This window comes from Stenotrophomonas sp. ATs4 (assembly GCF_051861585.1).
Classification (GTDB): Bacteria; Pseudomonadota; Gammaproteobacteria; order Xanthomonadales; family Xanthomonadaceae; genus Stenotrophomonas; species Stenotrophomonas maltophilia_AS.
This window is the reverse complement of sequence record NZ_JBLYPK010000014.1, coordinates 1-57671: the sequence shown is the minus strand read 5'-3', so window position 1 is coordinate 57671 and position 57671 is coordinate 1. Positions and strand designations below refer to the sequence as shown.

The window sequence follows — 57671 nt, the reverse complement described above, 5'->3', positions numbered from 1 at the left end:
CACTTCGTCCAGCGTGCGATCGCCAATGCCACGGGTGGGCGTATTGACCGCGCGCTCGAATGCGGCGTCATCGTTGCGGTTGGACAGCAGGCGCAGGTAAGCCAGCGCATCCTTGATTTCGGCACGCTCGAAGAAGCGCATGCCACCGTACACGCGGTACGGCACCTGTTCGCTCAGCAGCGCTTCTTCCAGCGCGCGCGACTGCGCGTTGCTGCGGTAGAGCACGGCCACTTCGGTGTAGCTGCCGCCATCACGCACCCACTGGCGCGCACGCTCGACGATGTAGCGCGCCTCGTCCATCTCGTTGTACGCGGCGTACAGGTCGATCGGCTCGCCGTCGCCGCTGTCGGTCCACAGCTGCTTGCCGATGCGATCCGGGTTGTGCGCGATCACCGCGTTGGCGGCGCCCAGGATGTTGGCGGTGGAGCGGTAGTTCTGCTCCAGGCGGATGGTCTGTGCGCCCGGGAAGTCACGCAGGAAGCCCTGCACGTTCTCGACCTTGGCGCCGCGCCAGCCGTAGATGGCCTGGTCATCGTCGCCGACCACGAACACATGGCCCGAATCGCCGGCCAGCACGCGCACGAAGGCGTACTGGATGGCGTTGGTGTCCTGGAACTCATCCACCAGGATTTCGCGGAAGCGAGCGCGGTAGTGCGCCAGCAGCGCCGGGTTGTCGCGCAGCAGTTCGTGCGCGCGCAGCAGCAGTTCGGCGAAGTCGACCAGGCCGGCGCGGTCGCAGCGCGCCTGGTATTCGATATAGGCCTGGCGCATGGTTTCCAGCCACGCGTCATGCGGCTCGGGCTGGATGTGCTGCGGGCGACGGCCTTCGTCCTTCTGTTCGTTGATCCACCACGCAATCTGCTTGGGTGGGTACTTGCCGTCATCCAGTTCCAGCGCCTGCACCACGCGCTTGACCAGCCGCAGCTGATCGTCCGAGTCCATCACCTGGAAGCCTTCGGGCAGCTTGGCGTCCTGCCAGTGCAGGCGCAGCAGGCGGTTGGCCAGGCCATGGAAGGTGCCGATCCACATGCCACGGCTGCCGTTGGGCAGCTGTGCGTCGATGCGGTGGCGCATTTCGCCGGCCGCTTTGTTGGTGAAGGTCACCGCAAAAATGCCGTGGGTCGGCACGCCATCGACTTCATGCAGCCAGGCGATGCGGTGGGTGAGTACGCGGGTCTTGCCGGAACCGGCACCGGCCAGCACCAGGTGGTGGCCGGGGGGAGCGGAGACGGCTTCGCGCTGGGCCGGGTTCAGGCCATCAAGCAGGTGGGAGACATCCATGCTCCCATTTTACGGCATCGCCGTCGCGGCTCCTGCGACCACCTGAGTTGCCAGCACCTGCGCCTGCTGACGCAGTTCAGGCACCGCCAGGCTTTCCCACAGGCTACCGATGCGCAGGCTGCCGATCACGCCCAGCCGTGCCTGCGGCTGGCCACCCACTGCGCGCAGGCGGTCGCCCGGCACCGTGCTGTCCAGGCCCAGCCCATGTGGACCGGGGCGGGCCAGGCCATCGGCCTGCAGCTGCTGCAGCAACGGATTGCGCAACGCGCTGGCGCGGGTTTCCACGCCGGTGGCGTTGATCACGCCGCTGATCGTCCACTGCGGCTCGGTGCCGGAGGCGTCACGGCCGGACAGCTGCAGAGCATCGCCTTCGCGCCAGATGCGCTGCAGGCGGGCACGGTGGATGCGCAGCTGGCCACTGTCCTGCAGGGTCTGCAGCTGTGCGTCGACCTCTTCGGCGATGCGGTGGCGATGCACGTCCCAATAGCGCACCACATGGCGCAGGAAGCGACGCTGGTCGGCCTCATCGAGGCTGCACCACAGTGCCTGCCCATGTGGACGGATACGGTCCATCACGCCCTGCCATGGCAAGCCGTCGGCCTTCGCCTGACGAGCGAACCCGCGTAGCGCGCGCAGGCGCTGGCGCAGGTTCAACGGCAGCAGCGCAGCCGGGTCGAACGTAGGCAGGCCGCCATGCGCATGCGGCAACGGCAGCAGGCCATGGCGCGAGATCACATGCAGCGGGCCGGAGTGGCCGGCGGCGACCAGTGCCAGCACGGTGTCGGCCATGCTCAGGCCGGAGCCGACAATGGCGACGGCCTGCTCGCCGGCCAGAGTACGCACGCCGTCGTAGTCCCAGGCCTCGATCACGTCATCGGCGGGCAGTGCCTCGGCACCGGCCACCGGCAGCGGGCGCATGCTGTTGCCGGTGGCGAGCACCGCCTGCGCGGCGTGCAGCGCCTGGCCATCGCCCAGCTGCAGGCGGTAGCCATGGTCATCCGGCTGCAGACCCAGCACCGGCTGCGCGATCACCTGCAGCTGCGCCGGGCTGGCCGCAGCGGCCTCCTGCAGGCGCTGCTGCAGGTAGGCAGCAAAGTAATGGCGACACACGTAACGCTCGCCCAGCACCTCGCGCGCCTCGCCCGGGTAGGCATTGGCGGCCATCAGGTAGTCGAGGAAGTCGCCGGGCTGGTCGGCAAACGCACTCATCTTCGCCGCCGGCACGTTCAGCAGATGCTCCGGCCATGGCGTGGCATAGGCGATGCCCTGGGCCAGCTGCGAGGCGGGTTCGAAGATGGCCAGCGCCAGCGGCGCCTTGGCCTGGCGCAACACCTGGATCGCCACCAGCACTCCGGCCGCACCACCACCGATGATCGCCAGGTCCAGTTCGCCATTACGCGGTGAATCAGTCATGCACCGATTGTAGGCCATCGGCGATGACAGGCCGGATTGCCGAAGCGGGCGGTTGCCGCCGCCTCACATCAGCGCATCGGCCAAGCGTGCGATGCCCTCACGGCTCCGCCGCCAGGCAGGACGCTTGCGCCATTGCTGCAGATCCAGCTGCCGCGATTCACGCAGGTAGCCATCCTCGATCCCGCACAACTGCCTCACCAGCGCGTGGTCGTAGCAGATCAGGCCGATCTCGGCATTCAGCGCGAACGAGCGGATATCCATGTTGATCGAGCCGAGTACGGCGATGTCCTCGTCCACGCTCATGTGCTTGGCATGCAGGAACTGCGGTTCGTACAGGGCGATGCGTACACCACAGCGCAGCAGTTCGTCGTAGTACGCCTCCTGCGCCCACGAGGTCAGCCGTTGGTTGTTGCTGGCCGACAGGATCAGCTGCACCTGCACGCCGGACAATGCGGCGATACGCAGCGCACTCAGTGTGGCTTCGTCCGGCACGAAGTAAGGGGTGACCATCACCAGCCGGCGTCGCGCCAGGTGGATCAGCGCGGCTACCGCGTCGCGCGCATTGCTGTACGGGTAGGCCGGGCCGCTGGGCAGCAGCTGGGTGGCGATGTCGTCGCTGCACTCGGGCACATCGGCGATCACATCCAGTCGCTGGCCGGTTTCGATGTACCAGTCACTGGCGAATACCGCTTCAAGGTGCGCCACCGCCGGCCCGCGTACGCGCGCCACCAGTTCGCGGTTGGGATGGCCGGCAACGAATTCAGGTCGTGCCAGATTCTGCGAACCGACGTACCCCACTTCGTTGTCGATCACGGCGATCTTGCGATGGTTGCGCAGGTCCATGCGACCGCTGCGGCGCCAGCGCAGACCGCCGGGCAGCATCGCGCGCACCTCAACGTCACGTGACCGCAGTCGCTTGCTGTACGCGCGCAGGCCCCGTTTGGCGCCTACCGCGTCGAGCAGCACGCGGCATTGCACGCCTCGTGCTGCGGCGCGTTGCAGTGCCTCGACGATGGCCTCGCCCACCGTGTCGTCGAACATCAGGTAATACAGCAGGTGCACCCGGTCCTGGGCCTGGTCGATGTCGGCAATCAGGTTGTGCAGCGATTCGTCGTAGTCGGTCAGCAGGTCGACCGCGTTACCGTGCACCGGCATGAAATCGCCTTGGCGCTGCACCAGCGGCACCACTTCGGCGCTGGCGGTATCGGCCTGCGGCGTCCAGCGCAGGCGGCGTTGCAGCGCCTGTTCCTCGCGGATGACCTGGGAGGCCTCGGCCTGGCGACGGATGCGCTCGCGCGACAGCCACGGATGACCAAACAGCAGGTACAGCGGCAGGCCCAGCAGCGGCACGAAGCCGACCAGCAGCAGCCAGCTGCGCGCCGCACCCGGCGTGGTGCGGGTGGGGATCCAGCACAGCGCGACCAGCCGGATGAGCCAGTCGATCAGGAGCAGGTACGAACCCAGCAACCACTCGAACAGCATCGCGTCGTCCGTCGGGAGGTAATGGGTCATTCTGCCCACCGGGGTGTTTGGAGTCGAGCCGCGCCCCATGACCGACGGGCGCCATTGAGATGAACGCATCGCCATGCGCGCGGAGAATGCCGCATGGCACGGAGCAGGATGTGCGCCCGGGTGCTCGACAGCGTGCCGACCAACGGTCGGCACCCACAGGCACCCACCACCGGGCATGAAAAAACCCGCCACGAGGGCGGGTTTCTTCGGAAGCGACCAGCAATCCTTGCGGATTACTTGATCTTGCCTTCCTTGTACGGGACGTGCTTGCGCACGACCGGATCGTACTTGGAGAATTCCATCTTCCCCGGGGTGTTCTTCTTGTTCTTGTCGGTCGTGTAGAAGTGACCGGTACCAGCGGTCGAAATCATACGGACCTTATCGCGCTTGCCTGCCATGATCGTCTACTCCTCAGACCTTTTCGCCGCGCGCACGCAGCTCAGCCAGAACGGAATCGATACCGTTCTTGTCGATGGTGCGCAGTGCATGCGCGGAAACACGAAGCTTCACCCAGCGGTTTTCGCTGGCAACCCAGAAGCGGCGCTCGTGCAGATTCGGCAGGAAACGACGACGGGTCTTGTTGTTGGCGTGCGAGACGTTGTTACCCGTCTGCACTCGCTTGCCGGAAACCTGGCATACGCGGGACATGGCGCACCTCGATAGTAAGTTGTGTCAGCCCGTAGCCCGGGAGACGGCGGCCTCGATGGTTGCCCACCACACGTCAAGAGAATCAAAGGGTTACGCTGGCGTTGGGCGGCCGGGGACGTGCTCCCGGGGGCGCCGCCCGGTAGAAAACCGGACACAGCGAGCCGCGCATTATGCACGGGTTCAAGCACTTGCGCAAGTTACCCACAGGCCGGGACTGAACACGGCGACCGCTCCCCCCCTGTAGAGCCGGGCCGGCTCAACGCAGGTGCGGGATGACCTGGGCCAGCAGATGGGCATCCTTCAACGCGCCGTGCAGGCCACGGTTGCCGGGAATACACAGGCGCTGCAGCACATCGTCCAGCTTGTTGCCCTGGCCCGGCCAGCGCCCCCGCGCCAGCTTCAGGCTGCAGGTGATGCGGCAATGCTGGGCCAGCGTCCCGGAGATACCAGACAGGCGCAGCTCGTTGTCCAGGAAACCCACATCGAAGGTGGCGTTGTGCGCGACCATCTCGCTGCCGCGCAGGAAGTCGAGCAGTTCGGCGGCTTTGCTGGAAAACAGTGGCTTGCCCACCAGCATCGCATCGCTGATGCCATGCACGCGCTGCGCGCCCCAATCGACCTTGCGCTGCGGCTGCAGGTAGGTGTGGAACTGGCGGCCGGTGAGCTGGCCATCGATCAGCTCCACCGCACCGATTTCAATGACGCGATGACCCAGGCGGTGCGAAATGCCGGTGGTTTCGGTATCCAGTGCGACGATGCGACTCATGCGTGAGGCTGTTTCCTGTTGCGTGCCGTGATGATTTTCGCATGCCCGGTGCGTATCACCCCAACACCTCCACCACCCAATCAATAAACACCCGCAGCCGCTGGCTCATGTGCCGGTTCGGCGGGAACATCACATGCATCGGCATCGGTGGCAGCTGCCAGTCCTGCAACACCGGCATCAGCTCGCCACGCGCCACATGCGGCTCGGCCATGTAGCTGGGCAGCGCGACCACGCCGAGCCCCGCCAGCGCAGCGGCCAGATAGGCATTGCCGTCGTCGAAACCGACCGTGTAGCAGCCCTGCACTTCGATGCGCTCATCGCCGCGCTGCGCGCTGAATACCCGGGCACGGCCACTGCGCGGGCTGAGGAAGCCGACCATGTGGTGATCGGGCCCTTCCAGCGCGCGCGGGTCGGTCGGCAGGCCGAAGTGCTGCACATAGCTCGGGCTGGCGTGGAAACCGATCGGCAGCGCCGCCAGCGGCCGCGCCACCAGTGCGGGGTCAGCCGGCGTGCCGCCACGGATCACGCAGTCAACGTTGTCGGCGATGACATCGACCTCGCGGTCGCTGACGCCGATGTCCAGCTGGATCTCCGGGTAACGCGCCTGGAAATCCGGCAGTGCGGGTACCAGCCGCAACCGCGCGTACGGCCCTGGCACATCCACGCGCAGGCGTCCGCGCGGCTGGGTGGCCGCGTCGCCCAGCCCGCCTTCCACCTCTTCCAGCTCGGCCAGCAGGCGGGCGATGCGCGGGTAGTAGGCCGCGCCGTCGGCGGTGACACTGACCCGGCGCGTAGTGCGATTGAGCAGCCGCAGCCGCAGGTGCGCCTCCAGCTGCTGCACCAGCTGAGTGGCTGTGGTGCGGCTGATCTGCAGGGTCTGCGCGGCCCGGGTGAAGCTGCCGGTTTCCACCACCCGGGCAAACGCCCGCATCGCCTCGAAACGGTCCATGGCGGGCCATGATTGTTTGGAATTGACAATCAATCTAGGCCGATCATCGCGGTTTATCCAGACAGCGCTGGCGCGGAGGATGGTGTTCTCTCCCACGGGATCTTCCCCATGTCACAGCGCGATGTCGTTTTCCCCGCCGGCCGCCAGGCCCTGTACGAGCGAAACCGTTACTCGCCGGCGATCCGATCCAATGGCTTCCTGTTCGTCTCCGGGCAGGTGGGCAGCCGCGAGGACGGCTCGCCCGAGCCGGACTTCGAAGCGCAGGTGCGCCGCGCCTTCGAGAATCTCAACGCGGTGCTGGCCGCCGCAGGCTGCACCTTCGATGACGTGGTCGATGTAACCGTGTTTCTGGTTGATCCGGAAACGAACTTCGAGAAGGCCTGGGCGATCGTGCCCGAGTACTGGGGTGAGGCGCCGCACCCGACACTGACCGGTATCGGCGTGACCTGGCTGTACGGGTTCCAGTTCGAGATCAAGGTGATCGCGAAGCTGCCGTGACACGGGTAGTGCCGGCCGCTGGCCGGCAACCTGGTGGGGTCGAAAAGCGTGCCGACCAAGGTCGGCACCCACCAGGGCGGGAGGTCGGCACCCACCAAGGCAGGAGGTTGATCCCCACCAAAGCAGGCGGCGCGGCCCACCTGAACGGGAGATTCCGACGAATTCCCGAACTGACCATTGATATTGTATCCGGCGAAAACCGCTTGCTAGCCTCCCTTCCATGCGCCGGATCACCCGCCACCTTCGTTCGTACCTGCTGATGCTGCTGATGGCGGCATTCGTGGTCGTGCCGGTGGCTGACGCACTGGCCTGCACGGTGGAACCGCATGCGACCACCGTGCACATGGAATCCGCCCCCGACGACGCCGATGGCGACTCCGGCGGCAAGCACGCAGGCGCCGACGCCTGTGGCCACAACCACTGCCATCACTCCAACCTGAGCCTGCCCACGGGCACGCTGGCTGCGTTCGGTACGCCGCTGCCGGCGCGCTGGATGAATGCCGGCGACGTAGCGACCTATGCGGTCGCCCAGGATGAATTGACGCGTCCCCCCCGGGCGTGAGTTGAGCGCGTCCCGCAATTGCGGGCTCCCGTTTCACTCACAACCGGAATCCCCCTATGTCGATCCTGACACCTCGGTCGCTGCGCGCGACCGGGCTGGTCGTCGCTGTGTTGCTGGGCTTGGCCCCGGCACTGCAGGCGTCGGCACAAGCCGCCCCTTCCTACGACAGCCTGCTTGAACGCCTGGACCAGCTGCCCGGCACCCGTGTGGGTGCGGCGCTGGCCGAGGCCGCCGATGCGCGCGCCGACCAGGCCCGTGCGTTGCCCAATCCTTCCCTCTCCTGGTCCGCCGAAAACGCCTGGGGCACCGGCTCCTATGGCGGCATGGGCAAGGCCGATACCGTGCTCACCCTGTCCCAGCCGCTGGAGGTCTGGGGCCAGCGTGGCGCGCGCGTCCGTGCGGCCCGCGCCGAGGCACAGGCCGCCAACCTGCGTGGCTCGCAGAGTCGCAGCGACGTGGCCAGCCAGCTGGCGGTGGTCTACGCACAGGCGGAAAGTGCATTGCGCCGCTACAGCCTGGCCGAAGAGGCACTGACCCTCACCCGCGATGATGCCAACGCGGTCAACGCAATGGTCAAGCAGGGCCGCGAACCGCAGCTGCGTGCGGTGCAGGCGCAGAGCGAAGTGGCCAACGCCAGTGCTTCGCTGGATGAGGCGCAGGCCTTCCGCGATGCCGCGCTGGCCCGCCTGGCCGGTGCCGCGCTGCTGGATGTGCCCGTGCAGTCGATCGACAACAGCCTGCTCGACCGGGCGCCGCCGCTGCCGCGCGGTGCCACCGACGTGGCACTGGCAGTGCGCATTGCCGAAGCCGAAGCCGATGCGGCGGGCAAGCTGGTCGACGTGGCGCGCAAGCGCGCCCTGCCCGACCTCAGCGTCACCGCCGCGCAGACCCGCTTCCGCGAAGGCGGCGAGCGTGCCTACAACCTTGGGGTCAGCCTCAGCATCCCGCTGTTCGACCGCAACCGCGGTGGCATCCGCGCCGCCAATGCCGACCAGCGCGCGGCCGAGGCACGCCTGGACCAGCAGCGCCGCGACAGCGAGGCCGCACGCCTCTCCGCCGTGGCCGGTCTGAAGGCAGCCGGCAGCCGTACCCGCGCCGCCGATGAAAGCGTGGTCGCCGCCGAAGAGGCATATCGCCTGGCCCGCGTCGGCTTCGATGCCGGACGCATCTCGCAGCTGGAACTGCGCAGCACGCGCAGCGCCCTCATCGCCGCCCGCGGCACCGCCGTGGACGCGCGCCTGTCGCGCGTCGGCGCGGAAATCGATCTTGCCCGCCTTGAAGGGCGCGCACCTTTTGTGGAGGCCAAATGACTCTCTCCCGTACTTTCCCGCTGATCGGCGGCGTGCTGCTGACCGTCCTGCTGGCCGGTTGTGCCGGTAACGCACAGACACCCGCAAATGAAGACCCCGCTGCGGCCAAGGCGGGCACCGACGATGGCCATGGCCACGCGACCGACAGCAAGGAAGCCAAGGCGGAAGCCGCCAAGGCCCCTGCCGACGCCGACGAAGGCGTGGTTGCGCTGACCACGGAACAGATCAAGGCATCCGGTATCGAAGTGGTCGCGATCGGTCGCGGTGGTGGTGGCTCGACCCGGCTGTCCGGCAGGGTCGAGCCCACCGTGGGCGCGCGCGCCTCGGTGGCCTCCACCGTGACCGGCCGCGTCGAACGCGTGCTGGTCGCGCCAGGCACCGCGGTGAAACAGAACCAGGCACTGGCCATCGTGGTCAGTGGCGAGGCCGCGGTGTTCCGCGCCAATGCGCTGGCCGCATCGGCCGAAGCCGAAGCCGCGCGCCTGGCCTATGGCCGCGACAAGGCGCTGGTCGACCAGGGCGTGGTTGCCCGCCAGGAAATGGAAACCTCGCGCGCCCGTTCGCTGGCGGCACAGGCCCAGGCCGCCGCCGCACAGGCTCAGGCCGCCGCCAACGGTTCGCCGGACAGCAGCGGCCGCGTGCGCATCACCAGCCCGGTGGCCGGCATCGTCGGCAACGTGCAGGTCACCCCGGGTGGCGTGGTCGCCGCCGGCAGTGCGGTGGCCGACGTCGCCGACCCGACGATGAACGAGCTGGTGTTCACCGCACCGCCGGCGCTGGCCGCGCAGGTCACGCCGGGCATGAAGCTGGAGGTGAGCGTGCCGGGGGGCAGCTTCACCGCCACCGTCACCGGTTCGGCCGCCGATGTCCGCCAGCAGGGTGGCGTCGCGGTGATCCGTGCCACGCCGGTGGATGCGTCGCTGCCGCCGGCCGGTTCGCCGGTATCGGCCGTGGTCGTCACTGAAGGCCAGGACGGCTCGCTCAGCGTGCCGGCCGATGCGGTGCAGAACGTCGATGGCAGCAGTGCAGTGTTCGTCGCCGTCGAAGGCGGCTTCAAGGTGCAGCCGGTTCTGGCTGGCCGTCGCGCCGGTGACCGCATCGAGATCCTCGGTGGCCTGACCGGCAGCGAGCGCATCGTTGGCAGCAACGCCTTCCTGCTCAAGGCCGAACTGGCCAAGGGCGAAGCCGAGCACGGCCACTGAGGAGGCGACCATGTTCAAACTGATCATTGAAACAGCGGTACGTCACCGCTGGCTGGTGGTGTTCATGGCCGCGCTGATCGCCGCCGTGGGCCTGTTCCAGCTGGGCAAGCTGCCGATCGACGCGGTGCCGGACATCACCAACCGCCAGGTGCAGATCAACACGGTGGCACCGGCGCTGACGCCCGAACAGATCGAGCGGCAGGTGACCTATCCGCTGGAAACCGCGCTGGCCGGCATTCCCGGCCTGACCACCACGCGTTCGCTGTCGCGCAATGGCTTCTCGCAGGTCACCGCGATCTTCACCGATGCCACCGACATCTACTTCGCCCGCCAACAGGTGGCCGAGCGCATGCGCGAAGCCTCCGAAGACCTGCCCGATGGTGCGTCGCCGATGCTGTCGCCGGTCACCACCGGTCTCGGCGAAGTACTGATGTGGACGGTGGACTTCACCGCGTTCGATCCGGCCAAGCTGGCCAAGCCCGGTGAAGCCGGCTGGCAGGCCGGCGAGGTCTACCGCACGCCGGAAGGCAACCTGCTGCGTACGCCCGAAGAACGTGCGACCTACCTGCGCACCGTGCAGGACTGGATCATCGCGCCGCAGATGCGTTCCAGCCCGGGACTGGCCGGCGTCGATACGGTCGGCGGCTACGTCAAGGAATACGGCGTGCATCCGGACAGCGCCAAACTGGCCGCGCATGGCCTCGGCCTGGCCGATCTGGTCACTGCCCTGCAGCGTTCCAACGTGCAGGCCGGTGCCGGTTTCGTACAGCGTGCAGGCGAGGGCCTGGTGGTACGTGCTGACGGCCTGGCGCTGACCACCGACGACCTGGCACAGGCGCCGGTGGCCACCCGCAATGGCGTGGTGGTGCGCGTGGCCGATGTGGCCGACGTCGACCTGAGCCGCGCGCCGCGCCTGGGTGCGGCCAGCCGCAACGGCCACGAAGCCGTGCTCGGTACCGCACTGATGATTGCCGGTGGCAACAGCCGCACCGTGGCCCAGGCCGCGGCCGCGCGCCTGGAGCAGGTGAACAAGTCGCTGCCGGCCGACATCGTGGCGGCACCGGTGCTGGACCGCAGCGTGCTGGTCAATTCCACCATCAAGACCGTGGCCAAGAACCTCACCGAGGGCGCGCTGCTGGTGGTGGTGGTGCTGTTCCTGCTGCTGGGCAACCTGCGTGCGGCGACGATCACCGCGCTGGTGATCCCGCTGTCGTTCCTGTTCGCAGTGATCGGCATGAACCGCTTCGGCATCAGCGGCAACCTGATGAGCCTGGGTGCGCTGGACTTCGGCATCCTGGTGGACGGCGCGGTGATCGTGATCGAATCGACGCTGCTGATGCTGGGCCAGCGCCGCGCCGAACTGGGCCGTGCGCTGACCGCGATGGAACGCCTGCGCGTGGCCGCCGATTCGGCGATGAAGATGGCGCGTCCGGCGGCGTTCGGACAGCTGATCATCCTGCTGGTGTTCGCGCCGATCCTCACGCTGGAAGGCGTGGAGGGCAAGACATTCCACCCGATGGCAGCGACCTTCATGCTGGCTCTGGTCGGTGCCTTCATCTTCTCCTTCACCTTCGTGCCGGCGATGGCCGCGCTGTTGGTGCGCGAGCCCAAGGTAAAGGACGGCGATGCGCATGCGGACGATGGCGAGCACGAAACCAAACTGATCCGCGCGCTGCGTGCACGCATCGAACCGGTGGTGCGCAAGGCCGTAGCACATCCGCGCACGGTGCTGGCCGGTGCGGTGATGATGGTGGTGGTGGGCATCGGCTCGTTCACGCTGCTGGGCCGCGAGTTCATGCCGACGCTGGACGAAGGCAACGTGGCGATGCAGGCCCTGCGCGTGCCGTCGACCTCGCTGGAGCAGTCGCTGGCGATGCAGCTGGCACTGGAAAAGGCCATTGCCAAGCAGCCGGAAGTGGAGACGGTGTTCTCGCGTACTGGTACCGCGGAGGCGGCGATCGACCCGATGCCGACCAACATCTCCGACAGCGTGATCGTGCTGAAGCCGCGCAAGGACTGGCCCGATCCGAAGCTGGGCAAGGACGCACTGGTGGCGCGCTTCGAGAAACTGGCCGGACAGCAGCTGGGCAACAGCTTCGAGTTCAGCCAGCCCATCGAACTGCGCTTCAACGAGCTGATTTCCGGCGTGCGTACCGACCTGGCGGTGATGATCTACGGTGATGACTTCGGCCAGCTGCAGAAGGTGGCCGATCAGGTAGCGCTGAAGCTGCGTGCGGTGAACGGCGCGGCCGACGTGCGGGTGGAGCAGATCTCCGGCCTACCCACGCTCAACGTAGCGATCGACCACGTGGCGGCGGCGCAGTACGGCCTGACTGCTGCGGATGTGAGTGATGCATTGTCCACCGGCATCGGCGGTACTGCTGCAGGCAAGATCTTCGAAGGTGATCGCCGCTTCAACGTGGTGGTGCGCCTGGACGACGCGTCGCGCAACGATCCGGACCAGCTGGCCTCGCTGCCGATCGCTACACCCTCGGGGTTGGTGATTCCGTTGTCGTCGGTGGCCCGCATCACGGTCAGCGAAGGGCCAAACCAGATCAGCCGCAACAACGGCAGCCGCCGCGTGGTGGTGCAGGCCAACGTGCGCGGCCGCGACCTGGGCGGCTTCGTCGGCGAGGCGCAGGCGGCGGTGGCCGACGTGGCGCTGCCACCGGGTGCCTACCTGACCTGGGGCGGTCAGTTCGAGAACCTGCAGCGCGCGGAGAAGCGACTGGCAACGGTGGTGCCGGTGGTGTTCCTGCTGATCGGCAGCCTGCTGTTCATGGCCCTGCGCAGCGGCAAGGAAGCCATTCTGGTGTTCAGCTGCGTACCGTTGGCGCTGGTCGGCGGCATCCTCGCACTGCTGCTGCGCGGCATGCCGTTCTCGGTATCGGCGGCGGTCGGCTTCATCGCCGTTTCCGGCGTGGCCACGTTGAATGGCCTGGTGCTGATGCAGGCGATCCGCGAACGCTTGGATGCCGGTGACCTGCCGATGATGGCGGCGATCAACGGTGCTTCCAGCCGTATCCGCGCGGTGCTGACCACCGCACTGGTGGCGATCGTCGGCTTCATTCCGATGGCGATTGCCAGCGGTTCCGGTGCGGAAGTGCAGAAGCCGCTGGCGACGGTGGTGATCGGTGGCCTGATCACCGCCACCGTGCTGACCCTGCTGGTGCTGCCGACCTTTGCAGCGCGGGTGGCCAAGCCGCGGGTGGTGGGCTGAGGTTGGGGGTCGGAACCCTTTCCACAGGAAGGGGATCCGACCCCGTGACCGGGTCGGATCCCCGCCCATCGGGCGGGGCTCTGACCCGATCCAGGTTGCCGGCCAGCGGCCGGCACTATCCTGGCGTGGTCAGGCCTTCTTGCGCTCGGCGATGTAGGCCTGGATCTGCTGTTCCAGCACCGGCAGCGGCACCGAGCCCTGCTTGAGCAGGGTGTCGTGGAAACCCTTGATGTCGAACTTGTCGCCCAGTTCCTTCTCGGCCTGCGCACGCAGGCGCACAATGGCGATCTCGCCCAGCTTGTAGCTCAGCGCCTGGCCCGGCCAGGAAATGTAGCGGTCCACTTCGGTGGTCACTTCATGCTCGCTCAGCGCGGTGTGGTCACGCAGGTAGGCCAACGCCTGCTCGCGGGTCCAGCCCTTGCTGTGCACGCCGGTGTCGATCACCAGGCGCGTCGCGCGCCACATCTCGTAGGTCAGGCGGCCGAAATCCTCGTACGGGGTTTCGTAGATGCCCATCTCCACGCCCAGCTTCTCGCAGTACAGCGCCCAGCCTTCGCCATAGGCGGAGATGTAGGCGTTGCGGCGGAACTCGGGCAGGTTCTTCTGCTCGGCGGCGATCGCGCCCTGCAGCGCGTGGCCCGGATCGGATTCATGCAAGGTCAGCGCCGGCAGGTTGTACAGCGGGCGCGACGGCAGGTTGTAGGTGTTGAGCCAGTAGGTGCCCATGCCACCGCGGCCGGCGGTCCAGAATGGCGCGATATCCGGCGGCACCGGCACGATGGTGAAGCGTGCACGCGGCAGCGTCATGTACTTGCCAAGCTGGCCGTCTGCGCGCTTGGAGATCCACGCGGCACGCGACAGCAGCTCTTCCGGCGTCTTGGCATAGAACTGCGGATCGGTACGCAGGAAGGTCAGGAACTCGGCGAAGCTGCCCTTGAACTTCACCTGCTTGATGATGTCGTTCATTTCCTTCTGGATGCGTGCGACTTCATCCAGGCCGATGCGGTGGATCTCGTCCGGCGACAGGTCCAGCGTGGTGTATTCGTGGATCTGCTGCTTGTAGTACGCCTTGCCGTCCGGCATCGCTTCGGCGGCCAGGGTGGTACGCGCCTGCGGCACGTACTCGTTGACGAAGAAGGTACGCAGCTGCTGGAACGCCGGCACCACCTTGCCGCTGATCGCTTCACGCGCCTGCGCCTGCAGCCTGGCCTGCTCGGTGGCCGGAATGCTGTTGGGCAGCTTCTTGAACGGCGCGTACAGCGGCGATTCGGTCGGATCCTTCAGCTCGGCGACGGTGGCGATGGATACCTCGCGACCATCGAGCACGGCACGCGGTACGCTGAAGCCGCGCTTCAGGCCGGCGCGCATGTTTTCGGTCTGCTGGCCGAAGTAGCGCGGCACATCGTTCAGCCGTGCGATGTAGTTCTGGTAGTCCTGCGTGGTCTTCATCTCGCGCCGGGCCATGAAGGACAGGTTGGACCAGAACGAGGAGTCGGCGTTGAACGGCATCTCGTAGCCGCGCAGGCGCACCTCTTCGGCGAGGTTGAACACCTGGTCGTGGTAGATCGCATAGTTGACCTGGTTGTCAGGCGACAGGGTCTTCGGGTCGATCTTCTTCAGCGCGGTCAGGGTTTCGTCCCACACCTTCAGGCGTGCCTGCTGCGCGGCCGGGCCGACGTCGGGCATGCGGGTGGCGTTGGCCGGAGCGTCTTCGTCCTCGCTGGCCTCACCGCCGCCTTGCTGGCGCCACTTCCATTCCTTCTCGTACAGCGCGCGGAAGGCAGCGTCGGCGGGCGATTCGGTGGCCACGCTGGCCGGTGCGGCGGTGGCGGGCGGCGCGGCCAGGGCCACGGCAGGGGCGGACAGGGCGATCAGCAGGGCAACAGCAAGACGGGTTTTCACGAGCACAGGTTCCCGGGAAGGCAGACCCCGATCATGGCACCGCCCACGGCCCATGGCATGGGACGAAGGTCCTGCCTGCGCAGCAGACCGGGGCCCTGGTAGCGGCCAACCTTGGTTGGCGCTGGATTTCCCCGTATGCCAACCAAGGTTGGCAGCTACCAGGCACGGTAGCCAGGCAAGCAGTAGATCCACGCCATGCGTGGATGCTCCGGGCCCGGATACACCTGTGCCGACCAAGGTCGGCACCTACCGGATGGGGGCCCCGGAGGCCTCAGTGGCTGGCCCTGTCCCGCTTCCAGCCTCGATGCTTGATGTCCAGCTGCAGGCTGTACAGCGCGGTGAATGCCGGGAACAGGTTCTGCAGCACGCCCACCGAGTCCTGCTTGGCCGAGAACAGGAAGTAGCTCAGCGTCATCAGGCTGCCGACCACGCTCATGTACCAGAACAGGCGCGGGATGACCGGTTTGCCGGCGCGCTTGGAGGCGACGAACTGGACCAGCCAACGCCCGCCGAACATCAGCGCACCGGTATAGCCGATCAGCTTCCAGCCGGTCACGTGCAGGCCGGTCCAGTACAGCCAGGTCAGCGGCTGGTCGAGCCAGTGCAGTGCCAGTGCCATCATCGCTCTTCCACCGCAGTGCGCTTGCTGCGGGTGATCAGCCAGGCCACGCCGCGCAGATCGCGGATGCCGACCAGCGCACGGCCCAGGTTGTTGTACTTGGATACGCCGGCGGTACGGTGACGGTGATTGACCGGCACGCTGGTGGTCTTCCAGCCGGCACGCTGCATCAGCGCCGGCAGGTAGCGGTGCATGTGATCGAAATACGGCAGGTCGAGGAAGGCACGGCGCTCGAACAGCTTGATGCCGCAGCCGGTATCGGGCGTATCGTCACGCAGCATGCGTGCACGGATGGCATTGGCCCACTTGCTGGCCCATCGCTTGCTGCCGCTGTCCTGGCGCTTGACCCGCCAGCCGGCGAACAGCTTCACCTGCGCCTCGGCCGCATCACGTGCGACCAGCAGCCTGGGAATGTCAGCAGGATCGTTCTGCCCGTCGCCGTCCAGAGTCGCGATCCATGGCGCACGTGCGTGCTGGACGCCGGTGCGCACCGCCGTGCTTTGCCCGCTCTGGTCCACGTGATGCAGCACCCGCAATTCCGGAGTAGTGGCCTTCAGCCCCTGCAGCACCGCCAGGGTGTCATCGCGCGAGTGGTCGTCGATATAGACGATCTCGAACGGCAGCCGTCCGCGCAGTGCAGCGGTGATTTCAGCGACCAGCGGCGCAACGTTGTCGCGCTCGTTGAACACCGGGACGACAACGGAAAGCTCGGGTTGGCTCATGGGGGACTCGGCCAAGTGGGGACAAAGACCGCGCATTCTCCGAAACCGAGGTTATCCGAAGATGAACCCACCGATGTGAGGATCCATCCTCACGCGCGATCGCCAAAATACTCGCGGCACCACTGCACGACGGGGGGCAGCCCCGCTTCGATCGGGGTCACCGCGTCGAAGCCAAAAGCGTCATGTGCGCGCCGGGTATCGGCCATCGTGCGGACCATGTCGCCCGGCTGCATCGGCTTGTAGACCTTCTGCGCGGGCTGGCCGGCGGCCTGCTCGATCACGCTGATGAAGCGCTCCAGCTCGACCGGCGTATGGTTGCCGAGGTTGAACACCCGGTGCGGCACCGGACCATCGGCCGGGTGCGCGAGGGCGCCGAGAATACCGGACACGATGTCGGAGACATGTGTGAAATCACGCTGCATGCGGCCTTCGTTGAACACGTCGATCGGCCGCCCGGCCAGCACCGCGCGCGAGAACAGCAGCGGTGCCATGTCCGGCCGGCCCCACGGGCCATACACGGTGAAGAAGCGCAGGCCGGTGGCATGCAGGCCGTACAGCTGCGCGTAGGTGTAGGCCATCAGCTCGTTGGCGGCCTTGGTCGCCGCGTACAGCGAGCGCGGCTGGTCCACGCGCTGATCTTCGGAGAACGGCGGCGTGGCCGAATCACCGTAGACCGAGCTGCTGGAGGCATAGACCAGGTGCTGCACGCCACGGTGGCGGCACAGCTCGAGCATGTTGACGAAGCCGACCAGGTTGCTGTCGACGTAGGCGTGCGGGTTCTCCAGCGAATAGCGCACGCCGGCCTGTGCAGCCAGGTGGATCACCGCAGTCGGCTGCACCTCGTCGAACAGTGCCGCCAGGCCCTGCTGGTCGGTCAGGTCCAGGGTACGCAGGTCCAGCGCCGGGCACAGCGCGGCCACGCGGTCGCGCTTGATCTGCGGGTCGTAGTAGTCGTTGAAGTTGTCCAGGCCGACCACGGGCTGGCCGGCCTCCAGCAGCGCGCGGGCGGTGTAGGCACCGATGAAGCCGGCAGCGCCGGTGAGCAGGATGGTCATGACAGGGGCCTGGAAACGAAGTTCAGGCCCCCGATGTTACCGGTCTCAGAACAAACCGAAACGCTTCTTCGCCACGTTGGTGCGGCCGGGCTCGATCACATCGTTGATCTGTTTCGCATCGAAGCGGTCGAGCAGGACGTCGTCGCCCTTCTTCAGCTTCAGGTCCATCTCTTCCGGATACAGCGGAACCAGACTCATGAAGCTGATGATCTTGCCGTCGTCCAGTTCCAGCGTGGCGAAGTTCTCCGGGGTAGTCACCGGCGGCAGCACGATGGCGCCGTCGAAACCCACGCCCGGCGCGTAGGGCTCGCTGGGATGGCCGTTGGGAATGGTGTGGCCGAAGCCCAACCAGGTGTCGTACTCGTGCGGCAGCCGCGCCATGCCCTTCAGCAGGCGCACCGGCCAATAGTTGCGCTCATCCTCGAAGGCATCCTGGGACATCGGCCAGTCGGCCGGCAGGGTCACCATCAGCTCCATGTAGCGCGGCACGTCCGCATCCGCCTCGGCGGGCACGGTCATCGGCAGGTCGCTCATGCCGGAGGTGACCAGGCGCAGGTACGGGCAGTGTTCATTGGCCGGCACCACGTGCACGTCGATGTGCACCAGGTCGGAGATGAGCTCGTGAAGAACCGTCTCGATCGGCCCGAGATGATGCGTGATGTGTGCGCTGATCGCCTCGATGTGCTTTTCTTCGCCGATGGCGAGCGCGAAGTCCTTTTCGCGGCGATGTACCAGTATCTGGGTGCCGTCCGGGCTGATGTCCTCGTATTCGTTGCTCATGTCCTGTTCCCTGGATGAGGCCACGGACCGGAGAGCAGTGCATCCCCCGGCACACGCGGCGGTGCGTTCCCTGTCATCTGCAGGACGCGGCGGGAACAGGCCGCACCCCTTGTCGCTGCGCCGGGCTCAGCCCTGGCGCGTACGCAGCTTTTCCAGCACGCCGTCCAGGGTGTCCAGATCGGTGTAGTGGATGATCAGCTTGCCCTTGCCGCCACGGCCGTGGCTGATCGCCACCTTGGCACCCAGCGCTTCGGACAGTTCGGTTTCCAGCGAGGCGATGTCGGCCTGCTGCACCTTCGGCGTCGCCACCGGGCGGTTGCTCGGCACCTTGCCGGCGGCGAAGGCCTGCGCACGGCGTTCGACCTCGCGCACCGACCAGCCTTCATCGGCCGCTTCCTGCGCCAGCTTGCCGGCCAGCTCGGGAGCCAGGGTCAGCAGCGCGCGGGCGTGGCCCATTTCCAAGCGGCGGGTTTCCAGCAGCAGGCGGATCGCCACCGGCAGCTCCAGCAGGCGCAGCAGGTTGGACACCGCCGCGCGCGAGCGGCCGACGGCCTCGGCGGCCTCGGCATGGGTCAGGGTGAATTCGCTGATCAGGCGCTGCAGCGCCTCGGCTTCTTCCAGCGGGTTGAGGTCTTCGCGCTGGATGTTCTCGATCAGCGCCATCGCGATGACGGTGCGGTCTTCCAGCTCGCGCACCACCACCGGCACTTCGTCCAGGCCGGCCAGCTGCGATGCGCGCCAGCGGCGCTCACCGGCGACGATTTCGTAGTTGCCCGCCGGCAGCTGGCGCACCAGGATCGGCTGGATCACGCCCTGCGACTTGATCGAGTCGGCCAGCTCGGAGAGCTTGCCCTCGTCCATCTCGCGGCGCGGCTGGTACTTGCCCGGCTGCAGCTGGCCCACGGCCAGCTTGCGCAGCACTTCACCCGGCAGCGGCTCGATCACCGCGGTGGTGGCCTGCACCTGGCTGACCGCGCCCTTCGGACCCAGCAGCGCATCCAGGCCACGGCCGAGGCCTCGCTTCTTGGCTGCCGGCTTGCTGCTGGTCATCAGACGGTCTCCACGGCCTTGGCGGCCTTGTTGCGTTCGTTGTTGCGGCGGATGATCTCGCCGGCCAGGCCCAGGTAGGCCACGCCACCGCGCGAGGCGCGGTCGTAGCCGACGATGCTCTGGCCATGGCTGGGCGCCTCGGCCAGGCGCACGTTGCGCGGCACGATGGTGCGGAACACGCGGTCACCGAAGTGCTCGGTAAGCTCGGCCGACACTGCGTTGGCCAGGTTGTTGCGCACATCGAACATGGTGCGCAGCACGCCTTCGATCTCCAGCGCCGGGTTCAGGTTGGCACGCAGCGCTTCGATGGTTTCCACCAGCGCGCTCAGGCCTTCCAGCGCGTAGTACTCGCACTGCATCGGCACGATCACCGAATCGGCGGCGGCCAGCGCGTTGAGCGTCAGCAGCGACAGCGCCGGCGGGCAGTCGATCAGGATGTAGTCGTACTCGTCGCGGATCGGTGCCAGCGCGCGCTTCAGGCGCTGCTCGCGCTCGCTCTGCGCCATCAGCTGGATCTCGGCCGCGGTCAGGTCGATGTTGCCGGGCAGCAGGTCGTAGCCTTCGGCGGTCTGCACGCGCACATCGGCGGCGCTGGACTCGCCCAGCAGCAGATCGTAGGTGGAGGAGACCAGCTCACGCTTGTCCACGCCACTGCCCATGGTCGCGTTGCCCTGCGAATCCAGGTCGACCAACAGCACGCGCTTGGGTGCGTTGGCCAGGGAAGCGGCCAGGTTGACGGCGGTCGTGGTCTTGCCGACGCCACCCTTCTGGTTGGCGATGGCGATGATGCGGGCCATGCGGGTGTGCCTCGTCGACGTGTGCTGGGACCGGTCATTATGCGTACAACCGGCCCCTTGCGGAAATCGTGAATCGCCAACCCGTTGTTCCACAAGGGGCTGGCGGCGGGAATCAGGGACCTGTAACGGTAACCAGGTGGCGTTCGCCGGCCAGGCCGGGCACGCTCAGCGGGGTCACCTCGCGCACCTGCCAGCCAGCCGGCAGGTCCGAGATCTCCTCATGCGGGTAGACGCCCTTCATGGCCAGCAGCACGCCACCGGGGCGCAGCAGGTGACCACCGACGCGGACGATGCCGGCCAGGGTGTCCATCGCGCGCGCGGTCAGCTGGTCGTAACGACCGGCCTCGTCCAGCGCCTCGGCCCGCGATTCGGCCACGCGGGCGTTGTCCAGGCCGAGCTGGCGCACGGCCTCGCGCATGAAGCGCGCCTTCTTGCCGTTGCTCTCCACCAGGGTGACCTGCAGGCCCGGGCAGGCGATCGCCAGCGGGATGCCGGGCAGCCCGGGGCCGGTACCAAGGTCGGCCAAGGTGCCATCGGCTACGAACGGCTGCATCGCCAGCGAGTCGAGCAGGTGGCGGGTGACCATCTCCTGCGGATCGCGGATGGCGGTGAGGTTGTAGGTGCCGTTCCAGCGGTGCAGCAAGGCCAGATAGCGCAGCAGTGGCGGCGCCAGTGCGGCGTCCAGGCCCATGCTGGCCAGGCCCTGTTCCAGCGTGGCAGCCACGCCGGCGGGAAGTTCGTGTTCGCTCATGCCGCCATTATCGCCGGTTTTGTGCGCTGATTCCCTGCTTCAGAGCGGATACCACGCCAACGCGGCGCGGAAATGCCCGCTGGCCTGCCATTCGTGCAGGTGCCAGCGCGAGGCCTCGCCCAGTTCCGGATCGCACCAGCGCAGGTGCAGGGCGCCATCGTCCCCCGGCGCCAGCTGCAGGCGATGCAGGCCGAAGGAGATGCCCTGCCCGTGCGCTTTCAACATGGCTTCCTTGGTACACCACACACGGAAGAACCAGTGTTCGCGCGCGGATTCGTCCAGACTTTCCAGCCAGGCCACTTCCTCGGGGTGGAAGAAGCGCCGCACGATTTCCAGCAGACGCGGCCGCGGCCGCAGCAGCTCCAGATCCACGCCCAGCCGCACGCCCTCACCCAGCGCCACCAGCAGCACCTCGCCGCTGTGGCTCCAGCCGGTGCCGTAATGGGCCAGCGCGCCGCTCAGCTCGGGGCGGCCCTTGTCGTCGCGGAGCAGTGGCAGCGTCGCGGGTTCAGTGCCCAGCGCCTGCGCCAGTACCTGCCGCGCCTGCGGTTCACCACGATGGCCCGGCACGTGCGGGCGCCGCCAGACCGTTACCGGGCCGAAGCGCCACGGGCCGTCGAGGGTGGCTGGCAGGCTCATCCGCACGCAGCCGTCACGGAATTGCACGACGGTTTCACAGCGTTGCGCGTCAACTGGGCTTGGTTTTCAACCGGAGATTCGATCATGGGCATCATCATCTGGCTGATCGTCGGCGGCATTGTCGGCTGGCTGGCAAGCATCATCATGAGGCGCGATGGCCAGCAGGGCATCATCCTCAACATCGTGGTCGGCATCGTTGGCGCGCTGATTTCCGGCTGGCTGTTCGGCGGCGGCATCAACGAAGCGATCACCCTCCGCACCTTCCTGTTCTCGCTGATCGGCGCGGTGATCCTGTTGGCGATCGTCAACCTGTTCACCCGCAAGAGCCTGCGTTGATCTGAAGGGTAGTACCGGCCGCTGGCCGGCAGACGCATCAAAACGGGGCCCGGCAATCGCCGGGCCCCGTTGGTTCAACCCAGTTGCACCCATGCCGGCGCGTGATCGCTGGGGCGTTCCCAGGTACGCGGCTCGCGGTCGATACCCGAGGCCACCGCACTGCCCTTCAGCGCATCGGACACCAGGGTCAGGTCGATGCGCAGGCCCAGGTTGCGGCGGAAGCCCGCCGCCCGGTAATCCCACCAGCTGAACGTGCCCGCCTCGTCGTTGTGCAGGCGGAAGCCATCGTGCAGGCCCAGCTGCAGCAGCTTGTTCAATGCGCCGCGCTCGGCGGTGGAGGTCAGGATGTGGTTTTCGTTCCACACCTCCGGATCGTGCACGTCGCGCGCATCCGGAGCGATGTTGAAGTCACCCATCACGATCAGCTTCGGGTGGCGCTGCAGTTCCTCGGCGATCCACGCATGCACCGCCTCCAGCCAGCGCAGCTTGTAGTCGTACTTGTCGGTACCGATATCCTGGCCGTTGACCACATACAGGTTGATCACCCGCAGGTCGCCGAAGGTACCGGCGATGACGCGCTTCTGCTCGTCCTCGAAGCCGGGGATGCCGATCTGCACGTCCTGCGCCGGCTCACGCGACACCAGCGCCACGCCGTTGTAGGTCTTCTGGCCGGCGAACACGCTGCGGTAGCCTGCGGCAATCAGCGCCGAATCGGGGAACTTGTGGTCCTCCAGCTTGGTTTCCTGGATACCGACAATGTCCGGGCCGAACTCCTTGAGCCACTGCTCCAGGTGCGGCAGGCGGACATTGAGCGAATTGACGTTCCACGAGGCGATCTTCATGGGGGCCATTCTACCCGGGTGGGCCGCCCATGCCCCGGTAGACGCCAACCTTGGTTGGCGCCGGCAATCACCGTGTGCCAACCAAGGTTGGCACCTACCGGAACCCGATCACCGCACCAACATCTTCAACAACCCCGCAATCTTCGAATACGGCGGCCGCAGCCGGTCGCTGGCCGCCCAGCGCGACTGCCACAGCACCGGCAGCCGCTTGCTCATTGCATCGAACCCGGCCCGGCCGTGGTAGGCGCCCATGCCGCTGGCCCCTACCCCGCCAAACGGCAGGCCATCGGCGGCGAAGTGCAGCAGGGTGTCGTTGACCGTCACCCCACCGGCCACCACCTGGCCAAGGATGCGCTCCACCGTCGCCGTGTCGTGGCTGAAGGGATACAGCGCCAGCGGCCGGTCGCGGGACAGCACGTCGGCCAGCGCGGCATCCAGATCCGGATAGGCGCGCACCGGCAGGATCGGGCCGAAGATCTCTTCGCGCATCAGGTCCAGGTCGTCCGGCGGGTCCAGCACCACGGTCGGCACCAGCAGGCGCTCGCGGTCGGCGCGCACCTCATCCACCTGCGCCAGCGGAATCACCGGCACCCCGCGTTCGCGCGCCTGCGCCAGATAGCCCTGCAGGCGCTGGTACTGGCCTTCGTTGATGATGCGCGTGTAGTCGTCTGCGCTGCTGAAATCGCCGTAGCGCTCGCGTACCTGCTGCTGCAGCGCCTGCACGAACTCACGCTGGCGCACGGTATCGATCAGCACGTAATCCGGCGCGATGCAGGTCTGCCCGGCGTTGAACCACTTGCCGGTGGCCAGCCGCGCTGCGGCTTTATCCAGCGGGAAATCGCGACAGACAATCGCCGGCGACTTGCCGCCCAGCTCCAGCGTGACCGGCACCAGATGCTCGGCCGCGGCCGCCATAACCTTGCGGCCAACCGCCGTCGAGCCGGTGAACAGCAGATGGTCCAGCGGCAGCGACGACACAGCCGCCGCCACGTCCGCCCCACCCTGCACTACCGCCACGCGATCGGGCGGGAACACACTGGCCAGCAGATCGGCCAGGAACGCACTGGTACGCGGGGTGTGCTCAGACGGCTTCAACAACACATGGTTGCCAGCGGCGATGGCGGTAGCCAATGGCACCAGTGCCAGCGTGACCGGGTAGTTCCACGGTGAGATCACCCCGACCACGCCCAGCGGCGTCGGCCGCAGCTGTGCGCGTGCCGGCCACAGTTTCCAGCCTGCACCGACCCGCTGCGGCTTCGACCAGCGCCGCAGATGGCGGCGCAGGTGGTCGATGGCCGACAGCACGCTCATGCCATCGGCCAGCTTCGATTCGACGTGGGCGCGGTGGCCGAAGTCCTCGGCGATAGCCTGGGCCATCTCGTCCAAGCGTGGCTTCAGCGCTTCACGCAGGCGACGCAGGTCGGCTTCGCGCTGGTCGAGCGTGGGTCGCTGCGCCTGCCAGGTGCTGCGCAGGGTACGCAGGGTGGCGGGGAGGTCTGCCGGCGTGGTGGTGGTCATGGGCCGACTATACGGCGTGCTGCGCAACGCGATGGTAGTGCCGGCCGCTGGCCGGCAGCCTTGCATTGGCTGCGGGCGTGCAGTCATTGCCGGCCAGCGGCCGGCACTACCGGAATGCGGGCCGAATGTAAGCGCCCACAAACAGAAAGGCCGCGGTCTGCACCGCGGCCCCTGAAACCCGGTGGGTGCCGACCGTTGGTCGGCACACCGGTTATTTGGTGATATCCACGTCCTTGGTCTCGCGCAGGAACAGGCCGCCAATCACCACCGACATCAGCGCGATGATGATCGGGTACCACAGCCCGTAGTACAGGTTGCCGGTACCGGCCACCAGCGCGAACGAGATCGCCGGCAGGAAGCCACCGAACCAGCCGTTGCCGATGTGGTACGGCAGCGACATCGAGGTGTAGCGGATGCGGGTCGGGAACAGTTCGACCAGGTAGGCGGCGATCGGGCCGTAGACCATGGTCACGTACAGCACCAGCAGCCACAGCATGAAGATCGTGCCGGCGATGTTGATGCGCGAGCCATCGGCCTTGGCCGGGTAACCCGCCGTGACCAGCGCGCCCTTCAGTTCGGCACCGAACGCATCAGCCTTGGCCTTGCCGTCTTCCTTGGTCAGGCCGGCGGCCTCATACGAGGTGACGCTGGCGCTGCCCACGTTCACCATCGCCAGCGAACCGGCGGCGGCGGGCTGCACGTCGTACGGCACACCGGCCTTGGTCAGCGCGGCGGTGGCCACGTCGCAGGAGCTGGTGAACTTGCGCAGGCCGACCGGATCGAACTGGAACGAGCAGGTGCTCGGATCAGCCACGACCAGGGCCGGCGAGTTGGTGCGGGCCTCTTCGATGGCCGGGTTGGCGAAGTGGGTCAGGCCCTTGAAGATCGGGATGTAGGTGACGGCAGCCAGCAGGCAGCCGGCCAGGATGATCTTCTTGCGGCCGATACGGTCGGACAGCCAGCCGAAGAAGATGAAGAACGGCACGCCCAGCGCCAGTGCGGCCGCGATCAGCAGGTAAGAGGTGGTGGCATCGACCTTCAGCATGCTGCTGAGGAAGAACAGCGCGTAGAACTGGCCGCCGTACCAGACCACCGCCTGGCCGGCAGCGGCGCCGAGCAGGACCAGCAGCATCAGCTTCAGGTTGCCGCCCTTGAGGCTGTCACGGAACGGCGTCTTGGAACCCTTGCCTTCGGCCTTCATCTGCTGGAACAGCGGCGACTCGCTCAGCTGCAGGCGGATCCACACCGAGATGCCCAGCAGCACGATCGAGACCAGGAACGGAATGCGCCAGCCCCAGGCTTCGAAGGCCTCGTTGCCGAGGAAGTAGCGGCAGGCCAGGATGATCAGCAGCGACATGAACAGGCCGAGCGTGGCGGTGCACTGGATGAAGCTGGTGTACAGGCCACGCTTGTCTGCCGGGGCGTGTTCGGCCACGTAGGTCGCAGCGCCACCGTACTCACCGCCCATCGCCAGGCCCTGGGCCAGTCGCAGCACGATCAGGATCACCGGTGCGGCGAAACCGATCGATGCGTAGTTCGGCAGTACACCGACCAGGAAGGTCGAGATGCCCATGATCAGGATGGTGACCAGGAAGGTGTACTTGCGGCCGATGCGGTCGCCGAGGCTGCCGAAGAAGGCCGCACCGAACGGACGCACGAAGAAGCCGGCGGCGAAGGCCAGCAGAGCAAAGATCATGCCCGTGGTTTCGTTGACGCCGCTGAAGAACTGCTTGGCGATGATGGCGGCAAGCGAGCCGTACAGGAAGAAGTCATACCACTCGAAGACGGTGCCAAGGCTCGACGCGAAGATGACCTTCTTGTGGCCCTGGGTAAGTTGGGCTTTCGCCGGTGCAGGTGTTGTGGACATGGGACGCTTTCCCTCTGTAGATGCCGACCTTGGTCGGCACACAATCAATTCGGTAGGTGCCGGCCGTTGGCCGGCACGCTCTTAGAAGCTGTACTTGGTGGTGAACTGCAGACGGGTGATGTCGCCCTTGTTGCCGTTCTCCACTTCGCGACGGCCATACATCAGCTCTGCACCGATATCGACCTTGGGCAGCGGCGAATAGAAGATGTTGCCGCGGATGCTCTGCACGCTCTTGGTCACCAGCGGACCGAGAATGCTGTCGTTGTCATAGTCGCTGCGCGCGTAGATCAGGTTGGTGCGCAGCTTCGGCGAGAACGCATGCCGCCAGCCCACGTAGCCGGCAAGCACGCCGGTCGGGTTGAGCTCGTCGCGGGCCACGTCGTAGGCACTGTCGGCGGTGATGCCCAGGCCGATGTAGCGGGCAATGCCCTCGCCACCGGTGAACTGGTAGTGCAGCGAATCGCTGTCACCCATCACCCACTTGCCGCCCAGGGTCAGGCCGCCGGCCACCTTGTCGGCCTTGGCGCCGGTGGCCTGGTTGTCGACCTTCAACTGACGGACGATGCCGCCGACACCGAAGGTGCCCCAGGTGCCCTTCCAGCCATAGCGCATGGTCAGATCGGGCAGGCTGCCGCGATCGGAGTTGGCGCTGGCGTTGGTCCACGCGCCGGTGACCGGGTTGCGGGTGCCGGTGAGGGTGGTGGTTTCCGGGTTTTCCAGCGCGACGCTGAAGCCGCCCTGGGTGTAGCGCACCTGGGCCTGGCGCACGAAGATCACGCCATCGGTGGGGCCGACGAAGTCGACCGCTTCCGGCAGTGCGGCCGCGTCCATGAAGTTGGACCAGGTCTGGCCGGCCATCCAGTTGTTCCAGTACATGTAGGCGTGGCGCAGGGTCACACCGTAGGTATTGGTGGCGGTCTGGTTGCCGAGCGAGTTGCCGAAGAAGTCCATCTCGAAGAACGCACCGGCCTTGTTGCCCGATTCGCTCACGTTGTCGATGCCCAGGTTGAAGCGCGAGAACTTGGCGTGGGCGTTGAAGTCGGTACCCGAACGCTTGCCGCTGCCGCCGGCGCCTTCCACCGGGGTCTGGCCCGGCAGGTACAGCGCGCGGCCGGTGGCGTCGTCGGCCAGCTGGCCGTCGCTGGTCTGGGTGGCCAGGAAGTCGGCCTTGATGAAGCCGCCGATCTTGACCGTGGTGCCCGGCGCGGCGCCCGGGGTGATGGTGGTGATCTGGATCGGCTGCTTGCCGGCCGGCACCGCAGCGACCGGCTTCTGCTCGGCCTGCACCGTGCGGACTTCGGTCACCGCCTGCTGGGTCTGGCTGATCTGGGTCTGTTGTTGTTGCTGCGAAGACAGCAGCAGCTGGACCTGGCGTTCCAGTTCGACAACGCGTGCTTCCAGTGCTTTCTCTTTGGCGGTCTCTGCGAACGCCATGCCCGGTGCGACCAGGGCGACCAACAGGCAGGCCGCCAAAGGTGTGCGCACGGCTTTCAACGTACGGTGGCTCATGTTGCCCTCTCTCCCAAGTGGCAAGGTGATGCCGCGCGTGGGGCACGGTCGAGCCGAGACTGCGGGGCGTTCACGCACAGCGGCTATTGGCCATTGGTCGAACCCGGCCCTGCAGGACGCTCACTTTCGACCATGGTCTAACCAAGGTGGTGACGCGGCCGGGGGTGGATGGGGCAAACTGAGGGGGATCGGTCGTCGCGATGCTGCGACCGCACATACAAAGTCAACGTGCAAGTGAGGGTGCCATGGCTGATATCTACCCCGTCGATGCGCAGTTCGCCGCCAAGGCACGCATCGACAAGACGTCCTACGAACAGCAGTACCAGGCTTCGGTGACCGACCCGGATGGTTTCTGGGGCAAGGCCGCCGAGCGCCTGCAATGGATGCGCAAGCCGACGAAGATCAAGAACGTCAGCTACGACCTGTCCGATTTCCACATCAAGTGGTTCGAGGATGGCGAGCTCAATGCCAGCGTGAACTGCCTGGATCGCCAGCTGGAAACGCGCGGCGACAAGACCGCCCTGCTGTTCGAGCCGGATGGCCCGGATGCACCGGCCCAGCACGTCACCTATCGCGAGCTGTACGAGCGCACCTGCCGCCTCGGCAATGCGCTGCGCAACCTCGGCGTCAAGAAGGGCGACCGGGTCACCATCTACCTGCCGATGATCGTCGACGCCGCGGTAGCCATGCTGGCCTGCGCGCGCATCGGTGCGATCCACTCGGTGGTGTTCGGTGGCTTCGCGCCGAACTCGATCGCCGACCGCGTCAGCGACTGCCAGAGCAAGCTGATCATCACGGCCGACGAAGGCCTGCGCGGTGGTCGAAAGATTCCGCTGAAAGCCAACGTTGATGCCGCGCTGAAGCTGCCCGGCACCAATACCGTGGAAACCGTGCTGGTGGTGCGCCACACCGGCGGTGCGGTGGACATGCAGGCCCCGCGCGACCGCTGGTTCCACGATGTGGTGGACAGCCAGCCGGCCACCTGCGAGCCGGAACGCATGAACGCGGAAGATCCGCTGTTCATCCTCTACACCTCCGGTTCCACCGGCAAGCCGAAGGGCGTGCTGCACACCACCGGCGGCTACCTGCTGTATGCGGCCTACACCCATGAAGCGGTGTTCGACCTGCGCGAAGACGACATCTACTGGTGCACCGCCGACGTCGGCTGGGTCACCGGCCACAGCTACATCGTGTACGGGCCGCTGGCCAACGGCGCGACCTCGCTGATGTTCGAAGGTGTGCCGAACTACCCGGACACCTCGCGTTTCTGGAACGTCATCGACAAGCACAAGGTCACCATCTTCTACACCGCCCCGACCGCCATCCGTGCACTGATGCGCGAAGGCGAGGAGCCGGTGAAGAAGACCTCGCGCGCGTCGCTGCGCCTGCTCGGCAGTGTCGGCGAGCCGATCAATCCGGAAGCCTGGCGCTGGTACTACGAGGTGGTCGGCGACAGCCGCTGCCCGATCGTCGATACCTGGTGGCAGACCGAGACCGGCGGCATCCTGATCTCGCCGCTGGCCGGCGCGATGGACCTCAAGCCGGGTTCGGCCACCCTGCCGTTCTTCGGCGTGCAGCCGGCCCTGGTCAACGCCGATGGCGAGATCAAGGACGGCCCGACCGAGGGCAACCTGATCATCCGTGATTCCTGGCCGGGCCAGATGCGCACGGTGTATGGCGACCACCAGCGCTTCATCGATACCTATTTCCGCACCTACCCGGGCAGCTACTTCACCGGTGACGGCTGCCGCCGCGACGAAGACGGCTACTACTGGATCACCGGCCGCGTGGACGATGTGATCAACGTATCGGGCCACCGCATCGGCACCGCCGAAGTGGAGAGCGCGCTGGTCTCGCACCCGAAGGTGGCCGAAGCGGCCGTGGTCGGCTTCCCGCACGATGTGAAGGGCCAGGGCATCTATGCCTACGTGACCCTGGTGGCCGAAGAGACCCCCAGCGACGAACTTCAGAAGGAACTGGTCGCCTGGGTACGCAAGGAAATCGGCCCGATCGCCACGCCCGACCACCTGCAGTGGGCGCCGGGCCTGCCGAAGACCCGCTCGGGCAAGATCATGCGCCGCATCCTGCGCAAGATCGCCGAGAACGCGCCGGACCAGCTCGGTGACACCTCGACCCTGGCCGATCCGTCGGTGGTGGCGTCGTTGGTGGACGAGCGCAAAGTACGCTGATGTACTACCCGGGGTCGGATCCCTTTCCGCAAGGAAAGGGCTCCGACCCCAGGGGCTTGGCCCCCAAACAGTTTCCCCCACGGTTCCCCCCGACCATGACCACCCTTCTGATTGCCGATGACCACCCGCTGTTCCGCGAAGCCCTGCGTGGGGCCGTGCAGCGGGTCATCCCGGGCGTACAACTGTTCGAGGCCGACAGCGTGGAAGCGCTGTACGCCCTGGCCGACCAGCACAACGACGCCGACCTGGTCCTGATGGATCTCAACATGCCGGGTGCGCAGGGCTTCAACGCACTGGTGCACATGCGCTCACTGCACCCGCAGCTGCCGGTGGTGGTGGTGTCCGCACGTGAAGAAGCCACGGTGATGCGGCGCGCGCTCGACCACGGCGCGCTGGGCTTCATTCCGAAGTCTGCGGATTCGGACACCATCGGTCATGCGCTCGGCACCATCCTCGATGGCGAGACCTGGGCACCGCCGGAAGCGCACAACGTGCCGCCCACCGGCAGCGAAGAACGCGAAGTCGGCCAGCGCCTGCGCGAGCTGACTCCGCAGCAGTTCCGCGTCTTGCAGATGCTGGGCGCCGGACGCTTGAACAAGCAGATCGCTTACGACCTCAACGTCTCCGAAGCGACGATCAAGGCCCACGTCACCGCCATCCTGCGCAAGCTGGGCGTGACCAACCGCACCCAGGCCGTGCTGATGGCCGGCAAGCTGGCGATCGACGACGACGCCATCGTGCTGCCGCCGGAAGAAGACTGAGGTAGTGCCGGCCGCTGGCCGGCAGTCACCTGAAACGGCGTCGCCGCTACGCTCGCCGGGCATGGCCCGGCGCTACCGTACGCCCGTGATATAGCCATCGCTATACAAACCAGCCGTGCCTGCGCGTTTCGCTGGAAATGCGCCACGCGCGAATCGCGGTGCTAAGCTTCGCGTCCCCTTGGGGAGTAGCCGGATTCCTACGCAGGAATCGTCCACGTCAACATACTCGGCCAGTGCGCCGTGGCGTGGACAACCATGATGGTTGGCGAGACCAGCGGCCCGCGCGCGCAACGTCAGGTTGGGCGCGAGCGCAGGCCGTGCGTCCGTCCTAGCCCGACCTCAACAGCCGCCCATGTCCCCCATTTCGATCCTCCTGATCGGCTTCGCCATGTCCACCGATGCCTTCGCCGCTGCAATCGGCAAGGGCGCGGCCATGCGCAAGCCGGTGTTCCGCGATGCACTGCGTGCCGGCATCATCTTCGGCGTCATCGAGGCGATCACGCCCGTCATCGGCTGGCTGCTCGGCCGTGCCGCCCTGCAGTATGTCGAAGCCTTCGACCATTGGATCGCCTTCGGCCTGCTCGGCGCGCTGGGCATCCACATGATCTACAACGGCCTGCGCCCGGACAGCGGCGAGGAGGATGAAGATCCTTCGCAGCACCACGGCTTCTGGAAGCTGGCGCTGACCGGCTTCGCCACCAGCATCGATGCGATGGCGGTGGGCATCGGCCTGGCCTTCATGGACGTGCATATCGGCGTGATGGCCGCGGTCATCGGCCTGTGCACACTGACCATGGTCACCGCCGGCATCATGCTCGGCCGCGTGCTGGGCAGCATGGTCGGCAAGCGTGCCGAGATCATCGGCGGCGTGATCCTGGTGATCATCGGCGCGACGATCCTGTACGAGCACCTGCACGGCGTGGGGTAACGCGCTGGAAGCGAGCGATTACGTGGTTGCCGGCCAGCGGCCGGCACTACCAAACGTCACGTCCACGCATGGCGCGGGTTGACGCGTCATTTACGGTGGCCGCCGGGCATGGCCCGGCGCTACCGGGTGCGCATCCACGCATGGCGTGGATCTACTGCCTGGCATCGTTTCACCGTCATCACCGCGCATCACGCAGCGCGCCAAGGAACGCGCGCAGCGAGGCCGGCTTGATCGGCTTGGTCAGCAGGCGATAGCCACGCTCGCGTGCCATCCGCTTCAACTCATCGCGGCCATCGGCGGTCAGCAGCGCGCCCGGCAGCGGGTAACCGGCTGCTTCGCGCAACGCCACCAGCGCATCCAGGCCATCCATGCGGTCATGCAGGTGGTAATCCACCAGCATCACCTGCGGCCGTTCGGCCACTTTCTCCAACGCCTGATCCACCGTCGATGCCGTAATCACCTGCACCTGCCAGCGGCCGAGCAGCGCGCGCATGCCGTCGAGGATCTCTTCGTCATTGTCCACGCACAGCACGCGCAGGCCGGCCAGCGAATCGCTGCGCACCGGCGCGGCCACGGCCTGTACCGGAGTGGCCAGCTCGGTGTAGCCCGGCAGCGGCGCGACCCGCGGCAGGATGATCGAGAACATCGAACCACGCCCCACGCGGCTGCGTGCATTGAGACGGTGGTCGAGCAGGCGCGAGATGCGCTGGCAGATCGACAGCCCCAGCCCCAACCCCTGCTCGCCCCAGTCGAATGGCTGCTGGTAGCGATGGAACTCGTCGAAAATCTGCCGCATGTGGTGTTCGGGAATGCCGGGACCGGTATCCCACACCTGCAGCTCCACCTCGTCACCGCGTTGGCGTACCGCCAGCACGATGCGGCCTTGGCGGGTGTAGCGCAGCGCATTGGCCATGAAGTTCTGCAGCACGCGGCGCAACAGACGGCGGTCACTGCGCACCCATGCCGGGCGTGCGAACAGGTCCAGGCGTAGCCCTCGGCCGGCCGCGACCGGGGTGTACTGTGCAGCCAGTTCGCGCATCAGCGCGCTCACGTCGAACTCGCCGATGACCGGGTGCAGGCCGCCGGCATCCAGCCGTGACACATCCAGCAGGCCATCGAGCAGCTCTTCGGCCGCTCGCAACGAGGCATCCACGCGTTCGGCCAGGTGCTTCTGCTCGTCGCTCACATGGTCACTGTCGCGCAGTGCCGAAGCAAACAGCCGCGCCGCATTCAACGGCTGCAGCACGTCATGGCTGATCGCCGCCAGGAAGCGGGTCTTCGACTGCTGTGCAACCTCGGCTACATGCGAACGCTCGGCCACGCGCTGTTCCAGCGTTTCGTTGGCTTCCAGCAGTGCGCGCTCGGCGTGCTTGTAATCAGTGATGTCGTTGTAGCTGGTCACGTAACCGCCACCGGGCAATGCCTGGCCGCGCATCTCGATCACCTTTCCGTCGCTGCGGGTGCGCTCGAACACGTGCGGCGAACCGGCGCGCATGTAGCCGATACGCCGGTTGATCTGCAGTTCGATGTCGCCCTCGCCCAGCTCGCCGCGCTCGGCGTTGTAGCGGATCAGATCGGCTACCGGGCGGCCCACGTAGAGCATGCCGTCCGGGTAGCCGAACATATCCTGGTAGCGGCGGTTCCAGGCGGTCAGGCGCATGTCCGGGTCGACCACGCTGACACCAGCGCTGATGTTTTCCAGCGTGGTCGAGAGGATCTCGCGGTTGAAGCGCAGTTCCTGCCCCGCTTCGTCCAGCACCGCCACCACTTCGCCCAGGTCCATGCCCGAGCCGCGCAGCAGGCTGGTCAGCAACAGGCGCGCCGATGCCGCGCCGATCGATGCAGCCAGCAACCGCTCGGTGAACTGGACCCACGGCCGGTCGGCCGGTGCCGAGGACTGCAACTCACGCCCCAGCGACTGCGCCTGCTCGAAGAACGAACGTCGTGCGTGGCGCTCGCCGACCACGCGCGAGGCCAGCGCGAGCAGGTCGCCCACATGCACGTGGCCGGGCCAGCCACCGGCCACCGACGGGCGCTCGGCATAGGGGTCGAGGAACGGCGCGGCGCGCAGGCGCTCGTCGACGCCAGGCCGCCAGCGTGCGGACACCAGCATCATCGTCGCCGCATTGACCAGCAGCGACCAGAACGTGCCATGGGTCAGCGGGTCCCAGCCGGTCATGCCGAACAGCTGCTGCGGACGCAGCCAGGTGATGCCGAACGGGCCGTCCTGGACCCAGCCGGCATCCATCCAGCCGGCCATGGTCATCGCCGGCAGCAACAGCGTATACAACCAGGTGGCAAAGCCCAGCAGCATGCCGGTCTCGACACCGCGGCGGCTGGCACCGCGCCAGTACAGGCCGCCAATCAGGCCCGGCGCGAACTGCGCTACGGCGGCAAACGCCATCAGGCCGTACGAGGCCAGGGTGCTGTCATTGCTGCTGCTGCGGTAGTAGCTGTACGCCATCAGCGCCAGCAGCAGGATCGCAAGGCGTCGGATCCACAGCACCCGCGAGGCGACGTCGGCCGCTTCCTGGTGGTCGCCACTGCGACGCAGCAGCACCGGCATCACCAGGTCGTTGCTGACCATCGTGGCCAATGCGATCGACGACACGATGACCATGCCGGTCGCTGCGGAGAAGCCACCGACATAAGCGATCAACGCCAGCGCATTGCGCCCTTCCGCCAACGGCAGCGCCAGCACCATCGAGTCATCGGCAACGCCACTGCCCACGCCGAACAGGCTGACGCCGGCCGTGGCGATCGGCAGCACCATCGCTGAAATCAGCACCAGGTAGCCACCAAACATCCAGCGCGCACGACGTACATCGCGCACATCACCGCATTCAACCACCGCCACATGGAACTGGCGCGGCAGGCAGATGATGGCGAGGAAGCTGAGCAGCGTCTGCGAGATGAACCCCACTGGCGGCAGCCCGGTGAACAGCGTGTGCACCGACTCCACCACCGCCTCGTTGCGGTCGCTGAGCCAGACGTAGGCGAACACGCCCACCGCCACCATCGCCACCAGCTTGATCACCGATTCCAGCGCAATGGCCAGCATCATGCCGTGGTGGTGCTCGGTGGCGTCTACCTGGCGGGTACCGAACAGCGTGGCGAACAGCGCCATCAGCAGCGCCACGTACAGCGCCGGATCGCTGAGGAAGCCGGTCGGGCCGGTGTTGCCGGTCAGCACCTGCAGGCTCATCGCCACCGCTTTGTACTGCAGGGCCAGATACGGAATGATGCCGATCAGCGCGATGATCGCCACCAACGCCGCCAGCCGCCGCGAGCGGCCGAAACGCGAGGAGATGAAGTCGGCGATGGAGACCACGTTCTGGCTGCGCGCGATCAGCGCCAGGCGCTCGATGATGCGCCAGCCGAACAACAGCAGCAGCAGCGGGCCGATGTAGATGGGCAGGTAGCCCACGCCGTTGCGCACGGCGGTGCCGACCGCGCCGTAGAAGGTCCACGACGAGCAGTACACGGCCAGCGCCAGGCTGTAGACCACCGGCCGCAGCCACGGCCGGTCGGGATACATCGGCCGGCGGTCACCCCACCACGCCACGCCGAACAGCAGCGCGGCATAGGCAACCGAGACCAGCAGCAGGATCCAGCTGGAGACCACGCGCGTGTTTCCGTCGGAAGAACCCGCAGTGTAGGCCAGGCGTGGCCGGGTGTACGGGCTCGTTGGGGGCAACCACCCCCACCAAGGTGGGGGCTTACGCGGTGCGGGCCACGACCGTTGGTCGTGGCCGGCTTCTTACTGGGCCGGCACGCCCATTTCCTTCAGCAGTTCGGGTGCCGGGTAGACCTTGGCCAGCAGCCAGCGCAGGTAGCGCATGTCCACGTGCACGGCACGCTTGTAGCGCGGGTCGAACCACCAGCTGGCGCTGACCGATTCCCAGTTGCTGTCGAAGTTCAGGCCGATCAGTTCGCCCTTGGCGTTGAGCACGGGCGAGCCGGAGTTGCCGCCGGTGGTATCCAGATTGGTCAGGAAGTTGACCGTCTGCGTCTTCAGCGCCGGGTCGGCGGTGCTGCCGAAGTCACCCTTGGCGATCGCTGCCAGCAGCGGCTTGGGTGCATCGAACGGATAGGCGTTGGTGTTCTTCTCGACAATACCGGCCACGGTGGTCACCGGCGAGTAGGTCACGCCATCGCGCGGGTGCAGCGCCTCGACCTTGCCGTAGCTGATGCGCAGGGTGCGGTTGGCATCCGGGTATACCGCGCGGCCCTGCTTGGCACGCCAGGCGAACAATGCCTGCATGTAGGCCGGGCGCAGGCGCAGCTGCTCGCCTTCGCGGGTCTTGCTCTCGTTCTCGATGCGCAGCTGCGCGGCCACCAGCGGGCCGGCCACGGCGATCAGCGGATCGGCGGCCAGTGCCTTGCCTTCGCGCGCAGCTGCGAAGCGCGACAGGCGCTGCGCCTCGTCACCCAGCTGGGTGCCGGCATACAGGGTCTCCAGCGCCTTGGCCAGCTGCTCCGGGGTACGGCCGAAGGCCGCGTCGAACTCGGACACGCGCTGCGCGTCCGGCAGCTGCTGGTAGCGGGTCAGCAGGGTGGTCAGCAGCGCCTTCTCGACCTCCGGTGCGTAACGGCGCTGGACCTGCTTGAGCACGCCTTCGATCATCGCCTGGTCGCGCTGCTGGTAGCCGGTTTCGCGCTGTGCATCCGGCTTGGCCGATTCGATGCGCAGGCGTTCCAGCAGCAGCGCCGAGCGCAGCAGCTGGCTCTGTGCGGCCATCTGGTCCAGCAGCAGGTCACGCTCACCCACCGCCGCGCCCTGCGACAGGTTGGTCAGCAGTGCCTTGATGTCGCCCTGGTACGTGCGGTCGGTGGCAGCCAGCATCGCCGTCTCGTCGGCGGCACGCTGGGCCTTGGCGTCGCTGCGCAGCAGGCCTTCCAACTCGCCGGCGGCGCGCTTGCGGTTGTTCTTCAGCGACTGCAGCTGCGAGGCGTAGCGGGTGCGCGCCTGCGCATCCTTGGCGCTGGCGGCCTCGATGGTGTCGATCATCTGCTGGAACACCGACACGCGGCGCGGCAGCACGGTATCGATCTGGCCGGCGAATTCGGCCGCGGTACGGTGGCGGTAGGTGATGCCCGGGTAACCGGCCAGCATTGCGTAGTCGCCTTCCTTCGGGCCTTCCACCGACATCTGCAGGTGCGCCGGCGCCTGGTAGGGCACGTTGTCCTTGCTGTAGGCGGCCGGCTTGCCGTCCTTGCCCACGTAGGCGCGCAGCAGGGTGAAGTCGCCGGTGTGGCGCGGCCACATGAAGTTGTCGATTTCATCGCCGTAGTTGCCGATCGCGCGCGGCGGTGCGTACACCAGGCGCACGTCGCTCAGTTCCAGCTGGGCGATGCGGTAGAAGTCGGTGCCGTAGTACATGTTGGCCACCGAACAGCGCACGCTGCCGTCCTTCTCGCACTCGGCCACGATCTGCTTGCTGGCCGCATCGACGGCATCGAAGTAGGCGCGGCCGGTCTTGCCACGCGCCTGCGCCAGCACCTGGTCGGTCACCTTGTCGAAGCCGACGGTGACCAGCACACGGAAGTCCGGGTTGGCCGGGCGCTCGTCGGCGCGACCCTTGGCGATGAAGCCACCGTTGATCAGGTCGTGCTCGGGCGAGCTGTTGTACTGGATCACGCCCATCGCCACGTGGTGGTTGGTCAGCAGCAGACCGTCGGCGGACACGAACGAACCGGTGCCGCCGCCAGCACGCACCACAGCGCTCAACGGCGGCGCGGTGACATTGGCCAGGTCGGCCGGATTGCCCTTGAAACCTGCGGCCTGCAGCGGCTTGGCCAGTTCCGGCAGCTGGGTCGGCATCCACATGCCTTCATCGGCGTGGGCACCGGCGGCGAGGGTCAGGCCCAGGGCCAGGGCAGTGGGAAGGGCTTTGCGTGATGACATGAGGCAATCCGGTACGACAGAACAGCCCGGGACCATAGCCGCTGGGGCCGCAGGGGGCAACGGCCGATGGTTGGGGGCACCCATCCGGTAGTGCCGGCCGCTGGCCGGCAACCCACGGAACTCCGGAGATACGGTGCAGTTGCCGGCCAGCGGCCGGCACTACCGCATCGTTATTTCTCCCGCCGCCAGTTGATCGAACCACGGTTTTCCACCGTGCTCGATTCCACTTCCACGTCGAAGCCGCGACGCAGCAGGTACTTCAGCGTGATCACCGAACCGGCACCGACCAGCGACACGCCGTAGCCGACGTACAGCTTGGGCGAGATGTACTTGCCGACGCCGATGACCGAACCACCCAGAGCGCGTGACTGGCTCACGCCGGCATCGTCCAGGCCAAGCTTGGCACCCAGCTGCGAGGCCAGCAGGCCACTGCCGGCCGACAATGCCGCCGAGGCCGCGTTGACCTGCTGGGTCTGGTCGCTGCTGGCACCGGTCAGACTGCGGCCCAGCACCAGGTAGCCCAGCGCTTCGGACTGCGACATCGCCGGCTCGGACCAGACATCGGCACGCGGCTGCTGCGCACGCCCGGTCACGTCGATGCCGGCGGTGACATCACCGATCCGGCGTTCGGCGCGGATGTTGATGCGCGGGTCGGAGACCGCGTTGTAGTTCCAGTTGAGGTTGCCGCGGGTGATGGTCAGGTCCTGGCCATAGGCCTTGTAGCGGCCACTGACTTCCAGGCCGCCGTTGGCGGTCATCTCGCGGCCCGGCTTGGCCCAGACCTGCATCTTGCCGGTCAGCGCACCCTTCAGGCCGAAGCCGGTCATTTTCACCTTGTCGCCGAGGCTGACGGTCAGCTCCATGTCCAGCGGCGAGGTGCGCGACTCTTCCGGGTCGGCCGGATCGAGCACCACGACGTCTTCGGAGACCGAGGTGCCGCGATCCAGGCGCTCCAGGTCGATGTCCGCTTCCGGCACGTGCACCACGCCCCGCAACTCCATCGCCGCCTTGGCCAGGGTGAAGTCCAGGTTGGGGTTGGCGATGATGCGCAGTTCGCTCGTGTTGGACAGCAGCACGTTCTCGCCGTGGATCTTCAACTGCAGCGGCTGTGCATCACCGAACCAGGACAGGCCACCATCGACATACAGCGTGCCCTGGCCGGAGTTGGCCTGCGCGGTGATCTTGGCCGAACCATCGGGCTGGGCGACGAAGCTGCCCTTGCCCTGGTCGAAGGTCAGGCCGAGCGCCGGGAATTCACCCTTGAAATTGCTCAGCTGCGCGTCGCCGCCCAGCGACGGCTGGCCGCGCGTGCCACGCAGGCTGACATGACCTTCGATCAGGCCGGTCGGGCGCACGATGTCTGGTGAGAACAGCTCCAGCCAGTACAGCCGCGACATGTTGAGATAGAGCTCGCCGTTCAACGGCGCGCTGGCTTCCCAGCCGGTCTGCATCCTGGCATCGACGAAGCCGTTGCCCTGGAAGCCCATGCCCAGATAGCCCTTGATGCTGGCCGGGGTCATGTCGAGCTTGAGCGAGAACTGGTCGTAGCGCACCAGTTCGCCGCGGGTGGTGTCCCCCACCGTGTTGCGGTTCTCGCCCAGGCGCACGCCGCCTTCCTTCGAGCGCACTTCCACATGCCCTTCCCAGGCGTTGCCGCGCGGGCGGATCTGTGCATCCAGGCTGACATCGCCACGCAGGTTGATGCGGCGGCCGGACTGCGGCGGCAACCACGGCTGCACCAGCGCCAGCGGCAGCGCATCACTGCGCACCACCAGGCCCTCGCGCGGCCAGTTGGCCTGTGCACACAGTGCGCCGCTGCTGGCAGCGGCCAAGCAGGCTTCGCCCAGCGTGTAGTTGCTGCCGTTGATCGCGAACGCCGCCGGTGCACGCAGCGACCAGGCATCGCCCTTCACCGGTGCGATGCGCAGCGTGGCCAGCTCGCCGCTCCACTTCGCGCCCTGCTGGCGGACGCTGCCCTGCAGCTCGATCGCGCCCATTTCGTTGCGGGTCTGCGCAGCCAGGCGCAGGTTGGAGACACTGCCCTGCGCATCCACGTTCAAGCGTTCCAGCAGCATGCCGGCATTGACCTGCTGGCCCTGGATGGCCAGCGTGCCGCTGTCGCCGCGCCACGGCAGGTGGCCCTTGATGCTTACGCTCTCGGCGCCGTAGCCATCCCAGTTGAGGTTGTTGCCGACCAGGTCGGCGGTGATGTCGGGCGCATCGCGCGGGCCCTTCACCTGTACCTGGCCACGCAGGCCGCCATCGGCGCCCGGCAGCAGATCACTCAGCTGCAGCGGTTCGAAGCGCGCGTCGATATCCAGACGATCACCGACCTTGCCTGAAGCCGTCACCCGACTGCTGCCCAGCGACAGCTTCAGGTCACCCTGGCCTTGCGCGCCCTGCAGCGCGAACTTGCCCTGCGCATCGAGATTGCGCTGGCGCAACACGCCCTTCAGCGAGGGCAGATCGACGGTGGCTTCCAGCGTGCCGGCGGTACCCGGCGGTGCGTTTGCCGGCGGCGGCAGCTGGCGGCCCTTGGAGGCCAGGTTGCCGGACAGGCGGCCGTTCCAGCCCGGCGCGAAATAGCCAGGATCGAAGTCCTTCAGCGTGGCCTTGGCATCCCAGTCCAGCTGCGGTGCCCACGCCACCTGGCCTTCCACCTGCAATTGGCCACCCGGCGTCTGCGCCTGCAGCTGGTGGATCGACGCGGCCTGGTCGTTGCCACGCACATCGAAGCGCAGCTGCGCCTTCTGCGCATCGCGCTCGACCTCTGCGCGGCCGATCGCCGCCCAGGCCTTCAGGGTACCGGCCAGGCCGAAGCGTGCTTCCTTCAGGGTCACCGGCAACGGCGCGCTGCCGGCGGTGTTCGGATCGGGCGCCGGTACGTAGGTCAGATCATGGGCGACCACCGAGAAGTTGAGCTTCTGCTGGTCTTCCTGGCTGAAGTCGGCGGTGCCCTCCAGCCGGGCTTCGCCACCCAGGCCCTTCACCAGCAGCGGCGAGACCTTCAGCACCTGGTCCTGCAGCGACACCACCGACGGTGCCAGTTCCAGTTCCTGATCGCCCTGCTTCACCTTGCCGCGCAGGTTGGCGTTGCCGCCCTTGCCGGCAGCAGTGAAATCCAGCGCCAGCGGTGCGATCACCGAACTCGCCAGTGCCGGCGACAGCAGCGCCAGATCCAGCTCGTCGCTGCGGATGCTGGCGCTCCAGCTCGGATCGGTGCGGCCATCGAACACCAGCATCGCGTGCAGCGGCTTCGGCGCACGCCCGGCCACCGCCACTTCCATGTGCGACAGGTCGCCACGTGCGACCAGGCCGACAGTGGCGGCCGTGCGGCCACGCGGGGCCGGCAGCACCGCGGTGACAGTCACATCGGTGTCGTAGTCCTTGGCCGGGATGTAGCGGCCCTGGGCAGTGAAATTGCCCATGTCGCTGTCCACCACCAGCGTGTGCGCCTGGAACTCGCCATTGGCGATCTCGATGCCACCGCGCACGCGGCTGATATCAATCACCGGCTCGTTGGCCTGGCTGATGCGGAAGCCGTCGATGGCAATGGCATCAGCCTGGATCGCCAGCGGCATCTCGATCTGCGGCAGCGAATCCGGCCACGACGGCAACTTGAACGGTTCGTCACTCTTGGCCAGGTTCAGCGTGGCGTTGGTCAGTTCCAGCTTGTCCAGCAGCAGCTTGCGGCCCAGCAGCGGGCGCAGGTCCGGCTCCAGGTGTGCACGCTCGGCGTGGAAGTGGATGTCGTCGTAGCGGAAGTCGACGTTGTACAGGGTCAGCGGGCCGGCCACCGGGCCTTCCACCTTGTCCCAGGTGAAGCTGGCGCCCACCGGCAGCCGCGCCACCACCTGGGCCAGCAGCACGTCACGGCCGGCCACGGTCTGCAGCAGCCAGTACACCGCCAGCAGGGCCAGCAGCACCAGGCCGACTACGCCCACACCGGACCACGCCCAGAAGCGGCGGCGGCGGTAGAAACGCACGCGCGGCGGCGTGTTCGGGGTCGGCGCGGGCGTGCTCACAGGTCCGCTCCGATGTTCAGGTACAGCTGGAACTGGGAGTCCGGATTGTTCAGGCCATGCGCGATATCCACGCGCACAGGACCCACCGGTGACTTCCAGCGCACGCCGAAGCCGACGCCGGTATGCAGATCAATGGTGTTGTCGAAGGCGCTGCCGGTATCGACGAACACCGCCGCACCCCACGGACCACCATTGAAGTAGTGCTCGTACTCGGCCGAACCGATCACCAGGTTCTTGGCGCCCAGCGCGTATTTGTCCGGCGCAGGGGTCCGCGGGCCGACCTCGCGATAGGCGTAACCGCGGATGCTGCGGTCGCCACCGGCGAAGTAGCGCAGGCTCGGCGGCATCGCCACCAGGTCGCTGGTCCAGGTGGTGCCACCTTCGCCGCGCAGGATCAGGCGGTTGCTTTCACCTACCGGGATGTACCAGCGCAGCACGGCATTGGCCTGCACGAAGCTGGTGTCTGAACCGGCACCTTCGACGCCGGTACGCATCGTCGCGGTGCCGCTGATGCCCTTGCGCGGGAACATCTCGTCGTCGACATGTACGTAATCCGCCACCATCTGCGGATAGACCAGCGTCGAGGTGTTGTAGACCGCGTCGGTGAATTCGGTGCCCGAAGCGTAGCGCCAGCGCTCGCGCAGGGCGTTGATGGACGCAATCGCGGTCCAGTGCTCGTTGATCTCGCCGCTGCGGCTGGCGATCAGCTTGAAGTTGCGCAGATCGATGTAATCGGTCTGCTCGTCATAGGCGCTGGCGGCAAAGGTGTACCAGCCATCAAGCCACTTGAAGGCGGGAATACGGTAGCTGGTCACCAGGCTCTTGCGCTTCTGCGCATAGTCCAGCTGCGTGTTCATCTTGTGGCCGCGGTTGTTCAGGAACCGCCGCTCGATGCCGCCGCGCACACCCGGGCCGCTTTCGCTGCCGTAGCTCAGACCGGCGTTGTAGATGGTGCGCTTGGCGCGGGTCAGCTTCACATCCACTGGCACCTCACCGTTTTCGTCGGCCTGGTCCGGGCGCGGCTGGATGTCGATCACGCTGAAGTAATCGAGCTTGGTCAGCGACTCGCGCAGCCGGTCCAGCTTGCCCTCGTGGAAGTAGCTGCCCTGGTCCCAGTACACCAGTGGGTCGAACAGCTTGTCGACGAAGTAATCCTGCTCGAAGCGCACCGGGCCCATGTTGTAGCGGCGGCCGCTGTCCCAGGTCAGGTCGATGTCGGCGGCATTGTCGGCGCGGGTGATCTGCACCTGGCGCTGGGTGTAGTCGGCGTCGAAATAGCCGCGCTCGGCCAGCCGGCGGGTCACGGTGATCTTGCTGGCTTCGTACTGGGTGTGCACGAAGCGCTGGCCCTTGCGCGGCTTGAACGCGGACAGGTCGTCCTGCAGGTACTGGTCGTACATCGCCGGGCCGGTGATGTCGATGTGCTCGCGGCGCACGGTTACCGGGGTGCCCTTGTCGACATGGATCAGCACACGTACGTGCTCGTCCTCGCGCGGTGCCTCGACCTTGATCACCGGGTTGTAGTACCCGAACGGCTCCAGCGCCTGGCGGGTCTGCCGCTCGGCCTGGGACAGCAGGTACTCCAGGCGCGATTCGCCCTGCTCCTTGCCGATCGTGTCGTACAACGACAGCGATTCCTGGATGTTCTCGATGATTGCGGCGTCGTCGCCCTTGTCCAATCCCTTGATGTCCACCTTGTCGATGGTGCCGCGCGCGTGGGCCACGGAGGTGGCGGCCAGCGACAGGACCATCAGCGGCAGGGCGTATTTCTTTGGCTGCATGCAGCACAGCATACCGACCGAAGGTGACGATGCGAAATGCATCACGTCATTGGGGATCGGTTGTTAAGTGGCAGTCAAAATGCGCGCCTTTGTGGCGATCATCGTGATTGCGGGCGAGGATGCCGGCATCGTGCGCGATGCCGGCAATGACCCCGATGGACATCGATGGTCCATGACCGACGGGCCCGGTAGATCCACGCCATGCGTGGATGGCAGGTACCCGTCAGCTCGACAGATGCTCGATCGCTGCAACCTTGCCCAGGCGTTCACCCAGCATCGTCAGCAGCGCCAGGCGGTTGCCACGCAGTGCCGGGTCCTCGGCATTGACCATCACGCCATCGAAGAAGGCATCCACCTGCGGGCGCAGGCGGGCCAGGCGCGCCAGCACGGCCACGTAGTCCTTCTGGTGCAGGCTGGCGCCGGTGTCGTCGATGGCCGCGGTGACCGCTTCGGCCAGCGCGCGCTCTGCGTCTTCCTGCAGCAGCGCCGGGTCGATCTGGCCCGGAATGTCGCCTTCTGCCTTGCGCAGGATGTTGCGGATACGCTTGTTGGCCGCAGCCAGCGCCTCGGCTTCCGGCAGCGCGGCGAAGGTGCCGATCGCATCCAGGCGGCGGTCGAAGTCGTACAGCGAAGCCGGCTTCAGCTCGGCCACGGCGTTGAAGTGCGTGGCCGGCACGCCCTTGTCAGCGTAGTAGCCCTTCAGGCGGTCGAGGATGAAGTCGTACAGCTCGCCGACGTCGGCCTGCACATTGCGCGCGGCCAGGCCGGTGTTGGCGCTGGCCAGCAGCGCGCGCAGGTCCAGATCGAAGCCGCTTTCAATGATCGTGCGGGCCAGGCCCAACGCGTTGCGGCGCAGGGCGAACGGGTCCTTGTTGCCGGTCGGCTTCAGGCCTGCGGCGAAACCACCGGCCAGCGTGTCCACGCGTTCAGCAATGGCCAGCACCTTGCCCAGCGGCGACAGTGCGATGTCATCGCCACCAAAGCGCGGCTGGTAGGCCTCGTCGATGGCCAGCGCCACCTCGGCCGATTCGCCACCGGTCACGGCGTAGTGGCGGCCGGCGATGCCCTGCAGTTCCGGGAATTCGTTGACCATGCGCGACTGCAGGTCGTTCTTGGCCAGCTCGGCAGCCCGCTTGGCCTGCACTGCGTCGGCGCCGACCTGGGGTGCGATCACTTCGGCCAGTGCAGCCACGCGTGCCACCTTGTCAGCCACGCTGCCCAGCTTGGCCTGGTAGGTCACTGTCTTCAGGCCCTCGCCCATCGATACCAGGCCCTGCTTCAGGTCCTCGTCGAAGAAGAACTTGGCATCGGCGAAGCGCGGGCGGATCACGCGCTCGTAGCCCTTGGCCACTTCGGCCACGTCCTTCGATTCGATGTTGGCGATGCCGATGAACTTCTCGGTCAGGGTGCCAGCGGCATCCAGCACCGGGAAGAACTTCTGGTTGATCTCCATCGTCTCGATCAGCGCTTCCTGCGGTACCGCCAGGAACGCGCGCTCGAAGCTGCACAGCACCGCCGACGGCCATTCGACCAGGTTCACCACCTGCTCCAGGTTGTCGTCGGTGATGCGTGCGCTGCCACCGGCCTTGGCCGCAGCGGCCTCGACCTCGGCGACGATGCGCGCGCGGCGCTCGTTCGGGTCGACCAGCACGAACGCGGCGCGCAGGGCTTCAACGTAGTCCTGCGGCTGTGCCAGCGACACGGCCTGGTCGTGGTGGAAGCGATGGCCACGGCTGACGCGGCCGGCCTGCAGGCCGAACAGCTCGGCCTCGACCACTTTGGCACCGTGCAGCAGCACCAGCCAGTGCGCCGGGCGCGCAAAGCCCCACGCGTGGTCGCCCCAGCGCATCGGCTTGGGAATCGGCATCGCCGCAATCGCCTCGCGCAGGATATCCGGCAGCAGGCTGGCGGTGCTCGCGCCCGGGGTCACCGCACGGTGCACGAAGCGCTCACCCTTGTTGTCGGTGGTCTTCTCCAGCGCGGTCCAGTCGATCCCGGCCTTGGCGGCGAAGCCCTGCAGGGCCTTGGTCGGCTGGCCTTCGGCGTCCAGCGCGATGTTCAGGTACGGGCCCAGCACTTCGCTGTGCTGTTCCGGCTGTTCCAGACCGACGCCAGGCAGCAGCACGGCCAGTCGGCGCGGGGTGGACAGCGGGCGTGCATCGCCCAGTTCCAGCGCGACGCCGCGCTTGCGCAGGCCTTCGACAACACCGTCGAAGAAGGCCTGGGCCAGGCCCGGCAGCGCCTTGACCGGCAGCTCCTCGGTGCCCAGTTCGATCAGCAGGGGGGACAGTTGGCTCATCGGTTCGATCCTGTGGTGGGGGCGCAGCGCGCAACGCGTCCGGCGCCCCGGGTAATTGATGAAAAGCGGATGGCAGTGGAAGCGGCGGTCAGGCCTTCTTCGCACCCGGGAAGCCCAGCTTCTCGCGCTGCTCGTAGTACGCCTTGGCCACCGCCTGGGCCAGCGCGCGCACGCGCAGGATGTAACGCTGGCGTTCGGTCACGCTGATCGCACGGCGCGCATCGAGCAGGTTGAAGGTGTGGCTGGCCTTCATCACCTGTTCGTAGGCCGGCAGCGGCAGGTTCACTTCCACCAGCTTCTGCGCTTCACGCTCGCAGGCGTCGAAACGGTGGAACATTTCTTCCACGTCGGCGTATTCGAAGTTGTAGGTGCTCTGCTCCACCTCGTTCTGGTGGTAGACGTCACCGTAGGTCACCGGCTGGCCGTCCGGGCCGTAGGTCCAGACCAGGTCGTAGACGTTGTCGCAGTTCTGCAGGTACATGCACAGGCGTTCGAGACCATAGGTGATCTCGCCCAGCACCGGGCGGCACTCCAGGCCACCGGCCTGCTGGAAGTAGGTGAACTGGGTTACTTCCATGCCGTTGAGCCACACTTCCCAACCCAGGCCCCAGGCACCCAGCGTCGGCGATTCCCAGTTGTCCTCGACGAAGCGCAGGTCGTGCACCAGCGGGTCGATGCCCAGTGCCTTCAGCGAATCCAGGTACAGCTGCTGGATGTTGTCCGGCGCCGGCTTCATCGCCACCTGGTACTGGTAATAGCGCTGCAGGCGGTTCGGGTTCTCGCCGTAGCGGCCATCGGTCGGGCGGCGCGAGGGCTGCACGTAGGCCGCATTCCAGGTTTCCGGACCGATCGCACGCAGGAAGGTGGCCGGGTGGAAGGTACCGGCGCCCACCTCCAGGTCGAGCGGCTGGATGAGCACGCAGCCCTGCTGGGCCCAGAACTGGTTCAGGGTCTGGATCAGGCCCTGGAAAGTGATCGGAACGGTCGGGGTCGCGGACATGCGGACGAGTCTTGGCCGGCAAGGGGGTGCGCTAGTATAACGGCCGACCTGCGGGGCATTCCGTACCCGGGAGGAGCAGGCAGATGGAGCATCGGCTGCCGGTGGGCACGCCCGGCGAGGCTGGCGGCGTACCGCTGCCCTGGGGGCGCCTGCAGTTCGAGCAGATTGCCGCGGCCCTGGTCGCCGATGATCTGGTGGCCGAACAGGACCGTGAGCGCATGCGGTTTTCGGCGCAGGGCGCGCGCAACGCCAGTGAAGTGCACCCGCTGGTGCTGCTGTCCAACCTCAAGCTGGCCGCCAGCGGCGGCGGCGAACTGACCCTGGAACGCCTGAGCGAATGGCTGGCCCAACGGACCGGTAGCCGCTACCTGCGTATCGATCCCACCCGCGTCGACGTTGCCGCCGTCACCGCACTGGTCTCACATGCGTATGCCCGTCGCCACCGCTTCCTGCCACTGGCGGTGGATGCCGAGCGCGTGCTGGTGGCCACCAGCGAGCCACTGGTGCAGGAATGGCGCCGCGACCTGCAGCACCTGACCCGGCGCCGCATCGAGCTGGCCGTGGTCAACCCGCTGGACCTGCACCGCTACACCATGGAGTTCTACGGGGTGACCCGTTCGGTGCGCGGTGCCCGCGGCGACGTGCGCGGCGAGGCCAACACCACCCTGCCCAGCTTCGAGCAGCTGGTGGAGCTGGGTCGTACCGGCGACGTCAACGCCGACGACCAGCACATCGTCCACATCGTCGATTGGCTGCTGCAGTACGCCTACGAGCAGCGCGCCTCCGACATCCACCTGGAGCCGCGCCGCGAGATGGGACGCATGCGTTTCCGCATCGACGGCGTGCTGCACAAGGTGTTCGAGGTGCCGCCGGCGGTGATGACCGCCGTGGTCAGCCGCATCAAGGTACTTGGCCGCATGGACCTGGCCGAGCGCCGGCGCCCGCAGGACGGCCGCATCAAGACCCGCTCGCCGGGCGGCCGCGAGGTCGAGATGCGCCTTTCGACCATGCCCACCGCCTTCGGCGAGAAGTGCGTGATGCGCATCTTCGACCCGGATGCCGCCTTCAAGAGCATCGACCAGCTCGGTTTCAGCCCGCAGGAGGCCACCGGCTGGAATGCGCTGGTCGAGCGCCCGCACGGCATCGTGCTGGTCACCGGCCCGACCGGTTCGGGCAAGACCACCACCCTGTACTCCACGCTGAAGCGGTTGGCCACGCCGGACGTGAACGTGTGCACGGTGGAGGACCCGATCGAGATGATCGCGCCCGAATTCAACCAGATGCAGGTGCAGACCAACATCGACCTGGACTTCGCCAGCGGCGTGCGCACCCTGCTGCGGCAGGACCCGGACATCATCATGATCGGCGAGATCCGCGATCTGGAAACCGCGCAGATGGCGGTGCAGGCTTCGCTGACCGGCCACCTGGTGCTGTCCACCCTGCATACCAATGACGCGCCGTCGGCGGTTACCCGCCTGCTCGACCTGGGCGTGCCGCATTACCTGCTGGCCAGCACCCTCAACGGCATCCTCGCCCAGCGCCTGGTGCGCACGCTGTGCCCGCACTGCAAGCAGCCGCACAGCCTCAGCGCCGCCGATTGGGCGGTGCTTGCTGATAGCCATGCCGCATATCCAGATGCCGCCACGCCCTGTCGGCCGGTCGGCTGCCTGGAGTGCCGGCGCACCGGATTCCTCGGTCGCATCGGCCTGTATGAGTTGCTGCCATTGGGTTCGCGGCTGCGCGGGCAGATCCGTGCCGACATGGATCTGGCCGGTTTCACCCGTGCCGCGCGGGCTGAAGGGCTGCGAACCCTGCGTCAGGCCGGACTTGAAAAGGTGGCGCAGGGGCTGACTACAATCGAGGAAGTCCTGTCAGTGCTGCCGCCCCCGGATGAACCCAGCCCCGTTCCTGATCCTTGAAACCGGCCGACCGGTGCCGTCACTGCGCCGCTACGGGCGCTTCCCGCATTGGATCCGCGTCGCCGCCGGACTCGAAGAACGCGAGACGGTGGTGGTCGATGTCGAACACGGTGGCGCCCTGCCCGATCCGCATGCCTTCGCCGGCGTGCTGGTAACCGGCTCGGCCGCCTTCGTCACCGACCATGCCGAGTGGAGCGAGCGCAGCGCGGCGTGGCTGCGCCAGACCGCCCACGACAACCTGCCGGTGTTCGGCATCTGCTACGGCCACCAGCTGCTGGCGCACGCGCTGGGTGGCGAGGTGGCCTACAACCCGGCCGGTCGCGAATCGGGCACGATCGAACTGGAGCTGCAGCCACAGGCCGCGCAGGACCCGCTGTTCCAGGGCCTGCCGCATCATTTCGCTGCCCATGCCACCCACCTGCAGACCGTGCTGCGCGCACCGGATGGTGCCGAGGTGCTGGCGCGCTCGCCGCTGGACGGCTGCCACGCCTTCCGCTGGGGACGCCAGGCCTGGGGCGTGCAGTTCCATCCGGAGTTCGCCACCCACCACATGCGCGGCTACGTGCGTGCGCGCGCCGACTGCATCGGTCGCCACGGTGGCTGTGCCCGCAGCATCGAGCGTGCCGTGAGTGCGGCACCGCTGGCCCGCCAGCTGCTGCGCCGCTTCGTCCGCCAGGCGCGATCGTCTTCAGCCCAGCCGACAGCAAAACAGGGATAATCGGCGGCACGGGCGACTGCCCGGCCCCCTTTCTGCCCCTCCCGGATGTCCATGAAAGAGATTCGCAAGCTGCCGGCCTCGGCGGGCGCCCAATGGTTGCTGGATACGTTCTCGCTGTACCGGCGTGCGCCGCTGCAGCTGGCCCGGATCGGCCTGACCTGGCTGCTGGTGAGCTGGGTGGTCACGCTGCTGTCGACGCTGATTCCCGGCGCGGCCGGCATGGCCGTGCAGCTGATGACCCTGGCCATCTCGCCGATCATGTTCGGCGGCATGCTGTACGCCGTGGGCGAGATCGACGAAGGTCGTCCGGGCCTGGCTTCGCACCTGCTGCAGCCGATCCGCGACCACCGCGTCAGCCACCTGCTGGTGCCGTTGGCGATCCAGGTACTGGCAGTACTGCTGCTGGGCGCGCTGCTGTTCCTGATGATCGGCCGCGAGGGCTTCACCGCCTTCAGCGAGGTCATGACCAAGATGGAAGAAATCAGCCGCAGCGGCCAGCAGATCAAGCCGGACGATGCCGCTGCGCTGGTCGCCAACCTGCCGGCCAAGCGCATCGCACTGTGGATGCTGCTGGTGTTCCTGAGTGCAGTGGCACTGTCGCTGGCGATGTTCACCCAGCCGGCGCTGGTGGTGTTCGACAAGCAGAGCGGCATGCACGCGCTGCGCCTGAGCCTGCAGGGCTGCATCGAGAACATCGGCGCGATGATCGTGTTTGCAGCGCTCGGCCTGATCGCCGCGTTCTGCATGTACATCCTGTTCGTGATCGTGATCCAGATCGCGATGCTGGTCGGCGGCCCGCTGGCCGCGGCCTTCATCGCCCAGCTGGTGCTGACCACGGTGCTGATGCCGCTGTATGTCGGCGCGGTCTACGCCGCGTGGAAGCAGATGTTCGTGCATCGCGGCAGCCGCGCGGCGCCGCCGATTCCAACCACGCCGACCTCGAGCGACGTGTTCCACGCCTGACCAGCGCGCAGGTAGATCCACGCCATGCGTGGATAGAAAAAGGGGACGGAGGGGATTAAGTCGTTAGCCGCACAGTGGCGCAAACGACTTAATCCCCTCCGTCCCCTTTTTTCACGCGGCGGGTTTCTTCACCACCGATGACGGCACCAGCCAGCGTGCAGCGTGGATGCCGAGCTCGTAGAGCAGGCACATCGGGATCGCCAGCATCAGCTGCGAGACCACGTCCGGCGGGGTCAGCACCGCTGCGACCACGAAGATGCCGACGATCGCGTAACCACGGCCTTCCTTGAACTGCTGCGGCGTCACCCAGCCCAGCAGCACCAGGATCACCATCGCCACCGGCAGTTCAAAGCTGCCGCCGAAGGCAAAGAAGATCGCCAGCACGAAGTCCAGGTAGGCGTTCGCATCCGGGGTGATCGCGATCACGTCCGGGCTGAAGGTGGTGAGGAAGTGGAACACCGCCGGCAACACCAGGAAGTAGGCGAAGGCACAGCCGGCGTAGAACAGCAGCACCGACGACACCAGCAACGGCACCGCCAGGCGCTTCTCGCGCGCGTACAGGCCCGGAGCGACGAACGCCCACAACTGGTACAGCAGCCACGGCACCGCCACGAACAGGGCGACGAAGAAGGTCAGCTTCAGTGGCGCGAAGAAAGCACCGGCCGGATTGGTGGCGATCATCGTCTGCCCGTTCGGCAGCTGCGAGACCAGCGGTTCGGCCAGGGCGTTGTACAGCTTCTGGGTAAACGGCAGCAGGCCCAGCAGCACCACGCCCAGGCCCAGCAGCGCGCGCACCAGACGGCCGCGCAGTTCCACCAGATGTTCAACCAGCGAGCTTTCGCCGAAATCGTGTTCACTCATGGCTGGCGCTCCGGGCTGCTCTGCGGCGGCGGCGCACCGGCTTCAAGGGGTGTCGCCGGCGTCGGCTCGGGAGCAACGCTCTCCTGTGCCGGCGCATCGGCGTCGGGCGAGGCGCTCATGTGTGGCGGCAGATCCGCAGGCGCCGGCGCGCGTACCTCCTGCGCCAGCGTATCGCTCTGCTGCTGTGCCTCCTGCGCTTCGCGGCGGATTGCCTCACCGCTGGCACGCAGCTGGTTCTCGGTGTCCTGCATGCCCTGGCGCACGTCCTGCATCTGCCGCTTGATGTCCTCGGCCTGCAGTTCGCGCTCCAGTTCCTGTTTCACCGAATCCCACTGATTGCGGGCGCGACGTACCCACAGGCCGGCAAAGCGGGCCGCCTTGGGCAGGCGCTCGGGACCGAGCACCACCAGGGCGACCACCGCAATCACCAGCAGTTCGCTGAAGCCGATATCAAACACCGCAACCGCTCCGGATCAGCGTGGGTTGCGGTCGTGCTCGTCCTGCGCGGTGCGCGAGGCGTCCTGGCTGCGCGATTCATCGCCCAGCTGCGCGTTCGGCTTGTCCTCGTCGCGCATGCCCTTCTTGAATTCCTTGACCGCCGAACCGAGATCCTTGGCGCCGCTGGTCAGGCGCTTGGTGCCGAACACCAGCAGGACGATGGCCAGCACGACCAACCAATGCCAGATGCTGAAACTGCCCATAAAGACGCTCGTTACGTTAGTGATCAGGCTGTCGAGCATAGCGCACCGGGTGTTAGCCGGCGCGCGTGACGAAAGTCAGTTTCCGCCCAGCGTTTCCGTGCGGATTTCGCCGTCGGTAACCGGCTGGAAGCCCTGCTGCTGCGGCGGCGGGGTCTGCGGCACGTTCTGCAGCGGCGCGGTGGTGGCTTCGGCCGGTGCGGCCGGCGCTGCCTGAACAGGCGCCGGCGCGGCGGCCGGGGCGGCTGCCGGGCGCGGGGCGTTGCCACCATTGCCGTTGCGGTTGTTGCGTGCGGCGTAGGTGGCCTCTTCCAGGCGGTCGCGGAAGGCGACCACATCCATCGACGGCGAGCCTGCGGCGCGGCCCTCGAAAATCATCCGCGGCGTGGTGTTGCTGCCGTAGGCGTCGAGGTTGGCCGAATCGTCGATCTGCAGGATCGCGCCATCCAGGGCCACGCCAGCGAACAGGCCACGAGCGCGCGACCACGACCAGATCTCGGCCTTGAGCTGCCCATCGGTCGCCGCAGCGGCGTTGCGGCCAACCGGGCCCGCCGCGACACCGGCATCGGCGCCCAGGGTGAACTTGCCGTTGACCAGATTGTCCAGGCTGCGGTCGTTGCGGAACACCAGCACCACGTCGGAGGACTGCACACCGGCCTGGAAGCCGATGCTGCCACCGGTGAGCTTGATGAACACCGGGTTGGACCAGGCGCCGTTGGGCATGCGCACGGACATCAGGCCATGGCCACGACGACCGCCAATGACCAGACCGGCCTTGATCGTGTCGGGAATGACGATGACCGCGCGGCCTTCGTCCAGCAATTTGTCAGGAATGCCCTGTTCAGGGATTCCCTGGATTTCAGCCAGCACACGTACCGCGTTGCGGGCACGCTGGTCTTCCTGCGGTCCGGCCATGGCCTGGCTGGACAGCAGACTGGCGGCGATCAGCAGGGCTTGGATCGGGCGACGCATGGCAGGCTCCAGAAGTCAGTCCATAGGAAGATATAGCAAGTGACTGAAATTAGTAGTGTTGTCATGAATCTCCAATGAGCGCTGCCTGCTCACATTGGTCCGCGCTATGACTGCAATCCGAACCCTGCATGCCGACGCGACAGCGGAATCGGCGACAATACCGCCCATGCTCGACGCACCCGATACCGCCGTGCTGGCGGTCAACCTAGGCACGCCCGAGACGCCGACGGCACCCGCCGTACGCCGTTACCTGGCTGAATTCCTGTCCGACCCCCGCGTGGTCTCGATCCCGGCGTTGTTGTGGCAGCCGCTGCTGCGCGGCCTGATCCTGCCGCTGCGCAGCAGCCGTTCGGCGGCCAAGTACGCCCAGGTGTGGCTGCCGGAAGGCTCCCCGCTGATGGTGTACACCCGCCAGCTGGCGCAGGCCATGCAGGCCCTGCTGCCCTCTCTGACCGTACGCCATGCGATGCGCTACGGCGAACCGGCGCTGGCCGGCGAGCTCGACCGCCTGGCGGCCGAGGGCGCGCGCCGCATCGTGGTACTGCCGCTGTACCCGCAGTACTCGACCACCACCACCGCCTCGGTCGAAGACCGCGTCGACACCTGGCAGCGCCGCAACCCCGGCGTGACCGTCAGCCTGGTGCGCGACTACTCGGTCGATCCAGGCTGGGTCGAGGCGGTTGCCGGTTCCATACGGCGCTACTGGGAGCAGCATGGCCGCGGCCAGACGTTGATGTTCTCCTTCCATGGCATCCCGCAGCGCCTGGCCGATGGCGGTGATCCGTACCCGCAACGCTGCGAGGCCAGCGCCCGTGCCATCGCCAACGCACTGGGCCTGACCAGCGACCAATGGCAGCTCGGCTACCAGTCGCGCTTCGGCCGCGAACGCTGGCTGCAGCCGTACGCCGAGCCAAGCCTGTGGGCACTGGCCGAATCCGGCGTGAAGCAGATCGACGTGGTCTGCCCGGGTTTCGCCACCGACTGCCTGGAAACGCTGGAAGAAGTGGCGATGGGCTTCACCGAAACACTGGCCGAACGCGGTGCACGGATGCGCTACATCCCCTGCCTCAACGCCGAACCGGAGCACGCGCGTGCGCTGGCACGGCTGGCTGTGGCCTCGCTGGCATGAGCCTGCAGCCGTTTGAGCTGGAGGTGGGCGGCGCGCGCGTCGCCGGTCTGCGCAACCACGGCGACGGCCCGCGCGTGCTGGCCCTGCATGGCTGGCTCGACAACGCGGCCAGCTTCGTGCCGCTGGCGCCGCATCTGTCGTCGCTGCACCTGGTGGCGATCGATCTGCCCGGCCATGGCCACAGCGCACATCTGCCGACGGGTGCCAGCTACACGACCGCAGCGGCGATCTGCCACGTGCTCGATGTCGCTGATGCACTGGGCTGGGACCGCTTCAATCTGCTCGGCCATTCGATGGGCGCCGGCATCGCCAGCCTCACCGCGTCGGTCAGCGACCGTATCGAGCGGCTGGTGGCGATCGAAGCACTCGGTGGCCTGCGCGGGCCTGAAGAAGAAACCGCCAACCGCCTGCGCGAGCATGTAAATGCCGCGCGTGGGCTGGCGCGCAAGCAGCTGCGTGTATTTCCCGACCTTGCCGCACCGATCCGTGCGCGGATGATGACCAATCAGCTCAGCGAACGCTGCGCACGGCTGCTGGTCGAGCGCGGCGTCGAGCCCGTGGAAGGCGGCTACCGCTGGTGCAGCGATCCGCGCCTGATGCTGCCCACTGCGATCCGCCTCAGCGAAGGCCAGATCGACAACCTGCTGCAGGCCATCGCCTGCCCGACGCAGGTGATCTATGCCACGCCGGCGCAGTCCTACTATCCGGAGCCGATGCGCAGCGATCGCCTGCGGCACCTGCGCGATGGCCGGTTGGCGGTGTTTCCCGGCAACCACCACCTGCACATGGAAGACCCGGCACGGATCGCTGAAGTGATCCTGCACTTCTTCAACAACGACAACGGCGGCTGAGTCCGGGCCCGCGCGCGCTTCACTCTGCGCGCTTGCGGCCGATACACCAGTTGCGGGCCCCTGCGCCCGCGGCACGCGGGTCCGGTCGGGCCTGCGGCGTGTGTTTGGTTCTGCAAGGAAGTCTGCATGCCCGCTCTACTGCACCGTCACCCACAGGATGTGGTCACGGCGCCCCGTCGCTGCGGCGTTGATTGCGTCGCATTCCCCGAATTCCCGGTCCATGTCATGAGCACGCCCTTGCGCGTGCGCCAGGGCGTGGCCGTTGTCGTTTGCTGATCCAGGAGTCGCCGATGTCCGTTGCATCCTCCCGCCCCCCCGATACCGTCCGCCTGCCACATCTGCAGCAGCTCGCGCGTGGTGCTGATCGTCGCCTGCTGCTGGGCAGTGCGGCGCTGGCCGTGGCCGGCCTGCTGCTGGCCCTGCGTGGCCCGCAGGTGCTGAATGCCTCGTTGGCCGCCGCGGCGGTAGTGCCTGCCGTGTGGCTGGCCGGGCCGCAGGCAGGCCGGGTCGTCGCCCGCAACGGCCTGGCACTGCTGCTGTCACTGCAACTGGCGCTGGTGTGTGCGATCGTCGGCCTGTCGCCGGCGTTGCCATTCGCACTGCTGCTGGGCGCGCTGCTGGGTCATCGCGATCGCTTGCCGGTGTTGTTGGCTGGCGGTGTCGGCACACTCGCACTGCTGGCACCGTTGCTGGCTGGCGCTGCGGTGCTGCCCGCCGTGCTGCAGGCCGCTCTGTTGGCCGGCCTGACCCTGCTCCTCGGCGAGGTCGCGCTTCGCCTGCGCCAGCAGACCGAGGCGCTTGGTCACGGCCCACGCCGCTTGGCTGCACTGGCGCGCGATATCGCCACCGGCGCCGATCTGAGCGCACATGCGGATACAGCGGCCTATGCACCGGGCTCGCTGGCGCATGCGCTGGCCGATACCGCGCGCCACGTGCAGGCGCAACGCGGCCGCGAAGCCGAGGCCAATGCCGAGAACGCGCAGATCCGGCAGGCGCTGGATGCATCGCGCACGGCGATGATGATTGCAGACAATGATCACGTGATCCGCTACGTGAACCGATCGGTGGTGGCCCTGCTGCGCAACCAGCAGGCCACCCTGCGCCAGGCGTTTCCCGATTTCGATGCCGAACGCCTGGTCGGCAGCAGCATCCATCGCTTCCATGCCAACCCGGACCGCATTCGCGCCATCCTCAACGGCCTGCAGGTGACCCATCACGGCAAGGTGCGGATCGGCCCGGTGCACTTCGCGCAGGTGGTTACCCCGGTGTTCGACGCGCAGGGCGCACGGCTGGGCTTCGCCGTGGAATGGCACGACCGCACCCATGAGCTGGCGCTTGAGAATGCCGTGGCCGGCATCGTCGCCGCGGCCGCCGCCGGCGATCTCGATCAGCGCCTGCAGGCCAGCGAGGGCGCCAGCTTCCTGGATGGTCTGACCGGTGGCATCAATCAGCTGCTCGATACGCTGGGCGGCACGGTCGATGAAGTGCGGCAGATGCTTTCGGCCCTGGCCAACGGTGATCTCGACCGGCGCATGCGCGGTGAATACCACGGTGCCTTCGCCGCGATCCAACGCGATGCCAACGCCACCGCCGGGCAGCTGGCGCGGATGGTGGGCCACATCCAGCAGTGCGCAGCCTCGATCAATACGGCAGCCAGCGAGATTGCCGCCGGCAACGGCGCGCTGTCCGAGCGTAGCGAGCGCCAGGCGGCGCACCTGCAGGAAACCGCAGCATCGATGGAGGAACTGACGGCCACGGTGCGCCAGAACGCTGCACATGCGCGGGAAGCCAGTACATTGGCGGCGTCCACGCAGAGTGCCGCCAGCGACGGCAACGCCGCCATGCAGCGAGTGGTCGACACCATGCAGGCCATCGAGGACGCATCGAAGCGGATCGGCGACATCACCGGCGTCATCGACGGCATCGCCTTCCAGACCAATATCCTGGCACTGAACGCCGCAGTGGAAGCAGCACGTGCCGGCGAGCAGGGCCGCGGCTTTGCCGTGGTCGCCAGCGAGGTTCGCGTACTGGCACAACGTTCGGCCGCAGCGGCCCAGGAAATCAAGAAACTGATCGACGAAGCCGGTCGCCAGGTCGGTGACGGTGCACAACTGGTGGCCGACGCGGGCCAGCGCATGCAGGGCATTGTCGGCGGCGTGGAGAATGTCAGCCACCTGATGCGTGAGATATCGGCCGCCTCCCAGGAGCAGTCGATCGGTATCGAACAGATCAACCAGACCGTGGTGCAGATGGACCAGGCCACCCAACAGAATGCTGCACTGGTGGAGGAAGCGACCGCCGCGGCGCGCGAGCTGCAGTCGCAGGCGGGGACGCTGACCGAGGCGGTATCGGTGTTCCGCCAGCAGGAACCGCGCGAGGTCGCCCTGGTCGCTTGATCCCGGCCTTCAACTCGATGCTGATCAAGACGGCGCCCGCAGGGCGCCGTCTTTGTTTGCGTGGTTTGCGTGATGGGTCAGGAAAAGACCTTTCCGGACCCCGGGTAGTGCCGGCCGCTGGCCGGCAACCACCGCAACACGCGTCGCGTTGGCCTGGCTCTGGTAGCTGCCAACCTTGGTTGGCACCGCTCATCCCATCCACGCATGGCGTGGATCTACCACGGGGGCGTAGGACCCGGATGCTCCCGATCAACGCATGGCGTGGATCTACCACGGGGGCGTAGGACCCGGATGCTCCCGATCCACGCATGGCGTGGATCTACCACGGGGGCGTAGGACCCGGATGCTCCCGATCCACGCATGGCGTGGATCTACCACGGGGGCGTAGGACCCGGATGCTCCCGATCCACGCATGGCGTGGATGTACCGCGGGGGGAGAACTTTGGGCTTGACGGCCAGCCGTCGGCATTACCGGGTATTTCCTGCGCACAAAGAAAAACCCCGCTGCGTGAGCAGCGGGGTTTT

Annotated in this window: 45 protein-coding genes and 1 riboswitch (1 of these 46 running past the window's edge); of the genes, 15 read left to right on the top strand and 30 right to left on the bottom strand. The window is 67.0% G+C overall.

Features of this window, described 5'->3' with window-relative positions:
- The 7 genes from uvrD to ABR323_RS20380 all read right to left on the bottom strand — a co-directional run.
- On the bottom strand, positions 1–1281 hold the 5' portion of the coding sequence (uvrD, locus tag ABR323_RS20410; RefSeq protein ID WP_439450608.1) for a DNA helicase II. Its footprint begins 912 nt before the window's first position; the window shows 1281 of its 2193 coding nt (coding positions 1–1281); its start codon is at positions 1279–1281; the stop codon falls past the left edge of the window.
- 9 nt (positions 1282–1290) lie between these two features.
- Positions 1291–2712, bottom strand: a complete 1422-nt coding sequence (locus ABR323_RS20405) for an FAD/NAD(P)-binding protein (RefSeq protein ID WP_439450607.1) — start codon at positions 2710–2712, stop codon at positions 1291–1293.
- A 45-nt stretch (positions 2713–2757) separates the two neighbouring features.
- A complete protein-coding gene (gene cls, locus ABR323_RS20400) occupies positions 2758–4176 on the bottom strand; it encodes a cardiolipin synthase (RefSeq protein ID WP_439450647.1) in 1419 nt (472 codons plus the stop codon).
- A gap of 263 nt (positions 4177–4439) precedes the next feature.
- Positions 4440–4607: a 50S ribosomal protein L33 gene (gene rpmG, locus ABR323_RS20395; protein WP_170272460.1), complete on the bottom strand. Its 168-nt coding sequence runs from the start codon at positions 4605–4607 to the stop codon at positions 4440–4442.
- Positions 4608–4617: 10 nt separating this feature from the next.
- Complete coding sequence (gene rpmB, locus ABR323_RS20390; RefSeq protein WP_005411638.1) at positions 4618–4854, bottom strand: 50S ribosomal protein L28; 237 nt, start codon at positions 4852–4854, stop codon at positions 4618–4620.
- A gap of 256 nt (positions 4855–5110) precedes the next feature.
- On the bottom strand, positions 5111–5620 hold the full coding sequence (gene dnaQ, locus ABR323_RS20385; protein ID WP_135275562.1) for a DNA polymerase III subunit epsilon: 510 nt from the start codon (positions 5618–5620) through the stop codon (positions 5111–5113).
- Positions 5621–5675: 55 nt separating this feature from the next.
- Positions 5676–6569 carry a LysR substrate-binding domain-containing protein gene (locus tag ABR323_RS20380; protein WP_439450606.1) on the bottom strand — a complete coding sequence of 298 codons (894 nt, stop codon included), beginning with the start codon at positions 6567–6569 and terminating at the stop codon, positions 5676–5678.
- A 108-nt stretch (positions 6570–6677) separates the two neighbouring features.
- Between ABR323_RS20380 and ABR323_RS20375 the strand changes: the two genes are divergently transcribed.
- The 5 genes from ABR323_RS20375 (at position 6678) to ABR323_RS20355 (ending at position 13361) form a co-directional block, all read left to right on the top strand.
- Positions 6678–7067 carry a RidA family protein gene (locus ABR323_RS20375; RefSeq protein WP_057500905.1) on the top strand — a complete coding sequence of 130 codons (390 nt, stop codon included), beginning with the start codon at positions 6678–6680 and terminating at the stop codon, positions 7065–7067.
- 220 nt (positions 7068–7287) lie between these two features.
- Positions 7288–7629, top strand: a complete 342-nt coding sequence (locus ABR323_RS20370; RefSeq protein ID WP_439450605.1) for a hypothetical protein — start codon at positions 7288–7290, stop codon at positions 7627–7629.
- A 56-nt stretch (positions 7630–7685) separates the two neighbouring features.
- The gene (locus tag ABR323_RS20365) at positions 7686–8939 is read left to right on the top strand and encodes a TolC family protein (RefSeq protein ID WP_439450604.1); all 1254 of its coding nucleotides are present in this window, start codon (positions 7686–7688) and stop codon (positions 8937–8939) included.
- The gene (locus ABR323_RS20360; protein WP_126928183.1) at positions 8936–10141 is read left to right on the top strand and encodes an efflux RND transporter periplasmic adaptor subunit; all 1206 of its coding nucleotides are present in this window, start codon (positions 8936–8938) and stop codon (positions 10139–10141) included. The genes ABR323_RS20365 and ABR323_RS20360 overlap by 4 nt, the downstream gene beginning before the upstream one ends.
- A 10-nt stretch (positions 10142–10151) precedes the next feature.
- Positions 10152–13361, top strand: a complete 3210-nt coding sequence (locus ABR323_RS20355) for an efflux RND transporter permease subunit (protein ID WP_439450603.1) — start codon at positions 10152–10154, stop codon at positions 13359–13361.
- Between the two features lie 129 nt (positions 13362–13490).
- Here ABR323_RS20355 and ABR323_RS20350 read toward each other — a convergent pair whose 3' ends face one another.
- The 9 genes from ABR323_RS20350 to ABR323_RS20310 all read right to left on the bottom strand — a co-directional run bounded on the left by ABR323_RS20350 (position 13491) and on the right by ABR323_RS20310 (position 21676).
- A complete protein-coding gene (locus tag ABR323_RS20350) occupies positions 13491–15263 on the bottom strand; it encodes a DUF885 domain-containing protein (RefSeq protein WP_439450602.1) in 1773 nt (590 codons plus the stop codon).
- Between the two features lie 271 nt (positions 15264–15534).
- Complete coding sequence (locus ABR323_RS20345; RefSeq protein WP_135275570.1) at positions 15535–15882, bottom strand: lipid-A-disaccharide synthase N-terminal domain-containing protein; 348 nt, start codon at positions 15880–15882, stop codon at positions 15535–15537.
- Entirely contained in the window at positions 15882–16604 is a 723-nt protein-coding gene (locus ABR323_RS20340) for a glycosyltransferase family 2 protein (RefSeq protein WP_439450601.1), read from the bottom strand. The genes ABR323_RS20345 and ABR323_RS20340 overlap by 1 nt, the downstream gene beginning before the upstream one ends.
- An 89-nt stretch (positions 16605–16693) precedes the next feature.
- Entirely contained in the window at positions 16694–17659 is a 966-nt protein-coding gene (locus tag ABR323_RS20335) for an NAD-dependent epimerase/dehydratase family protein (RefSeq protein WP_439450600.1), read from the bottom strand.
- A gap of 45 nt (positions 17660–17704) precedes the next feature.
- The gene (locus tag ABR323_RS20330; RefSeq protein ID WP_439450599.1) at positions 17705–18439 is read right to left on the bottom strand and encodes a suppressor of fused domain protein; all 735 of its coding nucleotides are present in this window, start codon (positions 18437–18439) and stop codon (positions 17705–17707) included.
- Between the two features lie 126 nt (positions 18440–18565).
- Positions 18566–19489 carry a ParB/RepB/Spo0J family partition protein gene (locus ABR323_RS20325; protein ID WP_019338308.1) on the bottom strand — a complete coding sequence of 308 codons (924 nt, stop codon included), beginning with the start codon at positions 19487–19489 and terminating at the stop codon, positions 18566–18568.
- Complete coding sequence (locus tag ABR323_RS20320; protein ID WP_032128472.1) at positions 19489–20286, bottom strand: ParA family protein; 798 nt, start codon at positions 20284–20286, stop codon at positions 19489–19491. The genes ABR323_RS20325 and ABR323_RS20320 overlap by 1 nt, the downstream gene beginning before the upstream one ends.
- 112 nt (positions 20287–20398) lie before the next feature.
- Positions 20399–21037, bottom strand: a complete 639-nt coding sequence (gene rsmG / locus ABR323_RS20315; RefSeq protein ID WP_439450598.1) for a 16S rRNA (guanine(527)-N(7))-methyltransferase RsmG — start codon at positions 21035–21037, stop codon at positions 20399–20401.
- Between the two features lie 39 nt (positions 21038–21076).
- Positions 21077–21676, bottom strand: coding sequence for a 4'-phosphopantetheinyl transferase family protein (locus ABR323_RS20310; protein WP_135275575.1), 600 nt, complete (start codon positions 21674–21676; stop codon positions 21077–21079).
- Between the two features lie 84 nt (positions 21677–21760).
- On the opposite strand from ABR323_RS20310, the gene ABR323_RS20305 reads away from it, so the two are divergent.
- Entirely contained in the window at positions 21761–22012 is a 252-nt protein-coding gene (locus ABR323_RS20305; RefSeq protein ID WP_135275576.1) for a GlsB/YeaQ/YmgE family stress response membrane protein, read from the top strand.
- A gap of 74 nt (positions 22013–22086) precedes the next feature.
- Here ABR323_RS20305 and xth read toward each other — a convergent pair whose 3' ends face one another.
- The 4 genes from xth to ABR323_RS20285 form a co-directional block, all read right to left on the bottom strand.
- The gene (xth, locus tag ABR323_RS20300; RefSeq protein ID WP_135275577.1) at positions 22087–22854 is read right to left on the bottom strand and encodes an exodeoxyribonuclease III; all 768 of its coding nucleotides are present in this window, start codon (positions 22852–22854) and stop codon (positions 22087–22089) included.
- 108 nt (positions 22855–22962) lie between these two features.
- Positions 22963–24372: a coniferyl aldehyde dehydrogenase gene (locus ABR323_RS20295; RefSeq protein WP_439450597.1), complete on the bottom strand. Its 1410-nt coding sequence runs from the start codon at positions 24370–24372 to the stop codon at positions 22963–22965.
- 211 nt (positions 24373–24583) lie between these two features.
- Entirely contained in the window at positions 24584–26239 is a 1656-nt protein-coding gene (locus ABR323_RS20290) for an MFS transporter (protein ID WP_135275579.1), read from the bottom strand.
- A gap of 81 nt (positions 26240–26320) precedes the next feature.
- Positions 26321–27748: a DcaP family trimeric outer membrane transporter gene (locus ABR323_RS20285; protein WP_135275580.1), complete on the bottom strand. Its 1428-nt coding sequence runs from the start codon at positions 27746–27748 to the stop codon at positions 26321–26323.
- Positions 27749–27993: 245 nt separating this feature from the next.
- Here ABR323_RS20285 and acs point away from each other — a divergent pair, with 245 nt between their 5' ends.
- The 3 genes from acs (at position 27994) to ABR323_RS20270 (ending at position 31626) form a co-directional block, all read left to right on the top strand.
- Positions 27994–29937 carry an acetate--CoA ligase gene (gene acs / locus ABR323_RS20280; protein ID WP_439450596.1) on the top strand — a complete coding sequence of 648 codons (1944 nt, stop codon included), beginning with the start codon at positions 27994–27996 and terminating at the stop codon, positions 29935–29937.
- 95 nt (positions 29938–30032) lie between these two features.
- The gene (locus ABR323_RS20275) at positions 30033–30698 is read left to right on the top strand and encodes a response regulator transcription factor (protein WP_005420420.1); all 666 of its coding nucleotides are present in this window, start codon (positions 30033–30035) and stop codon (positions 30696–30698) included.
- A 174-nt stretch (positions 30699–30872) separates the two neighbouring features.
- A riboswitch (yybP-ykoY riboswitch) is annotated at positions 30873–30962 on the top strand.
- A gap of 88 nt (positions 30963–31050) precedes the next feature.
- Positions 31051–31626, top strand: a complete 576-nt coding sequence (locus ABR323_RS20270; protein WP_439450595.1) for a manganese efflux pump MntP — start codon at positions 31051–31053, stop codon at positions 31624–31626.
- A 178-nt stretch (positions 31627–31804) separates the two neighbouring features.
- On the opposite strand, the gene ABR323_RS20265 is transcribed toward ABR323_RS20270, so the two are convergent.
- From ABR323_RS20265 to glyQ, 6 genes are all read right to left on the bottom strand, one after another.
- On the bottom strand, positions 31805–35251 hold the full coding sequence (locus ABR323_RS20265) for a hybrid sensor histidine kinase/response regulator (RefSeq protein ID WP_135275583.1): 3447 nt from the start codon (positions 35249–35251) through the stop codon (positions 31805–31807).
- Positions 35252–35386: 135 nt separating this feature from the next.
- A complete protein-coding gene (locus ABR323_RS20260; RefSeq protein WP_439450594.1) occupies positions 35387–37534 on the bottom strand; it encodes a S46 family peptidase in 2148 nt (715 codons plus the stop codon).
- A 170-nt stretch (positions 37535–37704) separates the two neighbouring features.
- Positions 37705–41559 carry a translocation/assembly module TamB domain-containing protein gene (locus tag ABR323_RS20255; RefSeq protein ID WP_439450593.1) on the bottom strand — a complete coding sequence of 1285 codons (3855 nt, stop codon included), beginning with the start codon at positions 41557–41559 and terminating at the stop codon, positions 37705–37707.
- Positions 41556–43352, bottom strand: a complete 1797-nt coding sequence (locus ABR323_RS20250; RefSeq protein WP_439450646.1) for an autotransporter assembly complex protein TamA — start codon at positions 43350–43352, stop codon at positions 41556–41558. The genes ABR323_RS20255 and ABR323_RS20250 overlap by 4 nt, the downstream gene beginning before the upstream one ends.
- Before the next feature lie 211 nt (positions 43353–43563).
- Positions 43564–45639, bottom strand: a complete 2076-nt coding sequence (gene glyS, locus ABR323_RS20245) for a glycine--tRNA ligase subunit beta (RefSeq protein WP_439450592.1) — start codon at positions 45637–45639, stop codon at positions 43564–43566.
- A gap of 88 nt (positions 45640–45727) precedes the next feature.
- Positions 45728–46639: a glycine--tRNA ligase subunit alpha gene (gene glyQ, locus ABR323_RS20240; RefSeq protein ID WP_439450591.1), complete on the bottom strand. Its 912-nt coding sequence runs from the start codon at positions 46637–46639 to the stop codon at positions 45728–45730.
- Positions 46640–46722: 83 nt separating this feature from the next.
- Between glyQ and ABR323_RS20235 the strand changes: the two genes are divergently transcribed.
- From ABR323_RS20235 to ABR323_RS20225, 3 genes are read left to right on the top strand one after another with little or no spacing between them, the layout of a single operon-like run.
- Positions 46723–48558 carry a GspE/PulE family protein gene (locus ABR323_RS20235; RefSeq protein WP_439450590.1) on the top strand — a complete coding sequence of 612 codons (1836 nt, stop codon included), beginning with the start codon at positions 46723–46725 and terminating at the stop codon, positions 48556–48558.
- On the top strand, positions 48530–49276 hold the full coding sequence (locus ABR323_RS20230) for a glutamine amidotransferase (protein WP_135275589.1): 747 nt from the start codon (positions 48530–48532) through the stop codon (positions 49274–49276). Before ABR323_RS20235 ends, ABR323_RS20230 begins: the two co-directional genes overlap by 29 nt.
- 51 nt (positions 49277–49327) lie before the next feature.
- Positions 49328–50239, top strand: coding sequence for a BPSS1780 family membrane protein (locus tag ABR323_RS20225; protein WP_135275590.1), 912 nt, complete (start codon positions 49328–49330; stop codon positions 50237–50239).
- A 111-nt stretch (positions 50240–50350) separates the two neighbouring features.
- On the opposite strand, the gene tatC is transcribed toward ABR323_RS20225, so the two are convergent.
- The 4 genes from tatC to ABR323_RS20205 all read right to left on the bottom strand — a co-directional run bounded on the left by tatC (position 50351) and on the right by ABR323_RS20205 (position 52770).
- Positions 50351–51100 (bottom strand): twin-arginine translocase subunit TatC, encoded by a 750-nt coding sequence (gene tatC / locus ABR323_RS20220; RefSeq protein ID WP_135275591.1) that lies wholly within the window; start codon positions 51098–51100, stop codon positions 50351–50353.
- Positions 51097–51558 carry a Sec-independent protein translocase protein TatB gene (gene tatB, locus ABR323_RS20215; RefSeq protein WP_439450589.1) on the bottom strand — a complete coding sequence of 154 codons (462 nt, stop codon included), beginning with the start codon at positions 51556–51558 and terminating at the stop codon, positions 51097–51099. Before tatB ends, tatC begins: the two co-directional genes overlap by 4 nt.
- Before the next feature lie 15 nt (positions 51559–51573).
- Positions 51574–51801 (bottom strand): Sec-independent protein translocase subunit TatA, encoded by a 228-nt coding sequence (tatA, locus tag ABR323_RS20210; protein ID WP_135275593.1) that lies wholly within the window; start codon positions 51799–51801, stop codon positions 51574–51576.
- 75 nt (positions 51802–51876) lie between these two features.
- Positions 51877–52770 (bottom strand): lipid-binding SYLF domain-containing protein, encoded by an 894-nt coding sequence (locus ABR323_RS20205; RefSeq protein ID WP_439450588.1) that lies wholly within the window; start codon positions 52768–52770, stop codon positions 51877–51879.
- Between the two features lie 166 nt (positions 52771–52936).
- Here ABR323_RS20205 and hemH point away from each other — a divergent pair, with 166 nt between their 5' ends.
- From hemH to ABR323_RS20190, 3 genes are all read left to right on the top strand, one after another.
- Positions 52937–53899 carry a ferrochelatase gene (hemH, locus tag ABR323_RS20200; protein WP_135275595.1) on the top strand — a complete coding sequence of 321 codons (963 nt, stop codon included), beginning with the start codon at positions 52937–52939 and terminating at the stop codon, positions 53897–53899.
- Positions 53896–54750 carry an alpha/beta fold hydrolase gene (locus ABR323_RS20195; RefSeq protein WP_439450587.1) on the top strand — a complete coding sequence of 285 codons (855 nt, stop codon included), beginning with the start codon at positions 53896–53898 and terminating at the stop codon, positions 54748–54750. The genes hemH and ABR323_RS20195 overlap by 4 nt, the downstream gene beginning before the upstream one ends.
- A gap of 290 nt (positions 54751–55040) precedes the next feature.
- On the top strand, positions 55041–57146 hold the full coding sequence (locus tag ABR323_RS20190) for a methyl-accepting chemotaxis protein (protein WP_439450586.1): 2106 nt from the start codon (positions 55041–55043) through the stop codon (positions 57144–57146).
- Positions 57147–57671: the final 525 nt, after the last annotated feature.

Excerpts from the sequence above, each read along its gene's own strand:
- ABR323_RS20405 (WP_439450607.1), bottom strand. The coding sequence starts at position 2,712 with ATGGCCTACAATCGGTGCATGACTGATTCACCGCGTAATGGCGAACTG.
- cls (WP_439450647.1), bottom strand. The coding sequence starts at position 4,176 with ATGCTGTTCGAGTGGTTGCTGGGTTCGTACCTGCTCCTGATCGACTGG.
- rpmB (WP_005411638.1), bottom strand. The coding sequence starts at position 4,854 with ATGTCCCGCGTATGCCAGGTTTCCGGCAAGCGAGTGCAGACGGGTAAC.
- dnaQ (WP_135275562.1), bottom strand. The coding sequence starts at position 5,620 with ATGAGTCGCATCGTCGCACTGGATACCGAAACCACCGGCATTTCGCAC.
- ABR323_RS20380 (WP_439450606.1), bottom strand. The coding sequence starts at position 6,569 with ATGGACCGTTTCGAGGCGATGCGGGCGTTTGCCCGGGTGGTGGAAACC.
- ABR323_RS20375 (WP_057500905.1), top strand. The coding sequence starts at position 6,678 with ATGTCACAGCGCGATGTCGTTTTCCCCGCCGGCCGCCAGGCCCTGTAC.
- ABR323_RS20370 (WP_439450605.1), top strand. The coding sequence starts at position 7,288 with ATGCGCCGGATCACCCGCCACCTTCGTTCGTACCTGCTGATGCTGCTG.
- ABR323_RS20365 (WP_439450604.1), top strand. The coding sequence starts at position 7,686 with ATGTCGATCCTGACACCTCGGTCGCTGCGCGCGACCGGGCTGGTCGTC.
- ABR323_RS20360 (WP_126928183.1), top strand. The coding sequence starts at position 8,936 with ATGACTCTCTCCCGTACTTTCCCGCTGATCGGCGGCGTGCTGCTGACC.
- ABR323_RS20355 (WP_439450603.1), top strand. The coding sequence starts at position 10,152 with ATGTTCAAACTGATCATTGAAACAGCGGTACGTCACCGCTGGCTGGTG.
- ABR323_RS20345 (WP_135275570.1), bottom strand. The coding sequence starts at position 15,882 with ATGGCACTGGCACTGCACTGGCTCGACCAGCCGCTGACCTGGCTGTAC.
- ABR323_RS20340 (WP_439450601.1), bottom strand. The coding sequence starts at position 16,604 with ATGAGCCAACCCGAGCTTTCCGTTGTCGTCCCGGTGTTCAACGAGCGC.
- ABR323_RS20335 (WP_439450600.1), bottom strand. The coding sequence starts at position 17,659 with ATGACCATCCTGCTCACCGGCGCTGCCGGCTTCATCGGTGCCTACACC.
- ABR323_RS20330 (WP_439450599.1), bottom strand. The coding sequence starts at position 18,439 with ATGAGCAACGAATACGAGGACATCAGCCCGGACGGCACCCAGATACTG.
- ABR323_RS20325 (WP_019338308.1), bottom strand. The coding sequence starts at position 19,489 with ATGACCAGCAGCAAGCCGGCAGCCAAGAAGCGAGGCCTCGGCCGTGGC.
- ABR323_RS20320 (WP_032128472.1), bottom strand. The coding sequence starts at position 20,286 with ATGGCCCGCATCATCGCCATCGCCAACCAGAAGGGTGGCGTCGGCAAG.
- rsmG (WP_439450598.1), bottom strand. The coding sequence starts at position 21,037 with ATGAGCGAACACGAACTTCCCGCCGGCGTGGCTGCCACGCTGGAACAG.
- ABR323_RS20310 (WP_135275575.1), bottom strand. The coding sequence starts at position 21,676 with ATGAGCCTGCCAGCCACCCTCGACGGCCCGTGGCGCTTCGGCCCGGTA.
- ABR323_RS20305 (WP_135275576.1), top strand. The coding sequence starts at position 21,761 with ATGGGCATCATCATCTGGCTGATCGTCGGCGGCATTGTCGGCTGGCTG.
- xth (WP_135275577.1), bottom strand. The coding sequence starts at position 22,854 with ATGAAGATCGCCTCGTGGAACGTCAATTCGCTCAATGTCCGCCTGCCG.
- ABR323_RS20295 (WP_439450597.1), bottom strand. The coding sequence starts at position 24,372 with ATGACCACCACCACGCCGGCAGACCTCCCCGCCACCCTGCGTACCCTG.
- ABR323_RS20290 (WP_135275579.1), bottom strand. The coding sequence starts at position 26,239 with ATGTCCACAACACCTGCACCGGCGAAAGCCCAACTTACCCAGGGCCAC.
- ABR323_RS20285 (WP_135275580.1), bottom strand. The coding sequence starts at position 27,748 with ATGAGCCACCGTACGTTGAAAGCCGTGCGCACACCTTTGGCGGCCTGC.
- acs (WP_439450596.1), top strand. The coding sequence starts at position 27,994 with ATGGCTGATATCTACCCCGTCGATGCGCAGTTCGCCGCCAAGGCACGC.
- ABR323_RS20275 (WP_005420420.1), top strand. The coding sequence starts at position 30,033 with ATGACCACCCTTCTGATTGCCGATGACCACCCGCTGTTCCGCGAAGCC.
- ABR323_RS20270 (WP_439450595.1), top strand. The coding sequence starts at position 31,051 with ATGTCCCCCATTTCGATCCTCCTGATCGGCTTCGCCATGTCCACCGAT.
- ABR323_RS20260 (WP_439450594.1), bottom strand. The coding sequence starts at position 37,534 with ATGTCATCACGCAAAGCCCTTCCCACTGCCCTGGCCCTGGGCCTGACC.
- ABR323_RS20250 (WP_439450646.1), bottom strand. The coding sequence starts at position 43,352 with ATGCTGTGCTGCATGCAGCCAAAGAAATACGCCCTGCCGCTGATGGTC.
- glyS (WP_439450592.1), bottom strand. The coding sequence starts at position 45,639 with ATGAGCCAACTGTCCCCCCTGCTGATCGAACTGGGCACCGAGGAGCTG.
- glyQ (WP_439450591.1), bottom strand. The coding sequence starts at position 46,639 with ATGTCCGCGACCCCGACCGTTCCGATCACTTTCCAGGGCCTGATCCAG.
- ABR323_RS20235 (WP_439450590.1), top strand. The coding sequence starts at position 46,723 with ATGGAGCATCGGCTGCCGGTGGGCACGCCCGGCGAGGCTGGCGGCGTA.
- ABR323_RS20230 (WP_135275589.1), top strand. The coding sequence starts at position 48,530 with ATGAACCCAGCCCCGTTCCTGATCCTTGAAACCGGCCGACCGGTGCCG.
- ABR323_RS20225 (WP_135275590.1), top strand. The coding sequence starts at position 49,328 with ATGAAAGAGATTCGCAAGCTGCCGGCCTCGGCGGGCGCCCAATGGTTG.
- tatC (WP_135275591.1), bottom strand. The coding sequence starts at position 51,100 with ATGAGTGAACACGATTTCGGCGAAAGCTCGCTGGTTGAACATCTGGTG.
- tatA (WP_135275593.1), bottom strand. The coding sequence starts at position 51,801 with ATGGGCAGTTTCAGCATCTGGCATTGGTTGGTCGTGCTGGCCATCGTC.
- ABR323_RS20205 (WP_439450588.1), bottom strand. The coding sequence starts at position 52,770 with ATGCGTCGCCCGATCCAAGCCCTGCTGATCGCCGCCAGTCTGCTGTCC.
- hemH (WP_135275595.1), top strand. The coding sequence starts at position 52,937 with ATGCTCGACGCACCCGATACCGCCGTGCTGGCGGTCAACCTAGGCACG.
- ABR323_RS20195 (WP_439450587.1), top strand. The coding sequence starts at position 53,896 with ATGAGCCTGCAGCCGTTTGAGCTGGAGGTGGGCGGCGCGCGCGTCGCC.
- ABR323_RS20190 (WP_439450586.1), top strand. The coding sequence starts at position 55,041 with ATGTCCGTTGCATCCTCCCGCCCCCCCGATACCGTCCGCCTGCCACAT.